Here is a 57,395-nt window from a genome sequence, read left to right on the forward strand (position 1 = left end):
CAGCCCGCACCGTTTCCTCGGTATCAACCAGGAAGGTGGCGTGTCGATCGTCACCACCAAAGGCAACGCCTACGGTCACGTTGTCCTGCGCGGTGGTAACGGCAAGCCGAACTACGATTCGGTCAGCGTCGCCCTGTGCGAGCAGGCGCTGAACAAGGCGAAGATCAAGCCGAACATCATGGTCGATTGCAGCCACGCCAACTCCAACAAGGATCCGGCTCTGCAACCGCTGGTGATGGAAAACGTCGCCAATCAGATCCTTGAAGGCAACCAGTCGATCATCGGCCTGATGGTCGAAAGTCACCTGAACTGGGGTTGCCAGGCGATTCCGAAAGACCTCGCCGACCTGCAATACGGCGTGTCGATCACCGATGCCTGCATCGACTGGTCGGCTACCGAGAACACCCTGCGCAGCATGCACGCCAAGCTCAAGGACGTACTGCCAAAACGTCAGCGCAGCTGATCGGCGTTTCGCAGGCATAAAAAAACGCCGGGCATTGCCCGGCGTTTTTGTGTGTGCGATTCAGATTTTTGCGGCGCGGCGCTGATGGCGTTCCATGTAGCGCTCGACGTAGGAGCATGACGGGATCACCGTGTAGCCCATTTCTTCGGCGTACTGCAACGCGCTTTCGGTCAGCGCAGCGGCAATGCCACGGCCTCGCAGGGCGTTGGGCACGAACGTGCGATAAATATCCAGGGTCTGTTTCCCCAGATCCATATAGGTCAGGTAGGCACGATGACCGTCCACATTGGTCTCGAACTGATGACCAGCCTGGTCATGGTGGATGGACAACGCCTCGCTCATCACTACTCCTCGCGGGTCTTGGATTCTGACCCCTACCTTACCGATGTTTTTCCGGCGAAGGAACATCTACGCCACCCCGTGCCTGATGGACACCGAGAAGAGCCACACCGATCTCGCGCAACCGAGCACCTGATAAATAGTAGGCGCCATTGGCAGAAATGCTCAAGGTGCGCTCGTCATCAAGCGGGTTGACGGTGGGTTGCTCCGATGGACGCAGGGGTGGCGGGGAAACAGATCTTCCCGGTTCGCTCACCTGAACATTGCCGGATGTTGAGACTTAAGACGTGCAACCTTTTTTAAAGTCACCTCAACATGGACAAAGATAAGCGAAGTCGCGCGCAAAATCGGAATAAAAGTGTAGACGAATCCATCTAGAAACACTTTAGCCAAGACCGCAAAAACAGCACGTGGTAACGGGAACTTTTTCTCATTAACTCGCTCAGCGCGGGGCTTGCAGCTGGGCATTTTTTATACAGCGCAGTTAAAAGTTGCTCGAAAAAGAATCAGCGCCTACAATTTTTTTTGCTTCTTGCGCTACGTCAGTTTACTTACTACAAGTAATGGGTAGTATGTACGCCGGCTATTTCCTCAATCGTGAGGAGACAGCTACTTAATTGAAAGTCCTTGAAGGGGAACACGATGAACAACGTTCTGAAATTCTCTGCTCTGGCTCTGGCCGCAGTTCTGGCTACCGGTTGCAGCAGCGCATCGAAAGAAACCGAAGCACGTCTGACCGCTACTGAAGACGCAGCTGCTCGCTCCCAGGCTCGTGCAGACGAAGCTTACCGTAAAGCTGATGAAGCTCTGGCTGCTGCTCAAAAAGCACAACAGACTGCTGACGAAGCTAACGAGCGTGCTCTGCGCATGCTGGACAAAGCTAGCCGCAAGTAATAATCCTTCGGGATTGTTATCAAGCCGATCCGATGTCTGGGTCGGCTTTTTTGTGCCTGATGCTTTTGTCCCGGCAATAAAAAACCCGCCGACGCTGCACGCATCGACGGGGTCATCACCGCCAGCTTATTGCTGCATATCGATCGGCGCACTCGAAACAATCGGTGCCGACGTATTCGGTGTGCCGATTTCCGTTGGCAGACCATCTTCGGCCGCAACCACATCGCGCACCACATCCCAGTTCACGCGCAGGTTACTGGTGACGTCTTCACGCTTGAGCATCGCGTTGATCACCGCCGTGTGTTTGTCGACCACCGACGGGTTGCCCTTGTCGTCGATCGGCGTGTGCGCTTCCAGGTAGACCTTGCCGCCACTGCGACCGAACTTGTAGGCGTCATTGAGGATCCGTACCGACGTGCCGACCGGCACCATGCTGGCCATTTCCAGCACATTGTTGTTGAACATGCGGAAGCAGCCGTGGCTGGTGCGCATGCCAATGCCGAACTTCTTGTTCGAACCGTGGATCAGGTAACCCGGCGTACCGAGGGTGAACTTGAACGGGCCCAGTGGGTTGTCGGGGCCGGCCGGCACGACGTTTGGCAGCGGATCACCATCAGCGGCGTGTTCAGCCTTGATCGACGCTGGAGGCGTCCAGGTCGGGTTTGGCGTCTTGGCGGTGATCGAGGTGTGCGCGATTGGCGACCCCCAACCCTCACGACCAATCCCCAGCGGGAACGTGTACACCACGTTCTTGCCCTTCGGGAAGTAGTAGAGGCGATATTCGGCAAGGTTGATCACGATGCCTTCACGCGGGCCCGGCGGCAGAATGAAACGCGTCGGCAGGACGATTTCGGTACCGGCGCCCGGCAACCAGGCATCGACGCCCGGGTTGGCCGCGACCATTTCCGAATAGCCCAGATCGTAGGTGGTGCCCAGATCGGCGAAGGTGTCTTCGTACTTGGCTTTGATCACCTGCACCTGACCGATGATGTCCTCACCGGGTGGTGGCAGGGGAAACTCCAATGCAGCAACGGGACCGGCCACACACAGGGCGGCAAGTGACAGGCAGCGGGTGACGGCAGGAAAGCGCGGCAACATCCGGAAAATCCTTCGCATGATCAACAAGGGTATAAAAGCGCGATTGTACACCGCACTTTGAAATTTCGGGGAGACACAAGACCTGTGGCGAGGGAGCTTGCTCCCGCTGGACTGCGCAGCAGGCCTTGCTGGAGGCCCGCACGGGATTCATGAAATTGTATTTAAGCTTTTCACGACGGCTGCGCCGCCGAGCGGGACGGTGCGACGATTCGACAAGCTCCCGCGCTACAATAGGTCGTGCCCGACGTCAAAGCTCGAAACGCAGCTCAGGCCAGATCGGCGAGGTGCCGCGCTTCTGCGATTCCAGAATCGCCCGGCACAACGAACACAGGCGCTGATCCTGAAAGACCCGGCGATCCACGCTCGACCAGCGTGGTTGCGCCGGCAACAAGCTGCCGCACAAGGTGCGATCGGCCGAGCCACCGAGTTCAAGCTGACGGGTCACCAGATGCACCCGCACTTCCTGGCAGGCGAACAGATCCAGCTGTTCGTCAGGCTCGATCAGTTGGTAGGCAAATAGGGACCAGGCAGAACGCGACATCGGGGGCTCCAAATAAGGGGGCGCCACATTAGCCGAAAGCCTGCCCTTAGAAAAGCCTCATAACAGCGGTTTTAGCGTCGGCCAGACATTTTCCAGCAACTTGCCCTGAGCCCCGACCGCCGGGTGCAGACCATCGGCCTGCATCAGCTCGGGATGACCGCCCACGCCGTCGAGGAAAAACGGCACCAGCGGGATCTTTTTGTCATCGGCAAGTTTGCCGTAGACCTCGGCAAAAGCATCGGTGTAGCGCTTGCCATAATTGGGCGGCAATTGCATGCCGAGCAAGAGCACCTTGGCGCCACTCTGGCGGGAGCTGTCGATCATCGAGGCAAGATTTTGTTGCAATTGATTTGGCGGCATTCCGCGCAGGCCATCATTGCCGCCCAGCTCCAGGATCACCAGCTCAGGCTTATGCTCTGCAAGCAGCGCCGGCAGGCGTGCCTGGCCTCCGGCACTGGTGTCGCCGCTGATCGAGGCGTTGACCACTTTATCGTCGAAACCCTCCTGTTTGAGCCGTTGCTCAAGCAACGACACCCACCCCAAGCGGGTATCCAGTCCGAAACCGGCGCTGATACTATCCCCAACGATCAGGACAGTACCCGCCGCTGCGTTCTGGGCCATGCACATCAAGGCCAGGCCAGCACTCAAAAACCACACACGCATCGGATTCTCCATGGGCGCAAGCATTCTCACCGCGAAGAACCTCAGCAAAGTGGTTCCCAGCGCGGAAGGTGAACTGACTATCCTGCACGAACTCAGCCTGGAACTGAACAAGGGCGATAGCCTGGCCATCGTCGGCGCGTCCGGTTCCGGTAAATCCACCCTCCTCGGCCTGCTCGCTGGCCTCGACCTGCCGAGCAGCGGCGAAGTCATTCTCGCCGGGCAAGGTCTGAGCAACCTCGATGAAGACCAGCGCGCACGCATTCGTGCCGAGCATGTCGGTTTCGTCTTTCAATCGTTTCAATTGCTCGACAGCCTCAATGCGCTGGAAAACGTCATGCTGCCGTTGGAACTCGATGGCCGCAAAGATGCGCGCGAACGAGCGACCGAGCTTCTGCAACGGGTCGGCCTCGGCCAGCGCCTGACCCACTCGCCACGCCAGCTCTCCGGTGGCGAACAGCAACGTGTGGCCATTGCCCGGGCGTTTGCCGCCGAGCCCGACGTGCTGTTCGCGGATGAGCCCACGGGCAACCTCGACAGCCACACCGGCGAGCGCATCAGCGACTTGCTGTTCGAATTGAACAAGGAACGCGGCACCACCCTGGTGCTGGTGACCCACGACGAACGCCTGGCCCATCGCTGCCGGCGCCTGATCCGTCTTGAAGCCGGGCTGTTGGTCGCCCCTCTGGAGCCTTGATGGCACGTTTGCCGCTGTTGCGCCTGTTCAGTCTCGCCATTCGCCAATTGCTGCGCGATGCCCGCGCCGGGGAATTGCGTGTGTTGTTTTTCGCCCTGGTGGTGGCGGTGGCAGCAAGTACTGCCATCGGCTACTTCGGCGCGCGTCTGAACGGCGCGATGATGCTGCGCGCCACCGAGTTTCTCGGCGCCGATCTGGTGCTTGAGGGGAGTTCACCTGCCCGCGAGGAGCAGATCAAGAGCGGTACCGAGTTGCGCCTGAATCATGCGCAAGTGGTGGAGTTCTCCAGCGTCATTGCCACCGATAACGGCATTCAGTTGTCGAGCATCAAAGCCGTCGACCGCGCCTACCCGTTGCGCGGCGAACTGAAAAGCGCCCCGGCGCCATTTGCGGCTGAAGAAGTTGGCGGCGAACCGCAACCCGGCGAAGCCTGGGTCGAATCGCGCCTGCTGACGGCGCTCGATCTGAAGATCGGCGACAGCATCGATGTCGGCATGAAGACGTTGAAGCTGGCCCGCGTGCTGACTTACGAGCCGGATCGCGCCGGCAACTTCTACAGCCTGACGCCACGGGTGATGATCAACCTCGACGACCTTGCCGCAACCGGTGTGGTACAGCCCGGCAGCCGTGTGAGCTACCGCGAGTTGTGGCGCGGCGAACCGCAGGCGCTGGAAACCTACCGGCAATTGATCAAACCGGGGCTGGCGGCGAATCAGCGGATTCAGGATGCCCGCGACGGCAACCGGCAGATTGGCGGAGCGCTGGGCAAGGCCGAACGTTACCTGAACATGGCCAGCCTGGTCGCCGTACTGCTCGCCGGCGTGGCGGTGGCGTTGTCGGCGAACCGTTTTGCCAGTCGCCGTTTCGATGCCAGTGCCCTACTGCGCTGCCTCGGATTGTCACGACGCGAAACCATGCTGCTGTTCAGCATTCAACTAACAGTACTCGGCTTGTGCGCCGCCCTCAGCGGTGCCTTGCTCGGCTGGCTGGCGCAATTGGGCCTGTTCGCCCTGCTGCATGACTTGCTGCCAAGTGACGTTCCACCCGGCGGTCTGTTTCCGGCGATCGCCGGGATCGGCACCGGGCTGGTTGCACTGGCCGGGTTCGCTTTGCCGCCACTGGCGGCGTTGGGCCGCGTGCCGCCGCTGCGGGTTTTGCGTCGCGACATGCTGCCGATCCCGTCAAGCACCTGGATGGTTTACGGTGCGGCGCTCGGCGCTCTCGGTTTGATCATGTGGCGCCTGAGTCTCGATCTGCTGCTGACGTTTGCTCTGCTCGGCGGTGGCGTGGTCGCCGCACTGGTGCTCGGCGGCTTGCTCCTGTTGCTGCTGAAAAGCCTGCGACGAATGCTCGCCCGTGCTTCATTGCCATGGCGTTTGGGACTGGGTCAGTTGCTGCGTCATCCATTGGCAGCGGCAGGCCAATCGTTGGCATTCGGTTTGATCCTGTTGTCGATGGCGTTGATCGCGCTGCTGCGAGGCGAACTCCTCGACACCTGGCAGAACCAGTTGCCGAAGAACGCCCCCAACTACTTTGCCCTGAACATCCTGCCAGCGGACAAACAAGCCTTCACCGATCATCTGGTCAACGTGTCGGCGCAAGCGGCGCCGCTGTATCCGGTGGTACCGGGGCGGTTGATCAGCATCAACGGCGAGCCCGTACAACAAATCGTCAGCAAGGACTCCGCTGGCGACCGCGCGGTTCAGCGTGACCTGAGTTTGACCTGGGCAGCGGATCTGCCAGCCGGGAACAAACTGACTGCCGGCACATGGTGGAGCGAACAACCATCAGACGACGTTCCGGGAGTCTCGGTCGAAGGCAAAGTCGCCGAGAGCCTCAAATTGAAACTCGGCGATCACATGGTGTTCAGCGTCGGCGGAGTCAATCGTGAAGCGAAGGTCACCAGCCTGCGCGACATCAACTGGGACAATTTCCAGCCGAACTTCTTCATGATCTTCCAGCCCGGCACCCTGAAGGATCTGCCAGCGACCTACCTGACCAGCTTCTATCTGGCGCCGGGTCACGACCAGCAGATCGTTGAACTGTCACGCGCATTCCCGGCGGTGACCATCCTGCAGGTTGAAGCGCTGCTCGAACAGCTGCGCAGCATCCTCGCCCAAGTCACCCTGGCCGTGGAATATGTGCTGTTGTTTGTATTGGCGGCGGGGATGGCGGTGTTGTTCTCAGGTCTGCAAGCGACACTTGATGAACGCATTCGCCAGGGCGCGCTGTTGCGTGCACTGGGTGCGGAACGGCAGTTGCTGATCAAGGCGCGACGCATCGAGTTCGGCTTGCTCGGCGCGGTCAGCGGCTTGCTTGCAGCGATTGGTTCAGAGGTGGTGAGCCTGGTGCTCTATCGCTACGCGTTTGATCTGCCGTGGCATCCGCATCCATGGCTGTTGGTATTGCCGCTGATTGGCGCGGCGCTGATCGGTGGTGCGGGCGTATTCGGTACGCGCCGGGCACTCAACGCAAGTCCACTGACAGTGTTGCGCGAGGGTTGATAGACTCCAGCGGTCTTAATCACAAGAAGTTGCCATGAGCCGTTATCGCCCTCCCCGCACCGCCGGCACCGCGCTGATCACCCCTGAAGGTGAAGCGCGGATGCGTGCCGAATTCCATGAACTGTGGCATGTGCGCCGCCCGCAGGTCACGCAATCGGTCAGCGAGGCAGCGGCCCAGGGTGATCGCTCGGAAAACGCCGAGTACACCTACGGCAAGAAGATGCTGCGCGAGATCGACAGTCGCGTACGTTTTCTCACCAAACGCCTGGAAGCGCTAAAGGTTGTCAGCGAAAAGCCCAGTGATCCGAACAAGGTCTACTTCGGCGCCTGGGTGACCATCGAGGACGAAGACGGCAAGCAATCGCGCTACCGCATCGTCGGCCCCGATGAACTGGATCTGAAGCTGGGTTTGATCAGCATCGACTCACCACTGGCCCGCGCCCTGATTGGCAAGGCGCTGGACGCTGAAGTGCGGGTCCAGACGCCAACGGGTGAGCAGTTCGTTTACATCGTCGCTATCGAGTACCTGTGAGTCCTGTCAGCGGCGGGTAATCAAACCCTGCCGCGCAACGCGGGTCAGTTGCTTGATCATTTCCGGGGCATCTTCCTGACTGGGCGCCTGAATAACCGCCAGATCAAAGCTGTCATTGGCAAAACGCGCCAGCGACTCACCGTCTTCAACGAACTGGATCAGGAATGCGGCAGGACCGCCGCTGCGACGTGGCCAGCCATCGAGATAGCGCAACAGCGTTGGCTGATGTTTGCCGCCAAGGAGAATTTTCGGGTTGCGCTGAGTGATATGCGCAGTGATCGGCGCGGGACGTGCTGGGGGGCGTAGTGCATTCATCGTGTCGTGTCTCTGCCTCAAAAGTCTGCATGGCAGGTGAGAGGCAACACCGAACCAGCGCTTTAGCGGTATTTCGAAGCCCTGTTCCGGCTTCTGACGGCAACTGATTGAGTCACCTGGCGCCCCGCAAGTAGCTGTTTAAATCGGCGCATGACCACATGCTAGATAACGTGACCGTACAGTGTCAAGAATCAGCCACAACAAAAAAGGCCCGCACAATGCGGGCCTTTTGCTTGAATCAGAGCGCTCAACCGGCGATGGCGCGATCCACCGAGAGCTTGCCGGCGCCTTCGATCAGTACTGCAAGGCTGCCGCCGAGCAGGGCCAGAGCGAATTCATAACCGTTGTTGGCCATGAACAGACCGTTGCCGATATGCACGGTAAAGATCGCGACCAGCGACAGGAAGGTCAAACCCAATGCCGCCGGGCGAACCAGCAGGCCGATGATCAGCGCCAGACCGGCGAAGAACTCAGTACCGCCAGACAGTATCGCCATGAGGTAACCCGGGTGCAGACCAAGGCTGTCCATGTACTGCGCGGTACCGGCCAGACCATAACCACCGAACAGACCAAAGAGTTTTTGCGAGCCGTGGGCCGCGAAGATCACGCCCACCGCGATGCGCAGAATAGTCAGACCGTAGCCAGCGCGGGTGAACAGTACCTTGTTGATCAGAGAGCTCATGGGGCATTCCTTGTTTTGCGAGAAGTTGTGTGTGTTGGTTGGCCGCTATATTAATCAGCAAATCAAATGTTAAAAGCGCAAATATTCCGCCATAACAATCAGATTATTAGATCATTTCCGTGAGACGACTTTCTGCCCACCGGGCTCCAACGACTCCCTCTCCCGGTCGAACGCCAAGTAATACTTGTTCACGCTATTAACATAGCTGACCGGCCCCATTCCGACCTGCTCCATGGCAATGCGCTCGACCTGGAAGAACCACTGATTAGGATTGAGCCCGCGCCGCCGGGCTTCGGCGCGCATGCCCTGAACCCGCTCCGGTCCAATGTTGTACGCCGCCAGCGTGAACGCCATACGCTCGCGCTCGTTGAGCTTGGGGCTGCTGAAGAACTTGCGGCGGATCATCGCCAGGTACTTGGCGCCGGCCTGCACATTCGCATCAAGATTCTGGATATTGTTGACGCCCACCCGTTGCGCTGCTGACGGGGTGATCTGCATCAACCCGGTCGGGCCACTGCCGCTACGCGCATTGGGTTGCAGGGCCGACTCCTTGAACGCCAGCGCCGCCAGGTTCAGCCAGTCCATGTTTTGCGCCTGAGCATGTTTTTGCAGGGTCGGGCGCAGTTTCTCCAGGCGCTGACGGTCAGCCTTGGCCAATGGATAGTGGACTTGATAGAGACGACGATAGATGCGCAAAAACGCTACGTCTTCGTTCGACGGCTTTTTGTAACCGGTCAGGAAGCGATCAATGCTCGCGCGCAACATCGACGCATCGCGGCGCACGAACCAGTATTCCTCGCCCGGTTCGCTGATCATCAATTGCCGGTCAAAACGCAGTTTCGGCAGGATCTTGCCCCAGCGCTCGGCGATGGGTTGCTCGACGATGGTCAGGTGGAAGATTCCGCCCTGGACCATTTCCAGCACGTCTTCGACCGCCAGTGTCGGGTCAACCCATTCGATCTTGATCGGCGCCAGTTTGTGCAGCGCCAGCTTCTGGTTGAGCTGACTGACCGCCTCCCCCGCCGCGCTGCCGGTGGGCAATGCGAGGGTTTTGCCGGCCAGTTGTTCGACCTTGGTGTAACGGCGTTCGCCTTTGATGCCGACCAGCACCAACGGCACGTTGCTGGCGATCGGCTCACTGCTGGCCACCGCGTGCCCCGGTTGCAGCTCGAGCAATTCGCCCGGCGCCACCAGATCACCTTCGCCACGCTGCAAGGCACCGAGCAGTTGATCCTTGGCTTTGGGGATGATTTTAAGGGTGACTTCCTGGCCGTCGCGGGCGTGGCCGTTGAGGTATTGCTCGAAGGCGCGCAAGCGATGGTATTCGACGCCGATGGCCTGGCCCTGGACTTCGCCGGAGCTGTTGCGGCTCTGGTTGACCAGCACGCGCAACACGCGACTGCTGCGAATTTCCGACAGATCGCGAACCTTGGCGGCCGGCACCGCTTGCAGCGGCCCGGGCAAGCGCGCAACTGCCGTCATCGGCAGCAGCAACGATCCACACAACAGCAGCAAAACCGAGGGACGAATCATCCACTCTCCGGAAAGAATACGGGGCGATTTCACCGCTGAACGGCGTAAATCACCGACGAAAACAGAGCGCCTGGAGCGCTGGCAAAGTGCGAGAGACTGGCACAGTGATGGCATTTATGCCAACCCGGGCTGCGTCGCGGCATCAAGAGACAGCTATAACTCTTTGTAGTTCTTGGCTTTTCTTCTGAATCTACAGCTCTGGTATGCTTTCCGGCCTTCGGCCCGAGGTAGCAACCATGCAACTCATCGATATCGGCGTCAACCTGACCAACCCAAGTTTCGCCGACAAACACCAGGCCGTACTCGACCGCGCCTATGCCGCCGGGGTCTGCCAATTGGTGCTGACCGGCACCAGCGTCGAGGGCAGCGAGCAGGCTCTGGAGCTCTGCCAGCAACTGGATGAGTCCGCACAGCGACTGTTTGCCACCGCCGGTATTCATCCGCATTCGGCCAGTGACTGGAACGCTGACAGCGCTCGGCGCCTGCGCAGCTTGCTGAAGGAAACCAACGTTGTTGCGGTGGGTGAATGCGGGCTGGATTTCAATCGCGATTTTTCGCCACGTGCGCAACAGGAAAAGGTGCTCGAAGAGCATCTGGCAATGGCCGTCGACCTGCAGATGCCGGTGTTTCTGCATGAGCGCGACGCCAGTCAGCGCCTGCTGGAAATACTGAATGACTTCCGCGATCAATTGCCGGCCGCCGTCGTGCATTGCTTCACCGGCGAGCAAAAGGCGCTGTTCAGCTACCTCGATCTGGATCTGCACATCGGCATCACTGGCTGGATCTGCGACGAGCGCCGCGGCACGCATCTGCATCCGCTGGTCAAAGAGATCAGACGTGGACGCCTGATGCTCGAAAGCGATGCGCCGTACTTGTTGCCGCGCACGCTGCGACCGAAGCCGAAAAACGGCCGCAATGAGCCGGCGTATCTGACCGAAGTCCTGCGTGAAGTGGCGCTGCATCGGGGTGAAACCGAGGAAGATCTGGCGGCACACACGACCGCGTGTGCCCGCGCATTCTTCAACCTCCCAGCCCTCTCCTGACACAGCCGAAGCCCAATGTAGGAGTGAGCCTGCTCGCAATGGCGGTGTGTCAGTCTGCATTGATGTTGAATCACACACCGCTATCGCGAGCAGGCTCACTCCTACAAAGGCGGGACAGTGCGGTCTATTGACCCGTATCAAGATCTGCAGACCTGCATAGCGGCACAATACTGGCACCTTGCCAATGCTGTTTCCGCTATCAGAGAAAACCTCCATGGGTGCCTGGCTTAGCAATATCTCGCTGAAGTACAAATTCTGGGCGGTCAACGCGGTCGCCTTCATCACCACCCTGCTGCTGGTGTTGTACGCCGTACAACTCGAACAGCAGGCGCGCAGCCACGCCTCGAAAGCCTCGGCTCAAGCCCAGGCGCAATTGCTCATGGCCTGGCCGGCCGGGCAGGCGTTGCCCAAGACTGATCAAGTGCTGACGTTCAAACGCGGTGAAGCGCCGCGCCTCAACGATCAACCGCTGCTGGAAATCACCGACAGTCACGGCTGGAACGAGATCAACCACATGCCGCTGTTCGGCGAAAACCCACTGATGGGGGCCGAAGTGTTCAGCCGCGCCGACGACCAGCAAGTCGCCGTGATCGCGTATGGCCCGAGCCTGACGCAAGTCTTCAGCGAGCGCTTCGCCAATTACGCAGTGGCGGTGTTCATTCTGATGCTGGCGATGCTCGGCGCTTCGCAGTTGCTGATCCGTTTTCTGCTCAGCCAGCTCAATACGTTGAAAGACGTGATGCTGCACGTTGAAAAGAGCGGCGACCTCTCCGCCCGCGTCCCTTTGGCCGGCAAAGATGAAGTCGGGCAGATGGCCAATGCGTTCAACGCCATGCAGGCCGGTTATCAGCGCGTGGTCAGTACGGTTGCCAACACCGCGCGGCAACTGGACGTCGGTGCCGCGCGCCTGGCGTCGAGCATGAACGAAGTGCGCCACGGCATGCTCGGCCAGCAGAGTGAAACCGATCAAGCCGCTACCGCGATCAACGAAATGACCGCCACGGTTTACCACATCGCCCAACACGCGGGCGCCACCCGCGATCTGTCGCAGACCGCCGATGGCCTCGCCGGCAGCGGCCAGCAAGTGGTGGCGCGGGTGCAGCATTCGATTGCCGGACTTTCCAGCGGCGTGCAGCAGACCGCCGAGATGATCCAGCGCCTGGCCGAGGACAGCCAGAAGATCAACGGCGTGGTCAATGTGATTCACAGCATTGCCGAGCAGACCAATCTTCTGGCCCTCAACGCCGCCATCGAGGCCGCCCGCGCGGGTGAAATGGGCCGCGGTTTTGCGGTGGTCGCCGATGAAGTGCGCAATCTTGCGAAACGCGTGCAGACTTCGACCGATGAAATCACCCTCATGGTTTCAGCGCTGCAGGCCGGTACGCGCGATGCCGTGGATTTCATGCAGGAGAGCTCATACAAGGCCGACGACTGCGTACAGCAAGCGCAGGAGGCTGGCGCAGCACTGGCGGAAATCACTGGGGCGGTGGCGCAGATGCGCGAAAGCAACACGCAGATTGCCGTCGCGGCAGAGCAGCAGAGCCAGGTCGCCGAGGAAATGAATCGGGCGGTGGTGAGTATTCGTGATGTGACCGAGAACACCGTGCAGCAGACGGTCGATTCGGCGACCACCAGTAATGAACTGGCGACGTTGGCGGGGGAGTTGAGCAAGGCGATTGGGCAGCTGAAACTCTGACGGCCTCATCGCGGGCAAGCCCGCTCCCACAGGTTTCATGGGTGTTCACACAACCGGTGTTCACTGGAGATCACTGTGGGAGCGGGCTTGCCCGCGGTGGCGGCATTTGAAACGACATCAAATCCTGCGATGACGCCTATCGCTTCAATAGCCAACCTTGATTCGCCGCCCTCCTTGCCCGGGCCTATTCTTCAACCATGTGTTCAACATGGATCGAGGAGTAGTCAACATGGGCAAACGTCACCCCAACCTTCCTGCGTGGCAATGGCGCGCATACCCGGGTAATCATCAGCATCCGACCAATCTGGTGCTGCACCTGATTTCGGTGCCGTTGTTCATCGTGGCGTTTCTGCTGATCGTCTCCGGGGTATTCAGCCTGAGCCTGGCCAGCGTCGCCATCGGCGTGATTGGTATCGTCGCAGCGCTGGGTTTGCAGCGCCACGGCCACAGCCTGGAGGCGCAAGCCTCCGAGCCGTTCAGTGATCGTAAAGATGCGGTATCGCGCTTACTGGTCGAGCAGTTTCTGACCTTTCCGCGTTTTATCCTCAGCGGAGGCTGGTGGCGCGCCTGGCGTGAGCGCCACCGCCGCCACTGATTCAGGCAAAGATCGTGACGGTCTGGCGACTCATGGCGATCAGTTCCCCTTGCGCGCTCCACAATTTCGCGGCGACGTGTCCGTAGCCGTCAGCGGCGTATTCAATGTCTGCCAAGTATTGGCACCAGTCCAGCGTGCTCAAATCGCGTAGTGGCTGAACGAACTCAATGGTCCAGGTCAACGTGCTGCCCGGTGCGGGCTTCTTCAGATAGGGCAACAGTGCAGGTGGCCATGCATCGACCAGTGCGAGCAGATGGGCCTCGCTGACGGGTTCCTCCCGAACATCACCGCGCAGACGCACCCAGCCGCCCATCAGCCGCGATTGATTACCGGTGAACGGCATACCGCCAACACTCCAGCGCATTGCCAGATGGCGCATGAATTCCGGGGTCACGCCTTTGATGTAAGGTAACTCCTGGCATTCGTCCCAAGGTTTCATTTCAGCTGCGGGGTAGGCTTCAACGGCGACTTCCGAGGGCCGCGAGGCGCCAAAGCTGCCTTGCACCAGCGTGACCACCTGACCATTCTGCATCGCACGGCCCAACACCTGGCTGACGGCTTTGCCTTCGCGCAACACATCGACTTCAAAACTCACCGGCACTTCCGGCTCGACCGGCCCGACAAAGGTGATCGCCAACGAACGCACCGGACGATCTGCCGGCACCTTGGCGCGCATGGCTTCGTATTGCAGCGCAGCGACCAGGCCGCCGAAACTGGCGCGGCCCTGACCCCATTCGGCGGGAATGGTCAGTTGCGGTTGGCGGCGGACGGCATCGAGCAGATCGCAAAAGCGCATGGCAACCTCAGAAAGCAAAAATGAATGCAGGGATCTTAACCAGCCAGGCACAGCGCCGCAGCGTCTATTCCGGTCAAATGCGCTGACAGATCAGACACCACCGTGCCTTTGTCGAAGCAGAGCATGCTCGCGAAGACGGACCATCAGACAAGATCTTCATCGACTGATACGCCGCTTTCGCGAGCAAGCTCTGCTCCTACAAGGGAGGTGTGGTGCTCAGGATTTGAAACAGCTTGAACTGAGCTTTTCGAGGACGCGATCGGCTTTGATTTCAGCCTTGATCATGGTCGCTTTCCAAGTGGCGACGCACGGCAGCAGGTCAGTTTCCAGTTGGGCCCTGGCCAGCCATTGCCAGCAGTCGTGCCAATCGCCCAACGCACCTTGCGCGGACTTCAAACGTGGCAACGCTGCTTCCGGCAGCCGATCCAGTTCGGGATAGGCTTCGATGCCATAGCGCACACGCTTGATCAGCAAGCGCAGGCGATGACGGTCGTGGGCGGGATCGTGCAACGCCTGGTCGAGTTTCTTCCATTGTTTGCCGAGACGTTTTTCGATGCGTTTACCCAAGCCATTGAGCAATCCTTGGCGCTGCGAGGCGCGCAGAAAACGTGGAAAAGCGTCGAGAATCATCAGCAGCGAAGCCACTTCGGCACTCGCTGCCAGCGCCGGATAGGCCTCGGCCATCTGCGCCATACGCCGTTGCGCGGCTTGCGGCTGTTGGTGTTCAAGCAAATACGCCGCGAGCACTTCGCGATCGCGCCACGGCGTGGTCAACTGACCGACCGCCGACGCCGCCTCTTCCAGTTGCTCGACACCGGGCAAGCCGCGCAACGGCCGCAGCAGACTGCGCAAGCGCCGCACCGTGGTACGCAAATCGTGCAGCGCCTCAGGGTCGGTGCGCGCCGTCAACCGCGCCTGACAGGCCAGCAGGCGCACTTCAATGCTCAGAACATGAGCCACCAAGCGGTCAACCAACGCAGACATCACTTGCTCCTGATTCAAATGACTTGGGGGATGAGTCTGGCGCTGCGAACATCCAGCATCCTTGCTTCAGATCAGCAGCTTAGCGCCCGGCCCGGGATTCGCGAATATAGAAACGCGCTTTCTCGGCTTTACTGCTGCAGCCTTCAAAGCCCTCGAATTGCTGCTGGGTCTTGGCCGCCGTCAACAACGACAGGGCTTTGGAGTAACTGACGGTGCCGGCAAAGCCTTCGGCCTTGGCCAGATCCAGCTCATGCCACGCGGCGTCGAGCTGAGTGCCACAGCTGTCACGATAAGCGGTTTTGCCAGCGCAACCAGCCAATGCCAGGGCCATCAACGGCACACAGATCCAGGCTTTCATCACTCACACCTCAAAATTAGGTTAACAGTCGTGCAGGTAAGACGGTCTGGCGGCGAAAAAGTGCCTCGTTCGCGCATGAAACTGCGCGGGCGAAAAGAACCGTGCTGATGGCGCAAGCGGTAGCGAAAAAACGACGTCACCGGCGTACTCAACGACGTTGGCGATTGAGCCTGTCCGTCGATGGGTGCATTGTGCAACCTTGTCGGGAGGAAGCTGGATGAAAAAGCGTGTCGCGCTGGTACTGGGCTCCGGTGGCGCCCGAGGCTATGCCCATATCGGGGTCATTGAAGAGATCGAACGTCGTGGTTACGACATCGCCTGCATTGCCGGTTGTTCGATGGGCGCGGTGGTCGGCGGGATTTATGCCGCGGGCAAACTCGATGAATACCGCCACTGGATCGAAAGTCTCGATTACCTCGACGTGTTGCGGCTGGTGGACGTGAGTTTTCGCCTGGGTGCCATTCGTGGCGAAAAGGTCTTCGGGCAGATTCGCAAGATCGTCGGCGAGATCAACATCGAAGACTTGCGCATCCCCTACACCGCTGTCGCCGCCGACCTCACCAATCAACAGGAAATCTGGTTTCAGGAAGGCTGCCTGCATCAGGCCATGCGTGCCTCGGCAGCCATTCCGAGCCTGTTTACCCCGGTGATGCAAGGTAACCGGATGCTGGTGGATGGCGGCATTCTCAATCCGCTGCCGATTGTGCCGGTGGTGTCCAGCCACTGCGATCTGATCATCGCGGTCAATCTCAACTCGACCAACCAACGCCATTACAAACTGCCGGTGATCCAGCGTCCGCCGGCGTTTCGCTCGCGCTTCGACAGCCTGATCAGTTCACTGGGTTCGAAGATGCCGTTCCGTCGCACCCAGGCCGAACAATTATTGCGTCTAGAAAAGGAAGCATTGAGAGCGGAGGCAGCGGATATCAATCCGTGGCTTGAGGGCGCCGAGCCTGAAGCCCAGCAACCCGCCGCCGCGCCCGAGCGCGAAGGCGCGCCGAAATCCGCTACGGGCTCGTTCATCATCGATAACGTCGGGCCAGCGTCGTTGCTGGATTTGATCAACCAGAGTTTCGAGGTGATGCAGACCTCGTTGGCGCAGTACAAGATTGCCGGCTATCCGCCGGATATCCTGATCAACGTGCCGAAACGGGTATGCCGGTTTTTCGAGTTTTACAAAGCGCCGGAGTTGATCGCGCTGGGGCGCGAGATTGCCCGGGATACGCTGGATCGGTATGACAGTGAACAGGGATGATCGGCTGAAAATCTTGATTGAATGCAATGCCCTCATCGCGAGCAGGCTCACTCCTACAGGGGATTTGTGCTCGACACAGATCCCCTGTAGGAGTGAGCCTGCTCGCGATGGGGCCAGAACAGCCCACCCAAAAACTACAGGCTGTTATCACTCAACAGTCGATAGCCGACTCCCGCCTCCGTCACGATAAATCGCGGCCGCGTCGGGTCATCCGCCAGCTTCTGACGCAAGTGCCCGACGACAATACGCAAGTAATGGCTGTCCTCGGTGTGCGTCGGCCCCCAGATGTCCTTGAGCAGTTGCTGTTGGGTGATCACCCGTCCAGGATGGCGCGCCAACTGCGCCAGCACCGCGTACTCCTTGCGGGTCAGCGCCACCTCGACGCCGTCGAGCAATACCCGCCGATAGGCCAGATCGACCGTCAACGGGCCGAAACTCAACGCCGCCTGCTGCGCCTCACCCGCTGACGCCTGGCGCAACAATGCGCGCACCCGCGCAAGAAATTCCTGAATGCCGAAAGGCTTGGTCACGTAGTCATTGGCGCCGCCATCCAGCGCTTCAACCTTCTGCCCTTCGCTGGCGCGCACCGACAGCACCAGCACTGGTGCCGTGGCCCATTCGCGAAACTCGCGCAGCACCTGCTGGCCGTCCATGTCCGGCAGGCCGAGGTCGAGCACCAGCAAGTCGGGCTTGTTCAGCGCCGCCTGCGCCAGACCTTCGGCGCCGGTGCCGGCCTCGAGCACTTTATAGCCCTGTGAAGCGAGGCTGATGCGCAGGAACTTGCGGATCTGCGGTTCGTCGTCGATGACCAAAATGGTCGCGGTCTGGCTCATGAATTCACATCAATACAAAAGATTGGCAAGAGAGTAGCGCAGTCGGATTCAGGCTTCATCGTCCATCCCCGGCTGCGTCTGCAATGGCAGGTGCAGGGTGATGCAGGTGCCGCGCCCGTCGATGCCCTCGGCGACACTGATCCGCCCGCCGTGCGCACCGACCATACCCTGACAAATCGCCAAACCGAGGCCTGTGCCCTGGCCACCACGATCACCGCGCGCGGCGGTGTAGAACATGTCGAAAATCTTCGCCCGCTCGTCTTCGGGAATGCCCGGACCTTCGTCGCTGACCGAGAAGAAAATCTCACTGTCGTCAGTCCCGGCGCGCAGTTGCAGGCGACCGTGAGCGGGTGAAAAACGCGCGGCGTTTTCCAGCACATTGACCAGCGCCTGTTCGATCAGCGCCGCATGGACGAACAGCAGCGGCAGCTCGGCCGGCACGTCGGTGCTGACCTGCAACGGCGCCAGCACCGCGCGCAGGCGATTGAGCGAACTGCCGACGATGTCGGCCGGCGAGACCCAATCACGCGCCAGTTTCAATGCACCGTGGCCGAGGCGCGTCATGTCGAGCAGGTTCTGGATGTAGCGGTCGAGGCGTTCGGCTTCATCGCGGGTGCCTTCGAGCAGCTCGCGACGATCCTCTAGCGGGATCGCTTCGCCGAGGGCCAACAGACTGTCGATGCTGCCGCGCATGGCGGTCAGCGGCGTGCGCAAATCGTGAGAGACCGAGGCCAGTAAGGCGCTGCGCAACTGTTCGGTTTCGCCGTGCAGACGCGCGGCCTCAAGATCATCCGCCAATTGCGCGCGCGCCAGGGCTTGCGCCAGTGGCTGGCTCAGCGCGGTGAGCAAGCGCCGACGCTGGCCGCTCAAGGTCTGGCCTTCTTTGGCGCAGACGCCAAGCAGCGCCAACGGCCCATCCTCGACCGACAACGGCCACCACCACCAACGCCCGAACGGCAAGGTGCCTGTGCCCATGCCGGCCGGTTGATCGTGTTGCCAGGCCCAGTCGGCGGCGGCGCGTTCGGACTCGCTAAACTCCAGCGGCCCGCCGGTCTCGACTTTCCAGCCGCCCTGCCCGTCGCGATTGAGCAAACACAGTTGCAGATCGCTCCAGCCATTGAGGTGCTGCGCGGCAGCACTGACCACGGCCTGACGGTCAGTCGCAGCCGTGAGCTTGCGCGACAAGTCGAGCAGCTCGGTGGTTTCTTCCTGAGTGTCGCGCAACGCCTGCAATTGCCGACGCTGACGCGCCGCGAGATTACCGGTGAGCGCCGCCATCAACAGGAAAAACAGCAAGGTCAGTACGTCTTCTTCGCGCTGGATGCTGAAGGAAAAATTCGGCGGGATGAACAGAAAGTCGTAGGTCAGAAATGACAACGCCGCACAGGCCAGCGCCGGGCCAAGACTGCTGCGCACCGCCACCAGCAACACCGCGGCGAGGAACACCAGCGAGATGTTCGGCAGCGGCAGCACACTCGACACCACCCACGCCAGCGCACTGGCCAACACCGTGGCGACCAGCGCCAGCGCATAGTCGAACCACACCAGGGTCAGTGGGTTTCGCGGGCGCGGTTGATGGTGCTCATGATCGTTGTCGAGGACGTTGATTTCCAGGCCATGGGCCTGACGCAACAAACGCGCCGCCAAGCCACCGCCGAACAGTCGACGGCGCAAACTCGGCCGGGACTGGCCGACCAACACCAGACTCGCACGGCGTTCAGTCGCGTGTTGAATCAAGGTTTTCGCCACTTCACCGGCGCGCAGTAAAACCACTTCGCCGCCGAGGCGTTCGGCCAGTTGTTGCGCGCTTTGCAGGCGCAGGCGCGACTGCTCATCACGTACGCTGCCGTTGTCGACGTGCACCAGGCTCCACGGTAGATGCCGACGCTGGGCGACGCGGCTGGCGTGACGCACCAGGCGCTCGGCCTGCGCATCACCATCGACACCCACCAGCAAACGCCCGCGTACAGCCGGGGCCGCTTGACCAAGTTGACGATAACCTTGGGCAAGGTCGTTATCGACCTGTGCCGCTGCGGTTTGCATCGCCAGTTCGCGCAGCGCGGTGAGGTTGGTCTGGGTAAAAAACGCGTCGATGGCGGCGCGGGCCTGCTCCGGGACGTAGACCTTGCCTTCACGCAGACGCTCGAGCAGTTCGCGCGGTGGCAAGTCGATCAGCAGCAGTTCGTAGGCTTCTTGCAGCACCCAGTCCGGCAGGGTTTCGCGCACTTGCACGCCGGTGATGCCGCGCACCTGATCGTTGAGACTTTCCAGATGCTGGACGTTAACCGTAGTGAACACGTCGATGCCGGCGGCGAGCAATTCCTGAATATCTTGCCAGCGTTTGGTGTGACGGCTGCCGGGGGCGTTGCTGTGGGCCAGTTCATCGACAAGGACCAACTTGGGTTTGGCGGCGAGCAACCCATCGAGGTCCATTTCTTCGAGCATCACGCCACGGTATTCCGAGCGCACCAAGGGTTGCTGCGGCAGACCGCCGAGCAGTGCTTCAGTCTCGGCGCGGCCATGGGTCTCGACGACCCCGGCAATGACTTTCACGCCTTGGCGCAATTGGGTATGGGCGGCCTGAAGCATGGCGTAGGTCTTGCCGACACCGGGGGCGGCACCGAGGAAAACCTTCAGCCGGCCACGGCCATCGCGGGGCAGGTCTGCTAACAGCGCGTCGGCGCGGCCGGAGTCGCTCATCGGGGTTTGCCTTGTTCGGTTTGAAATTGAGGTGAGGCATTAAAAGATCGCAGCCTTCGGCAGCTCCTACAGGGCTTACGCCGATCCATTGTAGGAGCTGCCGCAGGCTGCGATCTTTTGATCTACAGCTTTTCCAGTGCCATGTTCAGCTCCAGCACATTCACCACCGGCGGCCCCACCAGCGGCTGTTCGATGTGCGCATCAAGCAGTTGCTGCAAGGTCGTCACCGGCAAGTTTCGCGCTGCCGCAACTCGCGCCAGTTGATAGGCAATCGCCGCCGGTGGCAAGTGTGGATCGAGGCCGCTGCCGGAAGTGGTCAGCAACGCCAGCGGCACCGGGCCTTGCCCTGGAACCTGCAACTTGTTGGCATCGTCGATGACCCGCGTGGCGAGTGCCGGATTGCTCGGTGCCAGGTTACTTGCGCTGCTCGAAACCGTAGCAAACGCACCGGCCGATGGACGCGGATGGAACCACGCATCGCCGACAAAATCCTGGGCAATCAGCGACGAGCCACGAACCTTGCCGTCGGCATCGTGAACCAGACTGCCGTTGGCCTGTGCGGGAAATGCGACTTGCGCGACACCAGTGACTACCAGTGGGTAGGCAACGCCGGTGACCAGGGTCATCAGCACCAGCAGACTCAGGGCCGGACGTATCATTGTGGACATTTCATAATCCTCTTCCAAATAGGCAACGCTGCAACACCTGTGGCGAGGGAGCTTGCTCCCGCTCGGCTGCGCAGCAGTCGTATAACCGACAACTCGGTAGATCGGATTGGGGCCGCTTCGCAGCCCGGCGGGAGCAAGCTCCCTCGCCACAAAAGGCCCCGCACCGGCGATACCTCGTCAAACCAGATGCAACGCCGTGAGCAACATATCAATCGCCTTGATCCCCACAAACGGCACCAGAATCCCGCCCAACCCATAGATCAACAAATTGCGCCGCAACAACGCCGCCGCACTCGCCGCCTGCACACGAACACCGCGCAATGCCAACGGAATCAACACGACAATGATCAACGCGTTAAAGACGATGGCCGACAGAATCGCGCTCTGCGGACTGGTCAGGTGCATGATGTTCAGCACGCCCAGTTGCGGATAGATCGAGGCGAACAGTGCCGGCAGAATCGCGAAGTATTTGGCCACGTCGTTAGCGATGGAAAAGGTTGTCAGCGCGCCACGAGTGACCAGCAATTCCTTGCCGATCTGCACCACGTCCAGCAGCTTGGTCGGATCGCTGTCGAGGTCGACCATGTTGGCCGCCTCGCGGGCCGCTTGCGTGCCGTCGTTCATCGCCATGCCGACGTCAGCCTGAGCCAGCGCCGGGGCGTCGTTGGCGCCGTCGCCGCACATGGCGACCAGACGACCGTCGTTCTGCTCATGACGAATGCGCGCGAGTTTTTTCTCCGGGGTGGCCTCGGCGAGCACGTCATCGACGCCCGCTTCGGCAGCGATGGCGGCAGCGGTCAACGGGTTGTCGCCGGTGACCATCACGGTGCGAATCCCCAGTTTGCGCAACTCGGCAAAACGCTCGCGGATGCCAGGTTTGACCACGTCTTTCAGATGGATCGCACCGAGCAGCTTGCCGTCAGCGCAAACCAGCAACGGCGTGCCGCCGCTCTGGGCGATCTTGTCGATTTCCCGCGACAGCGCCGGGGCCAGATCCGAACGTTTCTGGCCGAGAAAACTCAGCAGCGAATCCACCGCGCCTTTGCGGTACACGCGGCCCTGATAATCGACGCCAGACAAGCGGGTTTCCGCGCTGAACGGCACGGCAGTCAGAGTGTCCAGCGCCGGCTCAGGCTGCGGATGCAGGCCACGCAGGTACTCGACGATGGACTTGCCTTCAGCCGTGTCATCGGCCAGCGACGCAAACAGTGCCCCTTCGGCCAATTCACGACCACTCACACCCGGTGCGGCGTACACCGCACTGCAACGACGGTTGCCGAACGTGATGGTGCCGGTCTTGTCGAGCAGCAGCACGTGCACATCACCCGCTGCTTCCACCGCGCGACCGGACTTGGCGATCACGTTCAGGCGCACCAGACGATCCATCCCGGCGATACCAATGGCCGACAGCAGACCACCGATGGTGGTCGGAATCAGCGTGACCAGCAGCGCCACCAGAAACACCAGCGGCAGGTTACCGTTGGCGAAATGGGCGAACGGTTGCAGGGTCACCACCACCAGCAAGAAGATCAGGGTCAGGCCGATCAGCAGAATATCCAGCGCGACTTCGTTCGGGGTCTTCTGGCGTTTGGCGCCTTCGACCAAGGCGATCATGCGATCCAGAGTCGACTCACCGGGATTGACGGTGATCTTTACCAGCAACCAGTCGGACACCAGTCGCGTGTTGCCGGTGACCGCCGAACGGTCGCCGCCAGACTCGCGGATCACTGGCGCCGATTCACCGGTAATCGCCGCTTCGTTGACCGCGGCGATGCCTTCGATGACTTCGCCGTCACCGGGAATCATCTCCCCCGCTTCGACGCGCACCACATCGCCCTTGCGCAGACTTGCTGCGGGCACCACCTGAAAGCTGCCATTGGCCTGTTTGCGCCGCGCACTCAAGCCTTCACTGCCGGCCTTGAGGCTGTCGGCGCGGGCCTTGCCGCGACCTTCGGCCAAGGCTTCGGCGAAGTTGGCGAACAGCACGGTAAACCACAGCCACAGAGCGATTTGCGCAGCGACGAACGTTGGCACATCAGCGTCGGGAATGAAGCACAGCACGGTGGTGAAGATCGCCGTCAGTTCGACCACCAGCATCACTGGCGAACGTTTCAGTTGCCGAGGGTCGAGTTTGACGAAGGCTTGCACCAGCGCCGGCCGCCACAGGGCCGAGATCGCGGTTTTCGGTGCTTCTGCCGACTTGGCCGGCACCGCAGGTTTTGATGCAGGAACGTGCATATTCATGATGGATTCCTTAGAAGCCCATACTTAAATGTTCGGCAATCGGACCGAGCGCCAGAGTCGGCAGAAAGGTCAGGCCGCCCACCAGCAAAATGGTCACGGTCAACAGGGTCACAAACAGCGGGCCGTGGGTCGGGAAGCTGTTCTGGCCGATCGGTGCGGTTTTCTTCATCGCCAGGCTGCCGGCCAAGGCCAGTACTGGAAGGATGTAGCCGAAACGACCGATCAACATGCCCAGGCCGAGCATCAAGTTATGGAACGGTGTGTTCGCACTCAGTCCACCGAACGCTGAACCGTTATTGGCACTGGCCGAGGTGTAGGCGTACAGCAATTGGCTGAAACCGTGCGGGCCAGGGTTACTGATGGTGGCCGCCGGGCCTGGCAGGGTCGCGGCAATCGCGCCGAGCACCAGCACGCCGACCGGCATCACCAGCAGAGTCACGACCAGCAACTGCACTTCCCGCGCCTGTAGTTTTTTACCCAGGTACTCCGGTGTACGGCCGATCATCAAACCGGCGAGGAACACCGCGATCAGCACGTTGAGCAACATGCCGTAGAGCCCGGCACCGACGCCGCCGAAGATCACTTCGCCGACCATCATGTTGACCAGCGCGACCATGCCGCTAAGCGGGTTAAGGCTGTCGTGCATGCCGTTGACCGAACCGTTCGACGCCGCCGTCGTGGTCACCGACCAGAGCACGGTGGCGGTGGTACCGAAGCGTGCTTCCTTGCCTTCCAGCGGTGCGGTCTGTTCGACGGCGACGTTGTTCAGCGCAGGGTTCGGTTGGTATTCAGCCCACAGCGACGTAGCGCCGCCGATCAGGAACAGCGCCAGCATGCAGGCGATGATCGCGCGGCTCTGACGCAGGTCTTTGACGTAATGGCCAAAGGTGAACACCAGCGCCACCGGGATCAGAATGATCGAGCCGACTTCGAACAGGTTGCTCCACGCGGTCGGGTTCTCGAACGGATGCGCCGAGTTGACGCCGAAGAAACCACCACCGTTGGTGCCCAGTTGCTTGATCGCAATCTGGCTGGCCGCCGGGCCAAGCGGGATTACTTGATCGACGCCTTGCAGGGTCACCGCGTTCACATACTGCGCGAAGGTTTGCGGCACGCCCTGCCAGACCAGATACAGCGCCAGCAACAGGCACAGCGGCAACAGGCCGTAGAGCGTAGCGCGGGTCATGTCGACCCAGAAGTTGCCAAGGGTTTTCGTCGATTTGCGACCGATACCACGGCACAGCGCAACCAGCACGGCGAGGCCAGTCGCGGCGCTGACGAAGTTCTGCACGGTGAGACCGACCATCTGGCTCAGGTAGCTGAGGGTCGCTTCGCCGCTGTAGGACTGCCAGTTGGTGTTGGTCATGAAACTGACGGCGGTGTTGAACGCCTGCGTCCACTCTTGACCCGGCAGGTTCTGCGGGTTGAGCGGCAGGTGATCCTGGAACAACAAAATCGCAAACAGCAGCAGGAAACCGGCGAGGTTGAACGCCAGCAGCGCCAGCGTGTATTTCTGCCAGCTCTGCTCAGCCTGCGGATCAACCCCGGCAATGCGATAACAGCCGCGCTCGACCGGACCGAGAATCGGCGTCAGCCAGGTGCGCTGACCTTCCATCACCTTGTAGTAGAAGCGCCCGAGGAACGGCGCCGGCAGCAAGACCACCGCAAAAAACGCGAGGATCAGCCAATAGTCATAACTGTGCATAGCCGCTCCTAGTTCCGATCCGCGCGCAACAGCGCAACCAACAGATAAATGAACAGCCCCACTGCCAGTAGCAGTGACACCCCGTCCAGAACGCTCATGGAAGATCTCCGTGTTACGGCGTATTGCCGTGTGTGCAGGCATTGTCGGAAAGGAGGCTGTAAAGGAACGAGAGCGAGGGGTGCGGCGGGGCATAAAGAAAGCGTAAAGAGTGGGTTTATGCCGGCGTTACAGGTGGGTTTTGCGCTGTATGGGCGGGCCTCTTCGCGAGCAGGCTCGCTCCCACATTCTGAAATGCATTCCCCTGTGGGAGCGAGCCTGCTCGCGAAGACGGCATAACCGCCAACATCGCACCCAACTGGCGCACAAATAGCAGCTATCCCACGGCGAACATCCCCGATACGACAGCTTTCAACTCATTACGACTTGTTTCACAGCAATGGCACGCCCACTGCACACGCCCTCCCCCGAGCTTTCCAAACCGTTCAGGGAGCAACCGCATGAACACACAACTCAAACCCACGCTGGGCACCTTGCACCTGTGGGGGATCGCCGTGGGGCTGGTGATTTCCGGGGAGTATTTCGGCTGGAGTTACGGCTGGGGCGTGGCCGGAACGCTGGGCTTTCTGGTGACTTCGTTCATGGTCGCGACCATGTACACCTGCTTCATTTTCAGCTTCACCGAACTGACCACCGCGATTCCTCACGCGGGCGGGCCGTTCGCTTACAGTCGCCGAGCATTTGGTGAGAAAGGTGGATTGATTGCCGGGCTGGCGACGCTGATCGAATTCGTTTTCGCGCCGCCAGCGATTGCCTTGGCCATAGGCGCCTACCTCAATGTGCAGTTTCCGGCACTTGATCCAAAACACGCGGCGGTCGGCGCCTACATCGTGTTCATGGGTTTGAACATCCTCGGCGTCAAACTGGCGGCGACCTTCGAGTTGATCGTCTGTGTACTCGCCGTCGCCGAGTTGCTGGTGTTCATGGGCGTCGTCGCACCGGCGTTCAGCTTCAGCAACTTCGCCCTCAATGGCTGGGCTGGCTCGGATGTGTTCGGTGCGCCGGCAATTGCCGGGATGTTCGCCGCGATCCCGTTCGCGATCTGGTTCTTTCTCGCCATCGAAGGCGCGGCCATGGCTGCCGAAGAAGCCAAGGACCCAAAACGCACGATTCCCAAGGCCTACATCAGCGGCATCCTGACCCTGGTGTTGCTGGCCATGGGCGTGATGTTCTTTGCCGGTGGCGTCGGCGACTGGCGCACCCTGGCGAACATCAACGATCCCCTGCCGCAAGCGATGAAAACCGTGGTTGGCGACAATTCCGGCTGGCTGCACATGCTGGTGTGGATCGGCTTGTTCGGACTGGTGGCGAGTTTCCACGGGATCATTCTTGGCTACTCGCGGCAGTTCTTCGCCCTCGCCCGCGCCGGTTACCTGCCGGCCTCGCTGGCGAAACTGTCGCGCTTCCAGACGCCGCACCGCGCGATCATCGCCGGCGGCATCATCGGCATTGCCGCCATTTACAGCGACGGCCTGATCAACCTCGGCGGCATGACCCTCACCGCCGCAATGATCACCATGGCCGTGTTCGGCGCCATCGTGATGTACATCATGAGCATGCTCAGCCTGTTCAAGCTGCGTAAAACCGAACCGAATCTGGAGCGCACATTCCGTGCGCCGTGCTATCCGCTGATCCCGATGATTGCGCTGGTGCTGGCAGTGGTGTGTCTGGTGGCGATGGCGTGGTTCAACGCGCTGATCGGCTTGATCTTTCTCGGCTTCATGGCCGTGGGCTTCATCTACTTCCTGCTGACCGGTCAACTTCGCGCCAACGCCCCGGCCGACGCCATGCTCACGGGCCAGTAGGATTGATCGCATGCACCGGGCATATCGGGCCTAGAATGGAACCACTGCGAAGTCACTTCGCTCAAAAGTGGTAAGCAGCATCGCACGACGAAAATCTCGTCTGTCGATCTGCCATTTAAGGAGAGCCGTTATGCCCTGGTATGCCTGGTTGATTCTGGTCGTTGCAATCGGCTCGATCGTTGGCGGATTGATGATGTTGCGGGACACTGCCAACAAGGTCGAACTGACCGATGATGAACGCAAACGCATTGCTGAACGCAATGCCGAAGCGGACGCCAAGGAAGCGCAAGACCGTTAAAAAAACCCCGCCTAATCGGCGGGGTTTGTGTTTTATCGCGACATTGGACTTATCTGCATGCTTTTTAGAAGTAGAAGTACAGTCACCATCTAATTTTCCGTGGTTAAGATGGTGGCATTGTTGCGGAGAGTTCCACATGCGTTACTCGCAGGACCATAAAGCCCAGACTCACCAGCGCATCATCAAGGAAGCCTCGGCACGATTTCGCAAGGACGGTATCGGCGCCACCGGCCTGCAACCGTTGATGAAAGCGCTGGGGCTGACCCATGGCGGCTTCTATTCGCACTTCAAGTCCAAGGACGAGTTGGTAGAGAAAGCTCTGCAAGAAGCAAGCGATCAGGTTGATGGGCTGTGCGCGGAAATTTTTGCGCAGGAAAATCCGCTGCACGTGTTTATCGACACCTACTTGTCCGAATGGCATCAGACCTCCCCGCATGAAGGCTGCCCTCTCCTGACCATCTCCTCTGAGCTGGGCCTGCGCGGACAACCCAGCCCAACCAGTGACTCCGTACTCAACGCGCGACTGGAGCAGATCGACAACACCCTCGAAGGTGACAATAGTACCGACCGGGCCATCGTCATCATGGCAACCCTGGTCGGCGCGCTGGTGCTCGCACGCAGTGTCGAAAATCCGCAATTGGCCCAGCGAATTCTCGACGTTACACGCACTTATCTCAAACAGGATGAGGACTAGTCCTGCCAGCGCTTGAACAACACGCTGGCATTCACCCCGCCAAAACCGAAGCCGTTGGATAACGCATATTCGATCGGTATCTGGCGCGCCTTGCCATGGACAATGTCCACTCCTTTGCTCGCTGGATCCGGATTGTCGAAGTTAAGTGTCGCAGGCACGATCTGATCACGAATCGCCAACAGCGTGAAAATCGCTTCCAGGCCTCCGGCAGCACCGAGCAAATGCCCGGTGGCCGATTTGGTCGAGGTCACCGCAATCTGGTTCTCCTCACCGAACACACTTTTGATCGCCGCCAGTTCCCCCAGATCACCGACCGGGGTAGAAGTGGCGTGAGCATTGAGATGTTGCACCTGATCCGGCGTGATACCGGCCTGAGCCAGAGCCAGCTCCATCGCGCGCCTTGCTCCACTACCATCTTCGGGCCCGGCAGTCAGGTGATAGGCGTCGGCACTGGTGCCATAGCCGACCAGTTCGGCCAGTGGCTGCGCGCCACGAGCCAGTGCATGTTCGAGGGATTCGATCACTAGCAGACCGGCGCCCTCGCCCATCACAAAGCCGTCGCGTCCACTGTCGAACGGACGTGAAGCGCGCTCGGGAGTCTCGTTGTAGCCACTGGACAATGCCCGGGCAGCCGCAAATCCGGCGAGACTGACTCGATCAATCGCCGCTTCCGCCCCGCCGCACACGGCAATGTCGGCCTCACCGGCGCGAATCAATCGCGCCGCATCGCCAATCGCTTGAACACCAGCAGCGCACGCCGTCACTGGTGCGCCCAAAGGTCCCTTGAGACCGTGCTGAATAGACACGTGTCCTGCCGCGAGATTGACCAGAAAGGACGGAATGGTGAACGGTGACAGACGCCGAGGGCCGCGACTGTCGGTAGTCCGCACGGCGTCGGCAATCGCGCCGAAACCGCCGACACCGGAGCCGATGATCGTCGCTGTACGTTCCTGGTGTTTGCTCTCTGACGGATGCCAGCCTGCCTGCTCCAGTGCCTGCCGGGCAGCCTCCATGGCAAACAGAATGAAGCGGTCCATCTTCTTCTGCTCTTTAGGCGGCGTGGCACGATCCGGATCGAAACCCGCCTCGGCATCATCTTCCAACGTCGGCACCGCACCGCCAACCTTCGTCGGCAAATCAGCAATCACCGCTTCCGGCAAGTTACGTATTCCCGAACGCCCGGCCAACAAACGCTGCCAGACGACTTCGACATCACTGCCCAAGGGTGAAACCAGACCCATGCCCGTGACAACTATTCGACGCTGATCCATACCCCGGTTACCTCTGCTCAATTGGCTTGTATTACTTGTAGCGTTGGGCTGCTGAACGGTGTGAAAGGTTCGGCGCCAGGACGTGGCGCGCGGCCATGAATGCCTGCCAGTCAGCCGCATCAGGCAGAGAAGGAATGGTGATCAACTCGCCTTGATCCAGACCGGCCAGTGCCGCATCCACCATCTCACCGGCCTCCATGACCATCTCCGCCGGAATGCCACTGGCGTCGATGCCGGAACGCTCCCAGATTTCGGTCCGGGTGACACCGGGCAACACTGCCTGGACATGGACGCCCGTCCCCTGGAGCTCGGCGTTCAGCGATTGGGTCAAGCTCAGCACATAGGCTTTGCTCGCACTGTAGGTGGCATTGAAGCGCTCGGGAAACAAAGCCACCACCGAGGCGATATTGATGATCGTGCCTCGCCCAGCCTTGGCGAAACTGGCCGCCGCCGCCGAAGCCAGACGCGTGACAGCGGTGATGTTCAATTGGATCAGGCGTTCCAACTGATCCATGTCGGCGTTGGCCAGCAGACCGTCCGCGGCAACTCCTGCATTGTTCACCAACAGGTTGATGCTCGAATCGCTGCGCAGACGCTGCTCAAGTTTGAGTACGTCATCCTTTTGCGTCAGATCGGCTTTGAGCACCTCGACCTGCACCCCATGAGCATCGCGCAGCTTGGCCGCAGCGCTCTCCAGACGGGCCTTATCACGAGCGACCAACAGTAGATTAAAACCACGCGCAGCAAGCCGCTCGGCGTATATCGCACCAATGCCGGATGATGCGCCGGTGACCACAGCCGTACCTTGGGACTGAATAGAATTCATGAACGTGCTCCTGACATGCATAAGGGACATGGCCTTCTGTCGGATCGAAGGCTACGGAAATTATTATAGGCATAATTTTAAGCCAATATGATAGCCGTAATTTCCAGTTTCCCGACAAGCGCTACAACACCCCTCCGACGAGCATTGCCCACCAAAAAACAGAAAGGCCGGTCAATGACCGGCCTAATGGCTTAACGAAACAGCTTAGTTCACTTCGAGCTTTTCACGATTACGATCCAGGATCGCCTTGCCGATCCCCTTCACTTCCAGCAATTCATCCACTGATGCGAACGGCCCGTTTGTTTCACGATATGCAACAATCGCTTTTGCCTTGGCCTCCCCAACGCCGGACAACTCTTTCTGCAAGGTCGTCGCGTCAGCGTCGTTGAGATCGATTTTTTCCTTCGAGGAAGTGGCTGCCACCTCCATCACCAGCGGCGCCTTAGGCATTTCCGTCGGTGCAGCCGGCGCGGCAACCGCCGAAATAGAGGCGCTGGTGAACAGGGCAAAAATCAGCGAGTAGAAGTAACCGGTACGCATAAAGTGACGCTCCATCATCATTTGAGAAAGCAGCTTTTCCGAAGCTACCTCTCAAAAGTAGGTCATGGCTGGCGCAAGTCAAAAATGCGTGCGTTACAGGATGTGAAACAATCAGGGCTCGAGGCGGCGTTGCTGGTAGATCCAGTCGACGATCTCGCCATCGGGGGTGTAGCCGCTGACTGTCTCTCTCAGCAACTGACGAACCCTTGAATAATCATCGCGCTCCACGGCCTCCAGCAACTCACCCAGCCGGGCCTTAAGGACATCCCAAGGCAAATGGTCTTCATTGGCCGTCATGATCATGGGATGGGGAGTGACCGCTACATTATCGCCGATCAACAGCTCTTCGTAGAGTTTCTCTCCGGGACGCAGGCCAGTGAACTCGATGGAAATATCACCTTGGGGATTCCGCTCGGAACGGATGCTCAAACCTGACAGGTGGATCATCTTTTCCGCCAGTTCGACGATTCTCACTGGCTCCCCCATGTCGAGAACGAAAACATCGCCGCCCTGCCCCATGGAGCCTGCCTGAATAACCAACTGGGCGGCCTCGGGAATAGTCATGAAATACCGGGTAATTTTCGGGTGGGTTACCGTCAAAGGCCCACCTGACTTGATCTGACTGTGAAACAGCGGAATCACTGACCCAGACGACCCGAGTACATTACCGAAACGCACCATGGTGAAACGGGTTTTGTTAACCCGGGAAATGTTGGCCTTGTCCCCGAACAGCACCGGTGCGACTTCACGACTCAAGGCCTGGAGCGTCAGCTCTGCCAACCGCTTGGTACTGCCCATGACATTGGTCGGACGAACAGCCTTGTCGGTCGAGATCAGCACGAAATTCGAAACGCCCGACTGCAACGCTGCTTGCGCGGTGTTTAGCGTACCGATCACGTTGTTCAATACCCCCTCAGCGATGTTGTGCTCGACCATTGGCACATGCTTGTAAGCAGCCGCGTGATAAACGGTATCGACCTTCCAGGTTTTCATTACATCCAGCAGCTTGTCCTGATGGCGGATGGAACCGAGGATCGGCAGCAATCGGACCGGGACGGATTCGCGGCACCCACGCTGCTCCAGTTCCGACAGGATGCTGTACAGATTGAATTCGCTGTGTTCGAACAGCAAAAGCGTGGTCGGCTGCAAAGAAAATATCTGTCGGCAGAGTTCCGAACCGATGGATCCCCCTGCCCCAGTGACCATCACCGTCTTACCCTTGATGCAGCGTTCCAGCAGATCCGGCTGAGCCGGCACCGCGTCACGCCCCAACAAGTCGGCGATATCGACTTCCTGAATGTCTTCGACCTTTACCTGGCCGCTGGCCAGGTCGGTAAAGTTGGGAACACTGCGCACATGCAGCGGAAAACCTTCCAGAAAATTGAGTATCTCCCTGCGTCGGGCACGGGTGGAAGAAGGCAAGGCCAGCAAAATCTCCTGTGCCCCCGTAAGGTCGATCATCTGCTGAATATGCTTTGGCTTATAGACCTGAAGTCCGGAAATAGACCGATCGGCAATACTCGAATCGTCATCAATAAAGGCCACTGGACGCATGACACGCCCCATGCGCAAGGCTGCGACCAACTGATTGCCCGCCACTCCCGCTCCGTAGATCGCCACTTTGGTCAGGCCATCATCGCGATTGGTGAAAGGCACATGCTGGGTTGCCGAAAACCAGTCGCCCATGAAGTACTGGCGCATACACAGTCGTAGCCCACCGATGATCACAAGGCTGAGCCACCAGTAATTGAAAATGATCGAGCGCGGCACAACCGCTTCGTGATTGCTGTACCAGTAGACGACGAGCGCCAGGATCAGGGAGGACAGGCTGACGGCCTTGGTGATCGCAATCAGTGCGTCATTGCCGAAATACCGCATGACTGCACGATACATACCGAAACGGATAAAAAGAGGGATCGCTACGACTGGAGCGGTAAGGAACAGCCAAAAGTGCGTCTTCAACGGATTGAAAACATCATCAATTCCTAGCCGGACAACAAAAGCCAGCCAAAGCGCTGCCCAGACCAACACGATATCGGTGGTCACTTGGATCAACCGCTTTTGCCTTCTCGGCAAGCTCAGTAACAGCGCACGTATTTTGTCCATAAACCTCAACCGAATGGTTCTGTCCTTGCAACGACCTTTAAAACATTGGAAAAACGGGTCATACACCACCTGAAGGCCTCAGGTCTCAAGCACCCTGAAACGGCGCCTCCGATGCACCTGCATGGTACTTGATGGCGATTGCCAATAAAGGGATGTAAGCAATCAGTGTCGCCGAGGCCCCATCGATGTCCATGTAGATTACCGAGGCAGCCAGAGGCAGAAGCCAGCATACATTGATGAACAACACCCCCAGTGTGACCGGAAGATGCCTACCATAACGACGAGAAGCGTATTGATAGGCATGACTCCGATGAGCCTCGTAGACCTTATCGCCGCGCATGAGACGCCTGAGCAATGTGAAGGTGGCATCAACGATGAAAACTCCTAACAGGATAAGCCATACCCAAAACCATCGTTGATCTACATGCGCGGCCTGCAGCGAAAGCCCCCGAGAACGATCCCGAGAAAGCCACTACCCGCATCGCCCATGAAAATCCTGGCCGGGGGAAATTCCAAAATAAAAAACCGGTGACCGAAAACGCAAGCATCAAAGGCACCCACATCAAATGTGGCAGTTCGCCAAGGCAATACAGGAGACTGCACCCAAGGCAAGCGCAAATCGCCTGGACACTGGCAATGCCGTCAATGCCATCCATGAAATTGTACAGATTCAGCATCCAGACCAGATAAACAGCAGCGAGAACACTTCCGGCCCATGCAAAATTTACTGTGTGGCCAAAGATAACCATTTGCGGAAAGCCACCCAGCCAGAACACAACCCAAATAGCCGCGACAAAGTGTCCGAAAAGGCGCCACCTAGCCGCAATATGGCCATGATCATCCATAAAACCGATGATAGCCACCAGACCGCCCGCACCCAATAATGCGCATAAAACCGGCAAGGAAATCGCTGATTGCAAACTCATCACACCTATCGCAATCAGAAAAACCACTACTATCGCCAAGCCGCCGCCTCTGGGTGTAGGCAGGGTATGAGAACTTCTGGCATTGGGAATATCCAGCAAGCTACGCGTTATCGCATATCGACGGATAACTGCAGTCATAGTGAAAGACGCAGCCACTGCTGCAAGAAACCACCAGAAACTCATGCTTGGACAGACTCCAGATATAGCTGCCATTAACGCCCTTGATTGCCGGGTCGATAATTGACCTGCACGCAAGGCAGAATTGATTTACCCCGGTGATCACGGCAGTCATCCTCGACAGGGCAATCACATTATGACCTTTACCTTCGTGCTGTGGCAGTTCATGCGTAGCGAAATTACTGCGACATACCTACCTTCTTGGTTCAAATGTGAGCAGTGAGTCGTCGCTCAAGGGTGAGTTATCACTCGATAAATACCGTTGTTTTAACTCTCTCGGGTGAAGCTACGCTGCGACGCTAGGTGACTCGAAGCGGCGTTCCGTTGCGGCTTCATAAGACAGTCGCATGCTGGTATGCTTCCACGGTTTCTTGGCAGCCAAGGTAAAAATCCTGGCGAGTGTTTCAGCATTGATACCCAATCAGACACAGCCAAGCCGATACTACTCTAAGCTGGCTCAACGCCAGCCTTGCTATACAAATATTAGCCAGTTCGGGTGAACCTACTTTGAACCTAAACCAAAACGAATAAATCGGATCCCTGCTAATCAGGCAACAAACGGATGGTCGCCCTCCCTCACCGGACGGCGCCCTGTGAGGAATAAGCAATTTGGCCCTCGAGCCTCGGATAAAATATTGTGTTCATTGCTTTTTTAAAGAGATATTCCAATACAAATTAGTGCTAAAACAACTAATTTGGCAACAACTGACCATTCGCTACAGACGAACCGCGCTCGGATTTTTCTGGACATTGCTGAATCCGCTGCTCACCATGATAGTAACGTCCGTCGTTTTTTCGATGATCATGCGATGGCCTCTTAAAACATTTGCAATTTTTCTGTTCTCCGGCCTGGTTCCATTCACGTTGTTCTCCAACTGTATTGGACAAGGGATGCAAGCGTTGTTAAACAACGAATCCCTTATAAAGAAAATACATATCCCCAAGCAAATTTTTGTAATTTCCATATCCGTCAGCCTGCTGGTAGACGCAATATTCAGCACCATCTGCCTGTTTATTATCGCACTTGCCATTGGCGCCCCGTTTACCGCCTCGCTGTTTATTCTGCCTATAAACTTCCTGCTCCTGTTCTGTTTTGCCGTGGGCCTGACACTAGCCTTGAGCATTGCTACCGTTTCATTCCGAGACCTGCCTAATATCGTCGGCGTGATTCTCCAGGCTCTTTATTACCTGACCCCGATCATATACCCACTCACATTTGTGCCCGAAGCGTACAAGTGGATATTCGCTCTAAACCCGTTGACGCTATTTGTCGAAATTTTCCGACTACCGATTTACGAAGGCAATATCGCATCACTCGATGTCTACGCAAAAGTAATCGCACTCGCACTTCTCAGCATGGCTTTTGGTGTTTACACATTCAAAAAACATGATCGATTCATAGTATTCAAGTTGTGATCGATATGAATTCAAATATCTCGATAAAAAACCTAAATCTGAACTTCCGTCTGTATCACGACAAAGGTCAGTCGTTAAAAGAATTTTTTGCCGGCCTGCTGAAACGCCGCGGAAAAGTAAAGTACACGGAGTTCCGCGCCCTCAAGGATCTCAACCTGGAGATCACTCACGGAGATAGAATCGGCATCGTAGGCCATAACGGCGCAGGCAAGAGCACGTTGCTTAAAGCGATATGCGGGATCTATCATCCGACCGAAGGTAGCGTGACTGTCAATGGTCGAATTGCTCCCCTGCTAGAAATTGGAGCAGGCTTCAACGTGGAGCTGAGCGGTAGAGACAACATCTACCTAAACGGCGCGATTCTGGGCTACAGCACATCCATGCTGAAGAAAATCGAGCCCGAAATCATCGAGTTTACTGGGCTCGCAGAGTTTATCGACACGCCGGTCAAGTACTATTCGACCGGTATGTACATGCGTTTGGCGTTTGCGATTGCCACAGCCGTCCATCCGGACATCCTTATTCTTGATGAACTGTTTGCCGGTGGCGACGCAGAGTTTATCGATAAGGCTTTGTTGCGAATGCATGAATTTATTGACAGCTCCAGCATCATGGTGTTTGTTTCCCACCAGCCGGATCTATTGAAAAAACTATGCAACAGAGTTATCTGGATTGACCATGGCAGCATTGTCGAAGACGGCCTTCCAGAAGTAGTTATAAACAAATATTTAAGCAAACACGCGGGGTGATATGATGGCCGTTCAACTTTTTGTTCCTAATTTCAGAGTAGATGAATGCCTTGAGGGCATCCGTGAGTGCCTTGAAAAGGGCTGGACTGGCCTGGGTTTCAAGACTGTCGAGTTTGAGGAATCCTGGAAAGCTTACACCGGTCTGCCGCACGCACACTTCCTCAGTTCAAACACTGTGGGCCTGCACTTGGCATTCCACATGATGAAGACAAAGTACGGCTGGGGAGATGACGCCGAAGTCATTACGACTCCACTGACCTTCGTCTCCACCAACCATGCGATTGTTCAGGCTGAACTGACCCCTGTTTTTGCTGACGTCGATGAATATCTTTGCCTCGACCCTGTGGATGTGGAGCGCAAGATTACCGACAAAACCAAGGCCCTTATCTTCGTAGGCATTGGCGGTAACATCGGTCAATACGCTAAAGTGCTCAAGCTGTGTAAAGATCGCGGGATCAAGGTCGTTCTGGATGCCGCCCACATGGCCGGCACACGTGTAGACGGCAAGCACGTCGGACACGATGCAGACGTAACTGTATTCAGTTTCCAGGCTGTCAAAAACCTTGCTACCGCCGACTCCGGAATGATCTGCTTCGCAGATGCAGAGGATGACGCACGCGCCCGCAAGCTTTGCTGGTTGGGGATTAACAAGGACACCTTCGCCCGCACTGTGAGCCAAGGCGCCTACAAATGGATGTACGACGTTGAAGAACTGGGTTTCAAATACCACGGCAACTCCGTCATGGCGGCAATCGGCCTGGTATCGCTGAAGTATCTTGATCGCGACAACGCCTACCGTCGTCAGTTGGCCAAATGGTACGAAGAAGCTTTGGCAGGTGATGAACTCATCCGCGCAGTCCAGATTGCGCCTGGGTGCGAATCTTCCCGCCACCTGTACCAGGTCCGAGTAGACAAGCGAGATGAAGTCCTGATGGCTCTTAACGAGTACGAGATTCACCCAGGCGTTCACTACCGCGACAACACTGAATATAAACTTTATGCATCTGGCGCGGGCACCTGCCCTGTTGCCCACGAAATCAATAAAGAACTGATTTCGCTACCAATGCATATGGGCGTGACCCAACAGGATGTGCAGTTTATCGCTGAGAAGCTGAAAACCGTCGTACGCATAGGGAACTGATTATGAATCTGCGCTGCAAGTACTCCCCCTCTTCCGCGTTGCGGTAACCGGGGCAACTGGTTATTTGGGTCTAAAACTACTGGAGGCTTTTGACGCCTCTGACTTTTTAGATACTGATTTCAGTTGTGTACCTGCAGGCGCAGTAATAATCCACCTTGCGGCAAACATGCAGAACAGCCGGGAAGCGCTCGCTGAGAATATGCTGATCGATACTCACGTATTGGAGCAAGTCAACGAAAAGCATCGCGGCTTGATATTTGCCTCAACCAACAATGTTTATCCTTTTGCGCTGAACTGCAAGACCTCGGACAACCTGAGATGTAACGACTATTACTCAGCCGCTAAAATTTTCGCCGAAAAGCTCTTTGATGACTGCATCAAACTCCCCTTCGTTTCAATTCGAATAGCAGATGTCTTTGGTGTAGGGCAAAAGCACGGAAACTTCTTCAGAGCCATAGAACAAAGCATCCGTACAAATAACAGTCTGTCACTCTTCGGAGCAGGCTCAAAGAGACGAACCTATATTCATGCCACTGAATTGGTTTTGTTTCTAAAATGGATTGCCGTTGACGGATTTGACCTTGCTACTGCAAAGAGAGCATTGAACGTTGGGTATTCGGATTCAGCGAGCGTTCTCGAAATTGTGACGAAAGTCGCTGAGCACTCCAAGCTCGATGTCATTTTCAAAAGTATTGAAAATGACCGTTCTCATTTCGATATAAGAACCATGCAGACTTCGTTCCTGAGCGGTTACACCCCGAAATGGAGCTCTTTTCAAGAGGCGCTCACTGACTATGTCGAAGAAATTAATTTATAGGTTATAGAAACTCATGAACATCTTGATTACCGGCGCAGGCTCAGTGATGGGGCAAAGCATTTATAAAGCTTTGGCCTACCATGATTTTGGTGCCCCTTTGAATATTCATTTCGCCAACAGCGATGAGCTGGGTGCAGGTCGCTTTTTCGCCCTGCCATCCGCCCCAGTAGTAAAAACCCCTATCTTCCCACTGGCAGCGGCCCCAGAGTACCACTCACACCTGCGCCAGTACGTCAAAGATCATGACATCGATATCGTTTTCTCTGGAACGCAGCACGAGCTCTCGGCTGTTGCACTATTTCGAGATGAAACACTGAAGGCTGCTACACTTTCCTCGAAAATTGCCGGCATTTGCATGGACAAGGTAGTGACTTCCGAAGTTTTGAGCCAACACGGCGTCCGAGTTCCTCAGACAAGTGAGCTGACTGACTATCTGGAATCCGCCAGCATTGCAGGCCCGGTTATCATCAAACCAAACCACAGTTCTTCATCTCGCAGCATTTATAAAGCAAATAACCTGAGCGACGCTAAAAAGCTTGTGTCGGAAGAAAACATCAAGTCTGAGGCCTTCCTCGTACAAGAAATGCTCACGGGCGACGAGTACACGTGCGGCTGCTATGTCGACCGCTATACTAAAGAAATAAACCACATTGTCTTCAAACGCACGCTTACTCCTGATGGTGCCACTTCTTACGGCGAAATAGTCGTCAATGATCAAATTTCCGAGTACCTGAGTCAGATCGGCCAGTCGCTAATTAAAGAGGGATTGGATTTCGGACATTTCAACGTGCAATTGATCATGACCGAGTCCGGCCCTGTACTGTTCGAAATTAATGGCCGACTTAGCTCAACAGAGGCCTCTAAGGCCCACTACGGCTACAACTCATGCGCGGCATTCGTTTACAACGTCGTGATGCAACAGCCATTTGAAGACTGGAACATTGCAAAATCCGGACGCTTCCTCCGTTACTACGAAGAGTTGTATTTTAAATAAAATGAAATGCCTCCAGCTCCCCCTGCCTGTTCGCAAAACACCTGTATTCATCATTGCAGACGTGCACGCAAACCTGCCCGCACTTGTAGCTGTATTGAATTCGATACCGGCCGGAGCAGACATTTTGTGCGCCGGCGACCTGCTAGGTTACTACACAGAGCCAAATGAAGTATGCAGATTGCTGATAGAACGCAAAGTACATTGCATAAAGGGAAACCACGACAAGTATGTACTTGGGGAGCTGGAGTATCCGCAGAGCCGGGAGTCCAAGTATCGAATTCAACAGACCAGAGACGCCCTTCATCTTGAAAACCTTGAGTGGGTCGCGTCACTTCCGGATGCTATTGATGTCACATTCACATTGAACTCCGATGACGGGCCGCAAACGATCTGTCGTTTGAAAATCGCCCACGGAAGCCCCAATAACGCCGAAGAGTACATATACAAGAATACCGATATCGAATTTTCCTGGCCTGACCAAACTGAATATCTTGTGCTGGGACACACTCACCATCCCATGCAGAGAGCACTGGATTCGGGCATCATTATCAATCCAGGTTCCGTTGGCCAAGCTCGAGATCGGATCCCGGGAGCTTGCTATGCCGCTTTCAATCCTGTCGTGAAAAAAGTGGAGTTTTTTAGAGCAAAATATGATATTGAGAGCTATCAGAAAAAGCTACGAGACCACTGTATTCAGGATGCCATGATTGAGATACTTTCGCGGACATCGTAATTCTCTGAAATACGCTTATCATCAAACTTTCAGCTCTTTAGCTTTCCTGTTACTCCAGAAAGCCCATCCCTTACGCCCCGAATCATCATTTTGACGCAGGCCATTCGAGACTCTGAAAAAAGACCAAAAAAAACAAGAGCTCTCAAGCAACGAGCAATATCAGCAAGTTTCCACTTGAGAGGCATGTAGGCTCGACGCTGAAGCAATACACTGTTTCTAAACATATAGTAATAGCGAAACGGTGAATGGTACGGGACCGTTCTCCATCTCAAGAACCAGAATCTGACTCTATGATCACCCAACGAATGGAGCATCACCGCATCCGCTACACCAAACAGTTTATAACCCTGAGAAGTTGCACGAAAACACCACTCGGTATCGACGTGATCAATAAATAGACTGGCATCCACCCCTCCGACATCATCCAAAACAGACATTGGAATGACGGATCCAGATGAAATCAGAAAATCGGCCTCGATGGGACCCTGCCCCTGGATGTAGTGCGTACGACTAAAGCCAAACAGCCCCACCCGTACAAAACTTGATAGAACACCTGCCTGTGCATCCTTATAGCATGGTGCAACCGCTCCCACGCGCACACCCTGCCCCTCCAGTTGCGCAGCGGTCCGTAGCAGCTTATCGATCATTCCCTGCTCAGGGCAACTGTCCTGATCAAACAAGGCGACATACTTACTTTTCTTTTTTCCAGCGAATTCAATGCCTACGTTCTGAGCGTGGCCAATACCAAAGTTGTCATCCAAAACAATAACATCAAGGTTTTTCATTGCCGCCTTAAACTCACTGAACAAACCCGCTGCACCAGGAGTCGCATTATCCACAATGACAATATTATCTGCCTGCTCAGCCAACACAGAAAGCAGGGTTGCCAGATGATCGTAATCTGGATGATAGGTAATTATTACAGCACAAACCGGCAATTCTGGAATACTCATAAATTACTCAAAAAAATGCTTAATTGCTTTAAAAATCAGCGCAGGCGCTTGGAAATCTTTCTGATGAAAACTGCGAACACCGAGCGAATTCCTCCGGATGCATAAAGCCTACGTAGACGCAGCCAAAAACTCAGAGGAGATCCTTTGTTGGCATAACGCTTGCGGACAAGCACTCGATCCGGTGAAACTGTAATCTTATGAAAACGCTCTATCAAGGGTTCGACCAAAATATCCCAACGATAACTTGCCGAATTACGGATAACTTGTTCGCTATACGCCTGCCTTACCATACGATCCCTGCTAATTACCTCAACGGCAGAAACCCAGCCTTCTACATCCTCATAATCAACCGCAATACCCATACCTTCAGTTAGAAGGGAATCGCCAAAAACATCACCCTTGGTTGCGATAATCGGCAATCCGCACCAAATATAATCCAGCATTCGCGTGCGAAAAGAAAAACGAGTTTCAGGATTATTATAGTGAGCGCTTATTCCGGCATCGGCATCCAACAGAAAATTATGGCGATCGCTGTAATCTACCCATCCAAAATTGAAATGTACCAAGTCTCCATTCACACCAAGTCGCGTCGCCAACTCAACGGCTTGAGTACACATATCGGGCTGGGCTATTCCAGGATTAGGATGTTTTACTCCGATAAATACCAAATGGACGCGCGTACCTTTTAGAGCCAATTGGTGAATTGCCCTAATGGGCGTCAGCGGGTCAAACCACTGATACAGCCCCCCTCCCCACACAAGTACGACATCATCATCAGGAATATTGAACGCCTCACGAATCGCTGGGCGGGTTGCTACAGGACGCTCAATGGCCAATCCGAACGGTAGCAATGAAATGAGGTCAGACAAATTTGCATGACTAGCGATAGGCCAACGATGCGCATTTATTCGACCCGCTACGGTCAGCGCCCCAAGCCAAAAGTCTCGCTGCTTTTCACTTGCACACAAGAAATGATCAGCAAAAACGAGCTGTTCATGAAGAACCTCAGAAAGAAAATTACTTGTGTATCCCCTGATATCAATATCGTCTTTGCTTGAAGCCTGATGATATTCCAAGGGGACAGGGCAATAGAGATCGGCAACAAGAACACCCGGTATTTTTTTCAGAAATGGATTCGCCCTAAGTGCATCCCCCTGAAAAATTACTATATCAACCGTCTGAGCATCACGCTGAAATTTAGGGTCCGCAAAAACATATCGTTCAAAAGGAAGATCGACATTAAAATCAATCTCCGGAGCGCAGAGCTTTACGTGTAAGCTTTCAGAAAGAGCCTTAGCTAACTCTACGCACCTGATAGCCGGCCCGGCCATTTTCGACCCGACCACATCATTACAGACGATTAATACACTCTTCCTCAGCACATTCATTAGCTTTTATATATAGAGAAAACGGCAATCAACACAAACAGCATAAAAAACCTTCTCACATTAAGTCTACGTAGTAGCGACTTAAATTTTCTGAAAAAAATCATCACCAGCATCGGTACCACGGGGGCAGTGGCCAACGACTTCTTCGCATGATAAAAGTTATGCACATAATATTGTTTTACATAATAAAAACGAAACGCAGTGGCCGAATCGTAAGGCATACTGGAAACCAGACCCTCAAAAGATTCGCGCCAGGCAGGAATAATTGCCTCATGAGAATATGTAGCCTTTACAAACTTGAAAGCCTCATGTGAAATTTTTTCATGTAAGGATTTGTTATCTATAAGCTTTTTAATCGCTGCCACCCAATCACCTGGCTTATTTGCCACCAACAAGCCAGAAATCTCATGTTGGACACTGCCTATAAAGGGATTGGTATTACTGTAAACAGCAGGGATCTTACATCCCCCATACTCTCTGAATTTATTATTGGTCTTGGAGGCATTGAATACGCTCTCCATCAATGGCGCCAAGCCAACCGTCCAGCCTCTAGAAACTTTTAATTCCAAAAATGTAGCGTAGTCTGACGAACCCGGGAACCACTGAACATTATTCATTTCCCGTAATTTATCGGATACCCCCCAATAAACTCAAAACGAACATCCGGCCGATCTTTGCCCATTTGGGCGACAACATCTTCGAGCAATTCAAATTCTTCTTTTTTATAGCCTCCAGCATAACCAACTGCTGCTCCTACGGATGGCTCAAACGCGGGCGCCTCTATGCTCTCAACAAGATCGACATCAAAAGGTACAGGTAGCAACTCACACTTTACCGAGGGAAATCTCCGAGTAATAAAGTCAGCCAGCATTGGACTATGAGTAATTATGAACTCTGCACCTTGAACAAAGGCATCCAGGGATGCCACTACATCTGCAGACTGATAGTAACGCGCGAGTTCAGAAGTACCTGTAATCTTCCAAAAATTATCGTCCAGATAATAGATATAAGGCACGCCATTTTTTTTAAGATAATCAGGCACCCACACATATCTTGGATCACAAGAGCGACAAAATATATTTAAGCCATTTACCAGTGCTCGCCAATTAATGGACCCCAACTGTCTGGTATGACAGTTTTCAGTGCCCACCATATCGCCCAGAAAGCGGGAAATGATTCGCGCGGTGGAAATATCACCCTCAATCCAAAAATTTATCGACTTGATAGACATAAACGGTCCATAACATTAGAGATTTATCTACAGAGCAGGCTATTTAGCGTGCACCGCTTATTGTGTAACGGGCCAAATGACCAATCATCTTCATGCGGGACCTCACAACCTACAACGCTTTGACGTGATTGATCATGAAAAACTCCGCAGTACGTCGCAACGACGTCCCAACATTCATTACAGGTGTCCAGTTCAGTATTTCACGATTCTTGGCTATATCGACTTGAAGCGAACTACAGATACGACTGGCAACACTCTGCTTTCTAAGCATAGTACCTGCCAGTAAAATCAACCATTCGGGAATCGCAACCAGTCGCGCTTTTACACCCAGTGCGCCGGCCAGGCATTTGAGCAATTGAGTCGTAGACAAATCTGCACCGTCAGATACCAGAAATGTCTGGTTAGCGGCGGCTGGATGGTCGATGCAAGTAATGATCAAATCCAGAAGATTTTCGATCGAAACCAGGCTTCGCTGGTTATAAATCGAACCAAATGGTAGTGGGACACCTCGAGCAAGCCATTGCAACATGCTCAGAAAGTTCGCCTTGACTCCCGGCCCATAAATCAGCGGTGGTCGGATGATAACAACCTCCATATCCGTCTCAGCGGCTAATTTCTTCAAACCTTCTTCAGCCTCGAACTTCGAAATTGCATACGGATCAATAGGGCTTGGCACGTCATCGGCCTTGAACGGCCGCCCCTTCACAGTCGCCTCACCATTAACCTTGATCGTGCTGAGGAAGATGAAACGCTTTACCCCCGATTTGGCGGCATGCCTTGCTAGCTCTAGCGTTCCCGCCACATTAGCTTTTCTGTATTCGGCCAAAGCATCAGAAGCAGATTCCTTCATAACGTGGACTCGTGCTGCCGTATGGACGACAACACTCGCACCATGTAACTCAGGCAGCAATAAAGGCCCGCTCAAGTTGAAGTTCGTAACAGAACATAAGCCCTGACACCGTGTGACAGAGCGTGTTGCTGCGACAGGTACAAATCTTTTCCCCAACAACAAACGGAAGACCAGAGCCTCACCTACGAATCCCGTCGCACCAGTAACCAAAACTTTCTGAGCCGTCATTTGAGACCCGTTCCGATAACCGCAGTAATAAAGCAAACAAAAAAGAAGTAAAACTTATCCCGTAAACGTCGCCTGCACTGCCAAGCAGAAAGAGAAAGTATCAAAAGATGGGGGCGCCGTAACAGAAGCCATTTACGAACAAAAGGATGGCTTTCCAGCCCGACCAACTCGGTGATAAGACGCACTTGACTGAACCACCAACCAGACCGAATTTTTTTAAGCGAGTAAACAGTTGATCAACGCCAGTATTTGCGCCTACCTGGTTATTATCGTGCTGACGATAGCTCATTGTAGGTACGGGATCGATATACCATGAATAGCCATGGCTACGCGCAAACGCGTAAAAAAACCAATCATGCAGGCTAACACTCTGCAGGCCTACCCATTTTTCAAGCATCTTAGCCTTCAGCGCGGTGAACAGCTTCTCGCTAAAAACGTAGGTACACCCAGGTCCCGCCGCCTCGAAGAGGAAGTCCCAAGCCACCTGATCTTGCGCCTTATCCAGCAACATTTTCTTCCCATTAGGCCAAAATGCTGTGACATTACTTGAGTAGGCGTCAACGCCACGACCTCTCAATACGTCGATCGATCGTCGTAGCTTGTCAGAATGCCAGACGTCGTCCTGATCTGAAAACGCAACGAACTCGTAATCATCAAGCGCAACGTCGCGGATCAAACGAAAGAAATTTCTTGCGGCGCCACCAAATGGACCAGCATCAGGAAGTAACTTGACCTGTGGGTACTTCGCAGATAATGCCGAACACCAGCCCTTGGTACCGTCATTAGAAGGGTCAATACTTATGTAAACAGTTAAATCGACACCTGACTGACGCAGGATAGATTCAAGCTGCTCCTCGATCCAACGCATTCCATTATAGGCTGCCAGTAATACTGCAATTTTCGGATATTTTACTGGCATGCCATTCCTGCTTGCACGGATCGAGCGCTTAATTGAAATCCAATATTTTAGTTAGAGAGAGTTCGATTCCAGCAACTTTTTCAGATACTGGCCATAGCCAGTCTTCTTCAATGCTTCAGCTTGCTCAGCCAACTGCTCGTCCGTGATCCAACCGTTGTTAAAGGCGATTTCTTCCAAACAAGCAACCTTCAATCCCTGACGATGTTCTATCGTATGAACAAAATGACTAGCCTCCAGTAGCGAGTCATGGGTACCAGTATCCAGCCAGGCAAAGCCGCGCCCCAGCATTTCGACGCTCAGGGCCTTCTTCTCAAGATAAGCCCGATTGACATCCGTGATCTCCAGTTCACCGCGCTCAGAAGGTTTTATGCTCTTGGCAATCTCAACAACCTGATTGTCGTAAAAATACAACCCCGTCACTGCGTAGCTGGACTTCGGCTTAAGCGGCTTCTCTTCGATACTCAATGCGCAACCCGAAGCGTCAAACTCAACGACGCCAAATCGTTCCGGATCTGACACATGATAACCGAAGACTGTCGCACCATGCTTCTGACTGCTCGCGGATCGTAAATTATCCGAGAAGTGCTGACCGTAGAAAATATTGTCGCCCAAGATCAAGCAGCATGGATCCTTGCCAATAAACTCTTCACCAATAATGAATGCTTGAGCCAAGCCATCCGGGGAAGGCTGTTCAGCATAGGTCAACTCGATGCCGTATCGACTTCCATCACCGAGCAGCTTACGAAAATTAGGCAAATCCTCTGGAGTCGAGATGATCAATATCTCTCTCATACCAGCGAGCATCAGTACCGAAAGCGGATAAAAAATCATTGGCTTGTCGTAGATAGGCAACATTTGCTTGGACACACCCAGAGTAAGCGGATGCAAGCGCGTTCCCGAACCGCCAGCCAAGATAATTCCCTTACGATTGATATTGATCATTTGTTAAAGACTTCCATAAGCATTCTATTTACGCCACTCTGCCAATCCGGCAAGTGCAAGGAAAAATTATTTCGGAGCTTTGCGGTATTCAAACGCGAATTCAAAGGTCGGCGGGCTGGTGTTGGATAAGCACTTGACTCGATAGGCTCTACCGTTTTCACCATCATTGTTTCGCCGCGATCTCTCGCAAACTCAATGACATGAGAAGCATAGCCGTGCCATGAAACTTCACCAGCCGCAACCAAATGATAAATACCGCATAATTGCGGCGACTTTTGCACCTGCAGAATGGCATGCGCGGTCACATCCGCAATCAAGTCACTTCCCGTAGGAGCCCCAACCTGATCAAAAATCACACTTAGACTCTCTCGCTCCCTGGCAAGCCTTAGCATGGTTTTTGCAAAGTTGTTCCCCCAAGTCGAGTAGACCCAACTTGTCCGAAAAATCAGATGCCTACAACCAGAAGCAATAATAGCTCGCTCACCCTCAAGCTTGCTGAGTCCATACTGATTCGCAGGTACGGCACTGTCACCCTCTCGCCACGGGCTTATACCCTGACCACTGAACACGTAATCTGTAGAGTAGTGGACCAACAGGGCATCCAACGATTTCGCCTCTTCAGCCATCACCTTGCTCGCCTGAGCATTTACCAGGAAAGCCAGATCGCTGTCGGATTCCGCTTTATCTACTCCGTTGTAAGCTGCCGCATTCACAATCACATCAGGTTTGACATGACGAATAGTTGCGCGAAGTGCAACAAGATCTGTTAAATCACCCTTAAGACCTTCCTCTGAAACACCTCGACCAAGAGCAATCAGCTCGCCCAGCGGCGCCAGGGAGCGCTGAAGCTCCCAACCCACCTGACCGTTTTTTCCCAGTAAAAGAACTCTCATGTTTTCTTAGAGCGATCGCTGTAATTCTGATCAATCCACTGCTGGTAGCTGCCACTCTTCACGTGCTCAACCCACTCAGTGTTATTCAGGTACCACTCGACAGTCTTGCGTATGCCGGTTTCAAAGGTTTCTTCCGGAGTCCAGCCCAGCTCACGCTGAATCTTGCTTGCATCGATCGCATAGCGCTGGTCATGACCAGGACGATCCTGCACGTAAGTGATCAGACTTGCATGCGGACGATGCGTAGAGTCAGGACGTAATTCATCCAGCAACGCACAGAGCGTATGCACAACTTCGATGTTCTGCTTCTCGTTGTGACCGCCGATGTTGTAGGTCTCACCGATTACACCTTCGGTCACGACTTTATACAAAGCACGAGCGTGATCTTCGACATAGAGCCAATCTCGAACTTGATTGCCTTGGCCATAAACAGGCAAAGGCTTGCCTTCAAGCGCGTTGAGAATGATCAGCGGGATCAATTTCTCAGGGAAGTGGCAAGGGCCGTAGTTGTTCGAGCAGTTGGTAACTAACGTCGGCAAACCATAAGTACGAGCCCAGGCGCGAACGAGGTGATCGGAGCTAGCCTTGCTGGCTGAATAAGGCGAGCTTGGCTGATAAGGCGTGACTTCAGTGAAGAGGTCTTCCGGCCCTTCTAGATCACCATAAACTTCGTCAGTCGAAATATGATGAAAGCGGAAGCTGGCTTTGCGCGAATCATCGAGTGCCGCCCAATAATGGCGTGCAGCTTCAAGAAGAGTGTAGGTACCGATGATGTTGGTCTGAATGAACTCGGAAGGCCCAGAGATAGAGCGATCAACATGAGATTCAGCCGCCAGATGCATGATGGCATCCGGTTGATGCTCACGTAGAACACGATCGATTTGATCGCGATCACAGATATCAACGCGCTCAAATGCGTATCGCGAGTCATCACTGACCTCAGCCAAAGACTCCAGATTACCGGCGTACGTCAACTTGTCGACGTTGACGACAGAATCGGCAGTGCTGGAGATGATGTGTCGAATGACTGCCGAGCCGATGAACCCGGCGCCGCCGGTTACTAGAATTTTCACGCGAAACCATACCCTTGAGCTGCGGACAGTGACACCAATGAGCACTGTCTAATCCATGAACGCAGAAACCATCAAAACTTGTGGCTTCCGTCAGAGTCAGTCTGAATCGATGTGGGAATAGGCCACTATCGAACAAGGGGTGCATTTTACAGCTTAATGAACGTTTTACTAATGGATATAGACAGACTGAAGCGCAATTTCGACAGAAGCCCTATACCTGTCGTTTTCAGACAAGGCGCTTGCGTGCTGCTCTGGACGAGCGACCCAAAAACCAGCCAAGTATTGGACCGATAAACATACCGATCAGCAACGCAACGACAACGACTAGGGAAACCGGAAGTTGAGGCCCGGACCAACCCAAAAACAACAACGACACTGATTGCTGGTTCTCAAGCACAAACGCCAGGATAACCAACACCAGAAAAAGAATAAAAACGCCAAGAAGTATGCGCTTGAGATTACGCATAAGCATTTCCCTGATAATTAGCAGCGAGGATCAAACGCCCTCCTCCTCTTCCTCATTCACCCGATCACGCAATTCTTTACCCGGCTTGAAATGCGGAACAAATTTGCCGTCAAGGCTGACGGACTGACCGGTCTTCGGATTACGTCCGACGCGCGGTGCACGGTAGTGCAGAGAGAAACTGCCAAACCCACGGATCTCGATGCGATCACCGGTGGCCAGACACTGGGACATTTGTTCAAGCATGGTCTTGATGGCCAGCTCCACATCCTTGGATGAGAGCAGCCCTTGATGGGTGACAATTCGTTCGATCAACTCCGACTTCGTCATATTTTTCCCTTCTTTTTCAAGCAGCTAGATCAGCGCTTGAAAGGTTTTAGCACGCCCGGAAGATTTTGAACAGCCCAGGGATTGACATATCTTCACCAGCGTCGAAACGCCCATTTTCAGGGCGTCAAATCAACAAACTGGACGAGCTCTCACTCAGCGGCACATCACCAGCATGGTTCGCGTCACGTAGCCTGCTGGATTGAAGCCAAAGGGAAACTCATCTTCATCCTTGGCCTGATCCGATCGCGTCACCACTTTGTAGCCGGCGCCCTTGCACTCCTTTGCAGCGCGCTTCTGGCACTTCTCCCAACCGGAGCCCAACCCCGAACAATCAATCTCTATTCCACTGACGCCACGCACCGCATGAGTCTTGGCGCTTGTGGTACACCCCGCCAAAACCAGGATTGCTGCGAGGACAATAAACTTGTTCATCCATTTCCTTATGTCAGGCTATACCCGACTATCGCATGCTTAAGACCAAGCTTAGTCGCGAATAGGCGATTGATCCGATTAAAGAAACAGACAACCAACAAAAGCAATTGGTTTCAACTATCAGCCCAGCACACCACCCCGCCTCACCAAATCGCAGGCACAAAAAAGGGCGACCGAAGTCGCCCTTTTTACAATCAAACAGAACTTAGTTCTGTTTGGCCGCCATTGCTTGGCGCAGCAGGCCAGCCATGGTGGTGTCAGCAGCTTCACCTTCCGGAGCAGTTTTCAGGCTCTGGATAGCTTCTTTCTCTTCAGCATCATCTTTCGACTTGATGGAGAGTTGGATCACGCGGCTCTTACGATCAACGCTGATGATCTTGGCTTCTACTTCCTGGCCTTCTTTCAGAACGTTGCGCGCGTCTTCAACGCGGTCACGGCTGATTTCGGAGGCTTTCAGAGTCGCTTCGATATCGTCGGCCAGAACGATGATGGCGCCTTTGGCGTCAACTTCTTTCACGGTGCCAGTAACGATTGCGCCTTTGTCGTTAACCGAGACGTACTCGGAGAACGGATCGCTTTCCAGTTGCTTGATACCCAGGGAGATACGCTCGCGCTCTGGGTCAACCGACAGGATAACGGTGTCCAGCTCGTCGCCCTTCTTGAAACGACGAACAGCTTCTTCGCCCACTTCGTTCCAGGAGATGTCGGACAGGTGAACCAGACCGTCGATGCCGCCGTCCAGACCAATGAAGATACCGAAATCGGTGATCGACTTGATGGTGCCGGAGATTTTATCGCCCTTGTTGAACTGGCCAGAGAAATCTTCCCATGGGTTAGATTTGCACTGCTTGATGCCCAGGGAGATACGACGACGCTCTTCGTCGATGTCCAGAACCATAACTTCCACTTCGTCGCCGACTTGTACGACTTTCGAAGGGTGGATGTTCTTGTTGGTCCAGTCCATTTCCGAAACGTGTACCAGACCTTCAACGCCTTCTTCCAGCTCAGCGAAGCAGCCGTAGTCGGTCAGGTTGGTTACACGAGCGGTAACGCGAGTGCTTTCTGGGTAACGGGCTTTGATAGCAACCCATGGATCTTCGCCCAGCTGCTTCAGGCCCAGGGAAACACGGTTGCGTTCGCGATCGTATTTCAGAACCTTAACGTCGATTTCGTCACCAACGTTGACGATCTCGGAAGGATGCTTGATGCGCTTCCAGGCCATGTCGGTGATGTGCAGCAGGCCGTCCACGCCACCCAGATCGACGAATGCGCCGTAATCGGTGAGGTTTTTAACGATACCTTTGACTTGCTGGCCTTCCTGCAAGGATTCCAGCAGAGCTTCACGCTCGGCGGAGTTCTCGGCTTCCAGGACGCTGCGACGGGAAACGACAACGTTGTTGCGCTTCTGGTCCAGCTTGATGACCTTGAATTCCAGCTCTTTGCCTTCCAGGTGCGTGGTGTCGCGCACTGGACGGACGTCAACCAGGGAACCTGGCAGGAACGCACGGATGCCGTTAACGTCGACAGTGAAGCCGCCTTTAACCTTACCGTTGATAACGCCCTTGACCACTTCCTCGGCTGCGAAGGCAGCTTCCAGAACGATCCAGCACTCAGCGCGCTTGGCTTTTTCACGGGACAGCTTGGTTTCACCGAAACCGTCTTCAACCGAGTCCAGAGCAACGTGAACTTCGTCACCGACATTGATAGTCAGATCGCCAGCGTCGTTGTAGAACTGCTCAAGCGGGATGAGTGCTTCAGACTTCAGGCCAGCGTGAACGGTTACCCAGCGAGCTTGGTAATCGATATCAACGATAACACCGGTGATGATGGAGCCTGCCTGAAGGTTCAGGGTTTTTAGGCTTTCTTCAAAGAGTTCCGCAAAGCTTTCGCTCATTTTAATTCCTGTAAATGAGGGCGAAGGATACGCCCATCTCCACACCCCAGACGGTGTGGGTTAGTTTCATATAGAAGAAGCGCCGCAGGACTATGACTGGTCCCCTGTGGCCTTCTTGGTCACCCGGCGATATCGCGAATGGCGATCTCGCTCATGATGCGTTCAAGCACCTGATCGATGGACAACTCCGTGGAATCCAGCTGTATGGCGTCAGCCGCCGGTTTAAGCGGGGCTACCGCTCGCTGGGTGTCACGCTCGTCGCGCGCACGGATCTCATCTAGCAGACTCGACAGACTAACACCCTCGACTTTTCCCTTCAACTGCAAATATCGACGGCGCGCTCTCTCCGCGGCACTGGCGGTCAGGAAAATCTTCAGCGGTGCACCAGGAAAAACCACCGTCCCCATGTCGCGACCATCGGCCACCAGACCCGGCGCTTCCTGGAAAGCACGCTGGCGCTGCAGCAGCGCCTCGCGCACAGCCGGCAAAGCCGCCACTTGCGAAGCGCCGGAACCGATGCTTTCAGTGCGAATCACGTCGCTGACTTCGTCACCTTCAAGGATGATGCGTTGCAGCTGACCGTCGGTCGCCGCAATGAACTGAACATCCAGATGAGCGGCGAGTTTCTTCAGCAGCTCTTCATTGGTCAGGTCAACACCATGGTTGTGCGCAGCGAATGCCAGCAAGCGGTAAAGCGCACCGGAGTCCAGCAGATTCCAGCCCAGACGCTTGGCCAGGATCCCGGCGACGGTGCCTTTGCCCGAGCCACTTGGCCCATCAATGGTGATGACCGGTGCAATGTTTTTCACGACTGAGCCTCTTGTGCCACACGAATACCGACCTGCGCGCACAACGCGAGGAAGTTCGGGAACGACGTCGCGACGTTGGCGCAATCATGGATGCGGATCGGTGCAGTGGCGCGCAGCGATGCAACGCTGAAAGCCATCGCAATACGGTGATCGCCGTGACCATGCACTTCGCCGCCGCCAATCTGGCCACCGTCGATGATGATGCCGTCCGGCGTCGGCTGGCATTTTACGCCCAGCGCGAGCAAACCATCCGCCATCACCTGGATACGATCCGACTCCTTGACCCGCAGCTCTTCGGCGCCAGTCAGTACAGTGCGCCCTTCGGCACAGGCAGCCGCGACGAACAGCACCGGGAACTCGTCGATGGCCAGTGGAACCAGCTCTTCCGGAATCTCGATACCTTTGAGTTTAGCCGCTCGCACGCGCAGGTCAGCCACAGGCTCACCGCCGACTTCACGCTGGTTTTCCAGAGTGATGTCCGCACCCATCAGGCGCAGGATGTCGATGACGCCGGTACGGGTCGGGTTGATGCCGACGTGCTCAAGTACCAGCTCCGAACCTTCGGCAATCGAAGCCGCTACCAGGAAGAACGCCGACGACGAGATGTCGCCCGGCACCTCAATATGAGTCGCGGTCAATTTGCCGCCGGACTCGACCGACGCCGTAGCGCCTTCAACGCTGACCGGGTAGCCGAAACCGCGCAGCATGCGCTCGGTGTGGTCACGGGTCGGCGCAGGTTCAGTAACGGTAGTCTTGCCTTCAGCATACAAACCGGCGAGCAGCAGGCAGGATTTCACCTGAGCACTGGCCATCGGCATGGTGTAGGTCAGGCCTTTGAGCTTGTGACCGCCACGAATAGTCATCGGCGGACGACCTTCAGCGGCGGTTTCGATCACGGCACCCATTTCACGCAGTGGATTGGCCACGCGATTCATCGGACGCTTGGACAGCGAAGCATCGCCAGTCAGGGTGCTGTCGAAGTTCTGCGCGGCCAGCAGGCCGGACAGCAGACGCATCGAGGTCCCTGAGTTGCCCAGATAGATCGGGCCCGGCGCAGGTTTCAGGCCGTGCAGGCCAACACCGTGAATGGTCACACGACCGTGGTGCGGGCCTTCGATGACCACGCCCATGTCGCGGAACGCCTGCAAGGTCGCCAGAGCGTCTTCACCCTCAAGGAAACCTTCGACTTCGGTGACGCCTTCGGCCAGCGAACCGAGCATGATCGAACGGTGGGAAATGGATTTGTCACCCGGTACGCGAATCCGACCGGACAGGCGGCCACCAGGTTGAGCCAGGAAGATCAGATCGTTGGAATTCATAGCGTCCACATAGGCCCTGCGGGCCAGGATTTTACTGAAATGCTCGCGGGCAACCCGGGCGCGAGTGAAAACGCCCAACAATTGGTGCCCATCCCCTGCATCGACCGCGTCGCGCAAGGCGTCGAGGTCGCTGCGAAATGTATCGAGTGTGCGCAGAACAGCCTCGCGGTTGGCGAGGAAGATGTCGTGCCACATCACCGGGTCGCTTCCGGCGATTCTTGTGAAATCGCGGAAACCACCGGCAGCGTAACGGAAGATCTCTAGATTTTCATTGCGCTTGGCCAATGAATCGACCAGGCCGAAGGCCAGCAAGTGCGGCAGATGACTGGTCGCAGCCAGCACTTCATCGTGACGCTCGACCTGCATGTGCTCGACGTCGGCGCCCAATTCGCGCCACAGACGGTCAACCACGGCCAGTGCAGCCGGATCGGTTTGCTCAAGCGGCGTGAGGATCACTTTGTGACGACGGAACAGCTCGGCGTTAGAGGCTTCCACCCCGCTCTGCTCGGATCCGGCAATCGGATGCCCCGGCACGAAACGCGCCGGCATACCACCAAACGCTTCGGTCGCCGCGCGCACCACATTGCCTTTGGCGCTGCCGACGTCGGTCAGAATCGCCGAGCCCAGATCCATGCTCGCCAGACGCGCGAGCACTTTTTCCATCGCCAGAATCGGCACCGCCAACTGAATCACGTCCGCGCCCTGGCAGGCTGCCACCAGGTCGTCTTCACAGCGATCCACCACACCCAACTCGACCGCCAGCTTGCGCGATTGCGGATCGAGATCGACCCCGACCACTTCGCGGCACACGCCGCTTTCACGCAAGCCTTTGGCAAAAGAACCACCGATTAATCCCAGACCGACCACTACAAGGCGACCGATCATAGGTGCAGCAGATTGCATTGCAGTGACATCACCCACGAGCCAGAACCTTGCGCAGCGCTTCGAGGAAACGGCTGTTTTCCGCCGGCAGACCAATGGTCACCCGCAGGTGGTTCGGCATGCCGTAGTTGGCCACCGGACGTACGATCACACCTTCAGCCAGCAAGCCCTGGAACACCGGAGCGGCTACTTGAGCGAGATCGACGCAGATAAAATTGCCTTTGGACTCGATCCAGCCCAGACCCAGCTCACGGAAACCCGCTTGCAGTTGCTGCATGCCGGACTCGTTGAGCTGACGACTTTGCGCCAGATATTCTTCGTCCTTCAACGCCGCACACGCCGCCGCCAAGGCGAGACTGTTGACGTTGAATGGCTGGCGAACGCGGTTCAGCACGTCAGCAACCACCGGAGTGGACAAACCGTAGCCAACACGCAATGCCGCCAGGCCATAGGCTTTGGAGAAAGTGCGCGAAACCAGCAGATTCGGGTAAGCGGCGAGGAAATCCAGACCGTCCGGCAGATCGCTGCCTTCGGCGTATTCGATGTACGCCTCGTCCAACACCACCAACACATGCTCCGGAACATCCTGCAGGAACTCGTCCAGCGCTTCAGCGCCGAACCAGGTACCGGTCGGGTTGTTCGGGTTGGCGATGAACACCACGCGGGTGTTGGCGTCGATGGCGGCAAGCATCGCAGGCAGGTCATGCCCCCATTCTTTGGCCGGAACCACTTTGGCCTGAGCGCCGACAGCCTGAGTGGCGATCGGATACACCGCAAAAGCGTGCTCACTGAACACGGCATTCAGGCCCGGCGCCAGATAGGCGCGCGCCACCAGCTCAAGAATGTCGTTGGAGCCGTTGCCCAGAGTGACCTGATTCAGTTCGACACGGCACTGCTCGGCCAGCAGGGATTTCAGCGCAAAACCGTTACCGTCCGGATAGCGGGTCAGCTCGGCCAACTCTTCACGGATCGCCGCCAAGGCTTTCGGGCTGGCGCCCAGCGGGTTTTCATTACTCGCCAGTTTGACGATTTTTGCCGGATCCAGATCCAGCTCGCGCGCCAGTTCGTCCACAGGCTTGCCCGGAACGTACGGCGAAAGTTGTTGCACGCCCGGCTGTGCCAGAGCGAGGAAATTGCCACTCATTACTACCGCCCCTTACAGAACTGCTTTCGGGTAGGAACCCAGCACTTTGAGTGCTACTGCTTCCTGACTGATCTTTTCCAATACACCTTTGATCAACGGATCACGGTGATGGCCGACGAAGTCGATGAAGAACACATAGGTCCATTTGCCGCTGCGCGACGGACGGGTTTCGATACGGGTCAGGTCGATACCGTTGTCATGGAACGGCACCAGCAGCTCGTGAAGCGCGCCAGGCTTGTTGCTCATCGAAACAATGATCGAAGTCTTGTCGTCACCGGTCGGCGGCACTTCCTGGTTACCGATCATCAGGAAGCGCGTCGAGTTGTCCGGACGGTCTTCGATCTTCTCGGCCAGACGGGTCAAGCCATACAGACCAGCCGCCATGTCGCCGGCAATCGCTGCCGAGTTCCACTCGCCCTTAACCCGCTTGGCCGCTTCGGCGTTGCTCGACACCGCCACGCGCTCGACATTCGGGTAATGCGCGTCCAGCCACTTGCGGCACTGGGCCAGCGACTGCGCGTGGGAGTAAATGCGGCTGATGCTGTCGGTCTTGGTGTTTTCACCGACCAACAGGTGATGGTGGATACGCAGCTCAACTTCGCCGCAGATCACCATGTCGTGTTCAAGGAAGCTGTCCAGCGTGTGGTTGACCGCGCCTTCGGTGGAGTTTTCCACCGGCACCACGCCAAAATTCACCGCACCCGCCGCCACTTCACGGAACACTTCGTCGATCGCCGCCATCGGCTTGCTGATCACTGCGTGACCGAAGTGCTTCATGGCCGCAGCCTGGGTGAATGTGCCTTCAGGGCCGAGGTAAGCCACTTTCAGCGGCTGTTCCAGCGCCAGGCACGACGACATGATTTCGCGGAACAGCCGCGCCATCTCTTCGTTGCCCAGCGGCCCCTGATTGCGTTCCATCACACGCTTGAGCACCTGAGCTTCACGCTCGGGACGATAGAACACCGGCACTTCGCCTTCGGCCAGCGAGGCCATCTTTACTCGCGCGACTTCCTGGGCGCAACGCGCACGCTCACTGATCAGCTCGAGGACTTTGGTGTCCAGAGCGTCAATGCGAACGCGCAGTGCCTTGAGTTCTTGCTCGGACATCAGCCGTGTTCCTTCTCGAATTCAGCCATGTATGCCACCAGCGCGTTGACCGCGGTGATGTCGACAGCGTTATAGATGGAGGCGCGCATGCCGCCCACCGAGCGGTGACCCTTGAGGTTGAGCAGACCGCGCTCGTCGGCACCGACCAGGAACGGCTTGTCCAGACGGTCATCAGCCAAGCGGAACGGCACGTTCATCCACGAGCGGTCCGACTTGTTGATCGGGTTGCTGTAGAGGCCGCTGGCGTCGATGAAATCGTACAGCGTGCGCTGTTTGACGTCGTTGAGTTGGGCGATGGCTTCAACGCCGCCCTGCTCTTTCAGCCACTGGAAGACCAGACCCGACAGGTACCAGGCCAAGGTCGGCGGCGTGTTGTACATCGAACCGTTATCGGCCGCGACTTTGTAGTCGAGCATGGTCGGGCACAGCGAGCGCGCCTTGCCGAGCAAGTCTTCGCGGATGATGTTGACGACGATGCCGCTCGGGCCGATGTTCTTCTGTGCACCGGCGTAGATCATGCCGAAACGCGAGACATCAACCGGACGCGAAAGAATGTCCGAAGACATGTCGGCCACCAGCGGCACATCACCGGTTTCCGGGATCCACTGGAATTCCAGACCGCCGATGGTTTCGTTCGGCGCGTAGTGAACGTAAGCGGCGTCTTTCGACAGGTTCCACTCGTTCTGGCCGGGAATGGCGAAATAGTCGTAAGGCTTGGCGGTGGCGGCGACGTTGACGTGACCGTAGCGCGAGGCTTCTTCGATGGCTTTCTGCGACCAGATGCCTGTATCGATATAGTCGGCAGTGCCGCTTTCCGGCAACAGGTTAAGTGGAATCTGCGCGAACTGCTGGC

55 protein-coding genes and 2 pseudogenes (2 of these 57 running past the window's edge) are annotated in these 57,395 nt (G+C 56.3%); 18 read left to right on the plus strand and 39 right to left on the minus strand.

All coding sequences use genetic code 11. From position 1 onward, the window contains the following. Positions 1-463: the end of a 3-deoxy-7-phosphoheptulonate synthase gene (locus tag JFT91_RS10175; protein ID WP_201232316.1), read on the plus strand. 614 nt of this gene lie to the left of the window's left edge; only the last 463 of its 1,077 coding nucleotides appear in the window; its start codon lies off the left edge, out of view; the stop codon is at positions 461-463. Positions 464-523: 60 nt separating this feature from the next. Here JFT91_RS10175 and JFT91_RS10180 read toward each other — a convergent pair whose 3' ends face one another. Next, positions 524-805 carry a GNAT family N-acetyltransferase gene (locus tag JFT91_RS10180; protein ID WP_003226804.1) on the minus strand — a complete coding sequence of 94 codons (282 nt, stop codon included), beginning with the start codon at positions 803-805 and terminating at the stop codon, positions 524-526. A 639-nt stretch (positions 806-1,444) separates the two neighbouring features. On the opposite strand from JFT91_RS10180, the gene oprI reads away from it, so the two are divergent. Continuing rightward, on the plus strand, positions 1,445-1,696 hold the full coding sequence (gene oprI, locus JFT91_RS10185) for an outer membrane lipoprotein OprI (protein WP_003199355.1): 252 nt from the start codon (positions 1,445-1,447) through the stop codon (positions 1,694-1,696). A gap of 126 nt (positions 1,697-1,822) precedes the next feature. Here the strand turns inward: oprI and JFT91_RS10190 are convergent, their stop codons facing one another. The 3 genes from JFT91_RS10190 to JFT91_RS10200 all read right to left on the minus strand — a co-directional run bounded on the left by JFT91_RS10190 (position 1,823) and on the right by JFT91_RS10200 (position 3,998). Beyond that, positions 1,823-2,794, minus strand: coding sequence for a L,D-transpeptidase family protein (locus JFT91_RS10190; protein WP_201230827.1), 972 nt, complete (start codon positions 2,792-2,794; stop codon positions 1,823-1,825). A gap of 247 nt (positions 2,795-3,041) precedes the next feature. After that, on the minus strand, positions 3,042-3,335 hold the full coding sequence (locus JFT91_RS10195) for a hypothetical protein (protein ID WP_007908575.1): 294 nt from the start codon (positions 3,333-3,335) through the stop codon (positions 3,042-3,044). A gap of 57 nt (positions 3,336-3,392) precedes the next feature. Beyond that, a complete protein-coding gene (locus JFT91_RS10200; protein WP_201232317.1) occupies positions 3,393-3,998 on the minus strand; it encodes an arylesterase in 606 nt (201 codons plus the stop codon). A gap of 10 nt (positions 3,999-4,008) precedes the next feature. Here JFT91_RS10200 and JFT91_RS10205 point away from each other — a divergent pair, with 10 nt between their 5' ends. Genes JFT91_RS10205 through greB form a run of 3 tightly spaced genes read left to right on the plus strand, consistent with a single transcriptional unit; the run spans position 4,009 to position 7,728 of the window. Continuing rightward, on the plus strand, positions 4,009-4,692 hold the full coding sequence (locus tag JFT91_RS10205; RefSeq protein WP_007908572.1) for an ABC transporter ATP-binding protein: 684 nt from the start codon (positions 4,009-4,011) through the stop codon (positions 4,690-4,692). Then, positions 4,692-7,196: an ABC transporter permease gene (locus tag JFT91_RS10210; RefSeq protein ID WP_201232318.1), complete on the plus strand. Its 2,505-nt coding sequence runs from the start codon at positions 4,692-4,694 to the stop codon at positions 7,194-7,196. The genes JFT91_RS10205 and JFT91_RS10210 overlap by 1 nt, the downstream gene beginning before the upstream one ends. 34 nt (positions 7,197-7,230) lie before the next feature. Then, entirely contained in the window at positions 7,231-7,728 is a 498-nt protein-coding gene (gene greB, locus JFT91_RS10215; protein ID WP_008079921.1) for a transcription elongation factor GreB, read from the plus strand. Positions 7,729-7,734: 6 nt separating this feature from the next. Here greB and JFT91_RS10220 read toward each other — a convergent pair whose 3' ends face one another. The 3 genes from JFT91_RS10220 to JFT91_RS10230 form a co-directional block, all read right to left on the minus strand. Further along, the gene (locus JFT91_RS10220) at positions 7,735-8,043 is read right to left on the minus strand and encodes a class I SAM-dependent methyltransferase (protein ID WP_201230833.1); all 309 of its coding nucleotides are present in this window, start codon (positions 8,041-8,043) and stop codon (positions 7,735-7,737) included. 247 nt (positions 8,044-8,290) lie between these two features. Beyond that, positions 8,291-8,725: a DoxX family protein gene (locus tag JFT91_RS10225; RefSeq protein WP_201230871.1), complete on the minus strand. Its 435-nt coding sequence runs from the start codon at positions 8,723-8,725 to the stop codon at positions 8,291-8,293. Positions 8,726-8,836: 111 nt separating this feature from the next. Then, entirely contained in the window at positions 8,837-10,258 is a 1,422-nt protein-coding gene (locus JFT91_RS10230; protein ID WP_201232319.1) for an MltF family protein, read from the minus strand. 236 nt (positions 10,259-10,494) lie between these two features. On the opposite strand from JFT91_RS10230, the gene JFT91_RS10235 reads away from it, so the two are divergent. The 3 genes from JFT91_RS10235 to JFT91_RS10245 all read left to right on the plus strand — a co-directional run bounded on the left by JFT91_RS10235 (position 10,495) and on the right by JFT91_RS10245 (position 13,592). Beyond that, positions 10,495-11,301, plus strand: a complete 807-nt coding sequence (locus JFT91_RS10235; protein ID WP_201232320.1) for a TatD family hydrolase — start codon at positions 10,495-10,497, stop codon at positions 11,299-11,301. Between the two features lie 214 nt (positions 11,302-11,515). Beyond that, the gene (locus tag JFT91_RS10240; protein WP_201232321.1) at positions 11,516-12,997 is read left to right on the plus strand and encodes a methyl-accepting chemotaxis protein; all 1,482 of its coding nucleotides are present in this window, start codon (positions 11,516-11,518) and stop codon (positions 12,995-12,997) included. Between the two features lie 229 nt (positions 12,998-13,226). Further along, complete coding sequence (locus JFT91_RS10245) at positions 13,227-13,592, plus strand: DUF962 domain-containing protein (protein ID WP_201232322.1); 366 nt, start codon at positions 13,227-13,229, stop codon at positions 13,590-13,592. A gap of 1 nt (position 13,593) precedes the next feature. Here the strand turns inward: JFT91_RS10245 and JFT91_RS10250 are convergent, their stop codons facing one another. From JFT91_RS10250 to JFT91_RS10260, 3 genes are all read right to left on the minus strand, one after another. Then, positions 13,594-14,388: an acyl-CoA thioesterase gene (locus JFT91_RS10250; protein ID WP_201230887.1), complete on the minus strand. Its 795-nt coding sequence runs from the start codon at positions 14,386-14,388 to the stop codon at positions 13,594-13,596. A gap of 216 nt (positions 14,389-14,604) precedes the next feature. Further along, positions 14,605-15,372, minus strand: a complete 768-nt coding sequence (locus tag JFT91_RS10255; protein ID WP_201205547.1) for a CHAD domain-containing protein — start codon at positions 15,370-15,372, stop codon at positions 14,605-14,607. A gap of 79 nt (positions 15,373-15,451) precedes the next feature. After that, positions 15,452-15,730 carry a hypothetical protein gene (locus JFT91_RS10260; RefSeq protein WP_201230890.1) on the minus strand — a complete coding sequence of 93 codons (279 nt, stop codon included), beginning with the start codon at positions 15,728-15,730 and terminating at the stop codon, positions 15,452-15,454. 217 nt (positions 15,731-15,947) lie between these two features. On the opposite strand from JFT91_RS10260, the gene JFT91_RS10265 reads away from it, so the two are divergent. Beyond that, positions 15,948-16,985 (plus strand): patatin-like phospholipase family protein, encoded by a 1,038-nt coding sequence (locus JFT91_RS10265; RefSeq protein WP_201232323.1) that lies wholly within the window; start codon positions 15,948-15,950, stop codon positions 16,983-16,985. Between the two features lie 134 nt (positions 16,986-17,119). Here the strand turns inward: JFT91_RS10265 and JFT91_RS10270 are convergent, their stop codons facing one another. The 6 genes from JFT91_RS10270 to kdpF form a co-directional block, all read right to left on the minus strand. Then, on the minus strand, positions 17,120-17,818 hold the full coding sequence (locus tag JFT91_RS10270; RefSeq protein ID WP_201232324.1) for a response regulator: 699 nt from the start codon (positions 17,816-17,818) through the stop codon (positions 17,120-17,122). 48 nt (positions 17,819-17,866) lie between these two features. Beyond that, positions 17,867-20,518, minus strand: a complete 2,652-nt coding sequence (locus JFT91_RS10275; RefSeq protein ID WP_201232325.1) for a DUF4118 domain-containing protein — start codon at positions 20,516-20,518, stop codon at positions 17,867-17,869. Between the two features lie 122 nt (positions 20,519-20,640). After that, a complete protein-coding gene (kdpC, locus tag JFT91_RS10280) occupies positions 20,641-21,186 on the minus strand; it encodes a potassium-transporting ATPase subunit KdpC (protein WP_201232326.1) in 546 nt (181 codons plus the stop codon). A 177-nt stretch (positions 21,187-21,363) separates the two neighbouring features. Beyond that, on the minus strand, positions 21,364-23,430 hold the full coding sequence (gene kdpB, locus JFT91_RS10285; protein ID WP_201230899.1) for a potassium-transporting ATPase subunit KdpB: 2,067 nt from the start codon (positions 23,428-23,430) through the stop codon (positions 21,364-21,366). Between the two features lie 10 nt (positions 23,431-23,440). Continuing rightward, entirely contained in the window at positions 23,441-25,135 is a 1,695-nt protein-coding gene (kdpA, locus tag JFT91_RS10290) for a potassium-transporting ATPase subunit KdpA (protein WP_201232327.1), read from the minus strand. 8 nt (positions 25,136-25,143) lie between these two features. Beyond that, positions 25,144-25,233 carry a K(+)-transporting ATPase subunit F gene (gene kdpF / locus JFT91_RS10295; protein WP_007899818.1) on the minus strand — a complete coding sequence of 30 codons (90 nt, stop codon included), beginning with the start codon at positions 25,231-25,233 and terminating at the stop codon, positions 25,144-25,146. 399 nt (positions 25,234-25,632) lie between these two features. Here kdpF and eat point away from each other — a divergent pair, with 399 nt between their 5' ends. The 3 genes from eat (at position 25,633) to JFT91_RS10310 (ending at position 27,989) form a co-directional block, all read left to right on the plus strand. Next, on the plus strand, positions 25,633-26,997 hold the full coding sequence (gene eat, locus JFT91_RS10300) for an ethanolamine permease (RefSeq protein ID WP_201232328.1): 1,365 nt from the start codon (positions 25,633-25,635) through the stop codon (positions 26,995-26,997). Between the two features lie 130 nt (positions 26,998-27,127). Next, on the plus strand, positions 27,128-27,295 hold the full coding sequence (locus JFT91_RS10305) for a DUF2897 family protein (protein WP_201232329.1): 168 nt from the start codon (positions 27,128-27,130) through the stop codon (positions 27,293-27,295). Between the two features lie 136 nt (positions 27,296-27,431). Further along, positions 27,432-27,989 (plus strand): TetR/AcrR family transcriptional regulator, encoded by a 558-nt coding sequence (locus JFT91_RS10310; RefSeq protein WP_201232330.1) that lies wholly within the window; start codon positions 27,432-27,434, stop codon positions 27,987-27,989. Here JFT91_RS10310 and fabF read toward each other — a convergent pair. The 5 genes and pseudogenes from fabF to JFT91_RS10335 all read right to left on the minus strand — a co-directional run bounded on the left by fabF (position 27,986) and on the right by JFT91_RS10335 (position 33,841). After that, the gene (gene fabF / locus JFT91_RS10315) at positions 27,986-29,260 is read right to left on the minus strand and encodes a beta-ketoacyl-ACP synthase II (protein WP_201205566.1); all 1,275 of its coding nucleotides are present in this window, start codon (positions 29,258-29,260) and stop codon (positions 27,986-27,988) included. The two genes, JFT91_RS10310 and fabF, sit on opposite strands and share 4 nt — an antisense overlap. 31 nt (positions 29,261-29,291) lie before the next feature. Further along, positions 29,292-30,086: an SDR family NAD(P)-dependent oxidoreductase gene (locus JFT91_RS10320; RefSeq protein ID WP_201232331.1), complete on the minus strand. Its 795-nt coding sequence runs from the start codon at positions 30,084-30,086 to the stop codon at positions 29,292-29,294. Between the two features lie 204 nt (positions 30,087-30,290). Further along, complete coding sequence (locus JFT91_RS10325) at positions 30,291-30,626, minus strand: ComEA family DNA-binding protein (protein WP_201205570.1); 336 nt, start codon at positions 30,624-30,626, stop codon at positions 30,291-30,293. Positions 30,627-30,737: 111 nt separating this feature from the next. Further along, positions 30,738-32,732, minus strand: a complete 1,995-nt coding sequence (locus JFT91_RS10330) for a polysaccharide biosynthesis protein (RefSeq protein ID WP_201232332.1) — start codon at positions 32,730-32,732, stop codon at positions 30,738-30,740. Positions 32,733-32,817: 85 nt separating this feature from the next. After that, positions 32,818-33,841 (minus strand): annotated as a pseudogene (locus JFT91_RS10335) (MraY family glycosyltransferase). Positions 33,842-34,444: 603 nt separating this feature from the next. On the opposite strand from JFT91_RS10335, the gene JFT91_RS10340 reads away from it, so the two are divergent. The 6 genes from JFT91_RS10340 to JFT91_RS10365 all read left to right on the plus strand — a co-directional run bounded on the left by JFT91_RS10340 (position 34,445) and on the right by JFT91_RS10365 (position 39,685). Beyond that, entirely contained in the window at positions 34,445-35,251 is an 807-nt protein-coding gene (locus tag JFT91_RS10340) for an ABC transporter permease (RefSeq protein WP_201232333.1), read from the plus strand. A 5-nt stretch (positions 35,252-35,256) separates the two neighbouring features. After that, positions 35,257-36,000: an ABC transporter ATP-binding protein gene (locus JFT91_RS10345; protein ID WP_201232334.1), complete on the plus strand. Its 744-nt coding sequence runs from the start codon at positions 35,257-35,259 to the stop codon at positions 35,998-36,000. Positions 36,001-36,004: 4 nt separating this feature from the next. Beyond that, positions 36,005-37,141 carry a DegT/DnrJ/EryC1/StrS family aminotransferase gene (locus JFT91_RS10350; protein WP_201232335.1) on the plus strand — a complete coding sequence of 379 codons (1,137 nt, stop codon included), beginning with the start codon at positions 36,005-36,007 and terminating at the stop codon, positions 37,139-37,141. Between the two features lie 64 nt (positions 37,142-37,205). Next, positions 37,206-37,958: an NAD-dependent epimerase/dehydratase family protein gene (locus JFT91_RS10355; RefSeq protein ID WP_201232336.1), complete on the plus strand. Its 753-nt coding sequence runs from the start codon at positions 37,206-37,208 to the stop codon at positions 37,956-37,958. A gap of 13 nt (positions 37,959-37,971) precedes the next feature. Then, the gene (locus JFT91_RS10360) at positions 37,972-38,952 is read left to right on the plus strand and encodes an ATP-grasp domain-containing protein (RefSeq protein ID WP_201232337.1); all 981 of its coding nucleotides are present in this window, start codon (positions 37,972-37,974) and stop codon (positions 38,950-38,952) included. A gap of 1 nt (position 38,953) precedes the next feature. After that, positions 38,954-39,685, plus strand: a complete 732-nt coding sequence (locus JFT91_RS10365) for a metallophosphoesterase family protein (RefSeq protein WP_201232338.1) — start codon at positions 38,954-38,956, stop codon at positions 39,683-39,685. Between the two features lie 29 nt (positions 39,686-39,714). On the opposite strand, the gene JFT91_RS10370 is transcribed toward JFT91_RS10365, so the two are convergent. The 18 genes and pseudogenes from JFT91_RS10370 to serC form a co-directional block, all read right to left on the minus strand. After that, positions 39,715-40,638 (minus strand): glycosyltransferase family 2 protein, encoded by a 924-nt coding sequence (locus tag JFT91_RS10370; RefSeq protein WP_201232339.1) that lies wholly within the window; start codon positions 40,636-40,638, stop codon positions 39,715-39,717. 35 nt (positions 40,639-40,673) lie between these two features. Then, entirely contained in the window at positions 40,674-42,026 is a 1,353-nt protein-coding gene (locus JFT91_RS10375) for a glycosyltransferase family 4 protein (RefSeq protein ID WP_201232340.1), read from the minus strand. Next, positions 42,026-42,643: a glycosyltransferase gene (locus tag JFT91_RS10380; protein WP_201232341.1), complete on the minus strand. Its 618-nt coding sequence runs from the start codon at positions 42,641-42,643 to the stop codon at positions 42,026-42,028. The genes JFT91_RS10375 and JFT91_RS10380 overlap by 1 nt, the downstream gene beginning before the upstream one ends. After that, positions 42,640-43,257 (minus strand): glycosyltransferase family protein, encoded by a 618-nt coding sequence (locus JFT91_RS10385; RefSeq protein ID WP_201232342.1) that lies wholly within the window; start codon positions 43,255-43,257, stop codon positions 42,640-42,642. The genes JFT91_RS10380 and JFT91_RS10385 overlap by 4 nt, the downstream gene beginning before the upstream one ends. A gap of 109 nt (positions 43,258-43,366) precedes the next feature. Then, positions 43,367-44,335 (minus strand): UDP-glucose 4-epimerase family protein, encoded by a 969-nt coding sequence (locus tag JFT91_RS10390; protein ID WP_201232343.1) that lies wholly within the window; start codon positions 44,333-44,335, stop codon positions 43,367-43,369. After that, a pseudogene (locus JFT91_RS10395) lies at positions 44,332-45,254 on the minus strand (glycosyltransferase). Before JFT91_RS10395 ends, JFT91_RS10390 begins: the two are co-directional and overlap by 4 nt. Positions 45,255-45,305: 51 nt before the next feature. Next, positions 45,306-46,196, minus strand: a complete 891-nt coding sequence (gene rfbA, locus JFT91_RS10400; protein ID WP_201232344.1) for a glucose-1-phosphate thymidylyltransferase RfbA — start codon at positions 46,194-46,196, stop codon at positions 45,306-45,308. Beyond that, positions 46,193-47,089, minus strand: coding sequence for a dTDP-4-dehydrorhamnose reductase (gene rfbD, locus JFT91_RS10405; protein WP_201232345.1), 897 nt, complete (start codon positions 47,087-47,089; stop codon positions 46,193-46,195). The genes rfbA and rfbD overlap by 4 nt, the downstream gene beginning before the upstream one ends. Further along, a complete protein-coding gene (gene rfbB / locus JFT91_RS10410; protein WP_201232346.1) occupies positions 47,086-48,162 on the minus strand; it encodes a dTDP-glucose 4,6-dehydratase in 1,077 nt (358 codons plus the stop codon). The genes rfbD and rfbB overlap by 4 nt, the downstream gene beginning before the upstream one ends. 226 nt (positions 48,163-48,388) lie before the next feature. Next, positions 48,389-48,628: a lipopolysaccharide assembly protein LapA domain-containing protein gene (locus tag JFT91_RS10415; RefSeq protein WP_201230948.1), complete on the minus strand. Its 240-nt coding sequence runs from the start codon at positions 48,626-48,628 to the stop codon at positions 48,389-48,391. A 30-nt stretch (positions 48,629-48,658) separates the two neighbouring features. After that, positions 48,659-48,955: an integration host factor subunit beta gene (ihfB, locus tag JFT91_RS10420; RefSeq protein ID WP_003189779.1), complete on the minus strand. Its 297-nt coding sequence runs from the start codon at positions 48,953-48,955 to the stop codon at positions 48,659-48,661. A 153-nt stretch (positions 48,956-49,108) separates the two neighbouring features. Then, positions 49,109-49,387: a hypothetical protein gene (locus JFT91_RS10425; protein ID WP_201205606.1), complete on the minus strand. Its 279-nt coding sequence runs from the start codon at positions 49,385-49,387 to the stop codon at positions 49,109-49,111. Positions 49,388-49,592: 205 nt separating this feature from the next. Next, on the minus strand, positions 49,593-51,281 hold the full coding sequence (gene rpsA, locus JFT91_RS10430) for a 30S ribosomal protein S1 (protein ID WP_123375503.1): 1,689 nt from the start codon (positions 51,279-51,281) through the stop codon (positions 49,593-49,595). A gap of 119 nt (positions 51,282-51,400) precedes the next feature. Continuing rightward, the gene (cmk, locus tag JFT91_RS10435) at positions 51,401-52,090 is read right to left on the minus strand and encodes a (d)CMP kinase (protein WP_201232347.1); all 690 of its coding nucleotides are present in this window, start codon (positions 52,088-52,090) and stop codon (positions 51,401-51,403) included. After that, complete coding sequence (locus JFT91_RS10440; protein ID WP_242489250.1) at positions 52,087-54,294, minus strand: bifunctional prephenate dehydrogenase/3-phosphoshikimate 1-carboxyvinyltransferase; 2,208 nt, start codon at positions 54,292-54,294, stop codon at positions 52,087-52,089. Before JFT91_RS10440 ends, cmk begins: the two co-directional genes overlap by 4 nt. 28 nt (positions 54,295-54,322) lie before the next feature. Next, positions 54,323-55,435 carry a histidinol-phosphate transaminase gene (hisC, locus tag JFT91_RS10445; RefSeq protein WP_201232348.1) on the minus strand — a complete coding sequence of 371 codons (1,113 nt, stop codon included), beginning with the start codon at positions 55,433-55,435 and terminating at the stop codon, positions 54,323-54,325. Between the two features lie 12 nt (positions 55,436-55,447). After that, the gene (gene pheA / locus JFT91_RS10450) at positions 55,448-56,542 is read right to left on the minus strand and encodes a prephenate dehydratase (protein WP_016770924.1); all 1,095 of its coding nucleotides are present in this window, start codon (positions 56,540-56,542) and stop codon (positions 55,448-55,450) included. Beyond that, a protein-coding gene (serC, locus tag JFT91_RS10455; RefSeq protein ID WP_201232349.1) for a 3-phosphoserine/phosphohydroxythreonine transaminase crosses the window boundary here: on the minus strand, positions 56,542-57,395 show its 3' portion. Its footprint extends 232 nt past the window's final position; only the last 854 of its 1,086 coding nucleotides appear in the window; its start codon lies beyond the right edge, outside the window; its stop codon occupies positions 56,542-56,544. The genes pheA and serC overlap by 1 nt, the downstream gene beginning before the upstream one ends.

It is taken from the genome of Pseudomonas sp. TH08 (assembly GCF_016651275.1).
Lineage (GTDB): Bacteria > Pseudomonadota > Gammaproteobacteria > Pseudomonadales > Pseudomonadaceae > Aquipseudomonas.

Bases quoted from the DNA above. Each gene is read 5' to 3' on its own strand.
- JFT91_RS10180 (WP_003226804.1), bottom strand. From the start codon at position 805: ATGAGCGAGGCGTTGTCCATCCACCATGACCAGGCTGGTCATCAGTTC.
- oprI (WP_003199355.1), top strand. From the start codon at position 1,445: ATGAACAACGTTCTGAAATTCTCTGCTCTGGCTCTGGCCGCAGTTCTG.
- JFT91_RS10190 (WP_201230827.1), bottom strand. From the start codon at position 2,794: ATGTTGCCGCGCTTTCCTGCCGTCACCCGCTGCCTGTCACTTGCCGCC.
- JFT91_RS10195 (WP_007908575.1), bottom strand. From the start codon at position 3,335: ATGTCGCGTTCTGCCTGGTCCCTATTTGCCTACCAACTGATCGAGCCT.
- JFT91_RS10200 (WP_201232317.1), bottom strand. From the start codon at position 3,998: ATGCGTGTGTGGTTTTTGAGTGCTGGCCTGGCCTTGATGTGCATGGCC.
- JFT91_RS10205 (WP_007908572.1), top strand. From the start codon at position 4,009: ATGGGCGCAAGCATTCTCACCGCGAAGAACCTCAGCAAAGTGGTTCCC.
- JFT91_RS10210 (WP_201232318.1), top strand. From the start codon at position 4,692: ATGGCACGTTTGCCGCTGTTGCGCCTGTTCAGTCTCGCCATTCGCCAA.
- greB (WP_008079921.1), top strand. From the start codon at position 7,231: ATGAGCCGTTATCGCCCTCCCCGCACCGCCGGCACCGCGCTGATCACC.
- JFT91_RS10220 (WP_201230833.1), bottom strand. From the start codon at position 8,043: ATGAATGCACTACGCCCCCCAGCACGTCCCGCGCCGATCACTGCGCAT.
- JFT91_RS10225 (WP_201230871.1), bottom strand. From the start codon at position 8,725: ATGAGCTCTCTGATCAACAAGGTACTGTTCACCCGCGCTGGCTACGGT.
- JFT91_RS10230 (WP_201232319.1), bottom strand. From the start codon at position 10,258: ATGATTCGTCCCTCGGTTTTGCTGCTGTTGTGTGGATCGTTGCTGCTG.
- JFT91_RS10235 (WP_201232320.1), top strand. From the start codon at position 10,495: ATGCAACTCATCGATATCGGCGTCAACCTGACCAACCCAAGTTTCGCC.
- JFT91_RS10240 (WP_201232321.1), top strand. From the start codon at position 11,516: ATGGGTGCCTGGCTTAGCAATATCTCGCTGAAGTACAAATTCTGGGCG.
- JFT91_RS10245 (WP_201232322.1), top strand. From the start codon at position 13,227: ATGGGCAAACGTCACCCCAACCTTCCTGCGTGGCAATGGCGCGCATAC.
- JFT91_RS10250 (WP_201230887.1), bottom strand. From the start codon at position 14,388: ATGCGCTTTTGCGATCTGCTCGATGCCGTCCGCCGCCAACCGCAACTG.
- JFT91_RS10255 (WP_201205547.1), bottom strand. From the start codon at position 15,372: ATGTCTGCGTTGGTTGACCGCTTGGTGGCTCATGTTCTGAGCATTGAA.
- JFT91_RS10260 (WP_201230890.1), bottom strand. From the start codon at position 15,730: ATGAAAGCCTGGATCTGTGTGCCGTTGATGGCCCTGGCATTGGCTGGT.
- JFT91_RS10265 (WP_201232323.1), top strand. From the start codon at position 15,948: ATGAAAAAGCGTGTCGCGCTGGTACTGGGCTCCGGTGGCGCCCGAGGC.
- JFT91_RS10270 (WP_201232324.1), bottom strand. From the start codon at position 17,818: ATGAGCCAGACCGCGACCATTTTGGTCATCGACGACGAACCGCAGATC.
- JFT91_RS10275 (WP_201232325.1), bottom strand. From the start codon at position 20,518: ATGAGCGACTCCGGCCGCGCCGACGCGCTGTTAGCAGACCTGCCCCGC.
- kdpC (WP_201232326.1), bottom strand. From the start codon at position 21,186: ATGTCCACAATGATACGTCCGGCCCTGAGTCTGCTGGTGCTGATGACC.
- kdpB (WP_201230899.1), bottom strand. From the start codon at position 23,430: ATGAATATGCACGTTCCTGCATCAAAACCTGCGGTGCCGGCCAAGTCG.
- kdpA (WP_201232327.1), bottom strand. From the start codon at position 25,135: ATGCACAGTTATGACTATTGGCTGATCCTCGCGTTTTTTGCGGTGGTC.
- kdpF (WP_007899818.1), bottom strand. From the start codon at position 25,233: ATGAGCGTTCTGGACGGGGTGTCACTGCTACTGGCAGTGGGGCTGTTC.
- eat (WP_201232328.1), top strand. From the start codon at position 25,633: ATGAACACACAACTCAAACCCACGCTGGGCACCTTGCACCTGTGGGGG.
- JFT91_RS10305 (WP_201232329.1), top strand. From the start codon at position 27,128: ATGCCCTGGTATGCCTGGTTGATTCTGGTCGTTGCAATCGGCTCGATC.
- JFT91_RS10310 (WP_201232330.1), top strand. From the start codon at position 27,432: ATGCGTTACTCGCAGGACCATAAAGCCCAGACTCACCAGCGCATCATC.
- fabF (WP_201205566.1), bottom strand. From the start codon at position 29,260: ATGGATCAGCGTCGAATAGTTGTCACGGGCATGGGTCTGGTTTCACCC.
- JFT91_RS10320 (WP_201232331.1), bottom strand. From the start codon at position 30,086: ATGAATTCTATTCAGTCCCAAGGTACGGCTGTGGTCACCGGCGCATCA.
- JFT91_RS10325 (WP_201205570.1), bottom strand. From the start codon at position 30,626: ATGCGTACCGGTTACTTCTACTCGCTGATTTTTGCCCTGTTCACCAGC.
- JFT91_RS10330 (WP_201232332.1), bottom strand. From the start codon at position 32,732: ATGGACAAAATACGTGCGCTGTTACTGAGCTTGCCGAGAAGGCAAAAG.
- JFT91_RS10345 (WP_201232334.1), top strand. From the start codon at position 35,257: ATGAATTCAAATATCTCGATAAAAAACCTAAATCTGAACTTCCGTCTG.
- JFT91_RS10350 (WP_201232335.1), top strand. From the start codon at position 36,005: ATGGCCGTTCAACTTTTTGTTCCTAATTTCAGAGTAGATGAATGCCTT.
- JFT91_RS10360 (WP_201232337.1), top strand. From the start codon at position 37,972: ATGAACATCTTGATTACCGGCGCAGGCTCAGTGATGGGGCAAAGCATT.
- JFT91_RS10365 (WP_201232338.1), top strand. From the start codon at position 38,954: ATGAAATGCCTCCAGCTCCCCCTGCCTGTTCGCAAAACACCTGTATTC.
- JFT91_RS10370 (WP_201232339.1), bottom strand. From the start codon at position 40,638: ATGAGTATTCCAGAATTGCCGGTTTGTGCTGTAATAATTACCTATCAT.
- JFT91_RS10375 (WP_201232340.1), bottom strand. From the start codon at position 42,026: ATGAATGTGCTGAGGAAGAGTGTATTAATCGTCTGTAATGATGTGGTC.
- JFT91_RS10380 (WP_201232341.1), bottom strand. From the start codon at position 42,643: ATGAATAATGTTCAGTGGTTCCCGGGTTCGTCAGACTACGCTACATTT.
- JFT91_RS10385 (WP_201232342.1), bottom strand. From the start codon at position 43,257: ATGTCTATCAAGTCGATAAATTTTTGGATTGAGGGTGATATTTCCACC.
- JFT91_RS10390 (WP_201232343.1), bottom strand. From the start codon at position 44,335: ATGACGGCTCAGAAAGTTTTGGTTACTGGTGCGACGGGATTCGTAGGT.
- rfbA (WP_201232344.1), bottom strand. From the start codon at position 46,196: ATGATCAATATCAATCGTAAGGGAATTATCTTGGCTGGCGGTTCGGGA.
- rfbD (WP_201232345.1), bottom strand. From the start codon at position 47,089: ATGAGAGTTCTTTTACTGGGAAAAAACGGTCAGGTGGGTTGGGAGCTT.
- JFT91_RS10415 (WP_201230948.1), bottom strand. From the start codon at position 48,628: ATGCGTAATCTCAAGCGCATACTTCTTGGCGTTTTTATTCTTTTTCTG.
- ihfB (WP_003189779.1), bottom strand. From the start codon at position 48,955: ATGACGAAGTCGGAGTTGATCGAACGAATTGTCACCCATCAAGGGCTG.
- JFT91_RS10425 (WP_201205606.1), bottom strand. From the start codon at position 49,387: ATGAACAAGTTTATTGTCCTCGCAGCAATCCTGGTTTTGGCGGGGTGT.
- rpsA (WP_123375503.1), bottom strand. From the start codon at position 51,281: ATGAGCGAAAGCTTTGCGGAACTCTTTGAAGAAAGCCTAAAAACCCTG.
- JFT91_RS10440 (WP_242489250.1), bottom strand. From the start codon at position 54,294: ATGATCGGTCGCCTTGTAGTGGTCGGTCTGGGATTAATCGGTGGTTCT.
- hisC (WP_201232348.1), bottom strand. From the start codon at position 55,435: ATGAGTGGCAATTTCCTCGCTCTGGCACAGCCGGGCGTGCAACAACTT.
- pheA (WP_016770924.1), bottom strand. From the start codon at position 56,542: ATGTCCGAGCAAGAACTCAAGGCACTGCGCGTTCGCATTGACGCTCTG.